We start from the raw sequence: 53,754 nt of genomic DNA, 5'->3' as shown, positions 1-53,754 counted from the left end.
TCCCGGCGCTGGCGGCGGCCGGTCTCGACCCCGGTGAGCCGGAGCACGTGCCGCAGCGCGTCGGCGAGGCTGGCCTTGGTGGCGATGTCACCGAACTCGATGCCCAGGGCCACGATGGTCTGCGCGATCTGCGGCCGGATGCCGGAGATGATGCAGTCGGCGCCCATCAGCCGGGCGGCCACCACGGTCTTGAGGATGTGCTGGGCGACCTGGGTGTCCACCGCAGGCACGCCGGTGATGTCGATGATCGCGTAGGGCGAGCCGGTGTCGACCAGGGTCTGGAGCAGCCGCTCCATCACCACCTGGGCCCGGGCCGAGTCGAGGGTGCCGACCAGCGGCACGGCGACCACGCCCTCCCAGAGCTTCACCACCGGGGTGGACAGCTCCAACAGCTGCTCCGCCTGGTCGGCGATGAGGCTCTCGCGGGTGCGCACGAAGCTCTCGAAGGTGAACAGGCCCATCTGGTCGATCAGGCCGGAGAAGGCGACGTAGTCGCGGAGCGTGTCGGCGCCGCCCTCGGCCTCCATCAGCTCCAGCAGCACCTCCTTGAGCGAGAACACGCTGACCGCGGTCTCGGAGGCGGAGAAGCCCTGCCGGGCGCGCCCCCGGGACAGCTCGGAGAGCACGGCGCGCAGCTCGGTGGCCTGCTCGGAGTCGAGGTCGACAGCCCCCTGCTCACTGGCAGTGATCATGCTAGAGTGCAGCTCCTGCATCTGCCGGCGCAGTTCGCCCTGACTGAGTCGCCCGCGCAGTGACCCCGCGGCGATCTCCGTCCAGCGCTGCATGATCCGCTCGGCGTGACCGGTCAGCAGACCGGCCAGCCGGCCGCTTTCCTCGGCGCTCAACGCCATGGTGAACCCCCTTCGACCTCGACGGCGGACTCTATCACCGGGGGTCGCAGCGCTACTTGTCGCAGGGCAAACGAATGAGGACGGCCACCGGATACCGCCTCCCGTTCTGCGTACCACCCCGATCGTGGGATACCGTTTCCCCGATAACAGGAGGTCTGGCGAATGTCCTTGACGGTGCACACGGAACAGCGCGGCGACGTGGTCGTCGTATCGGTCGCGGGCGAGCTGGACATGGCGACCGCACCGCAGCTTCAGGACCAGATCACCGACCTGCTCGACAAGGGCCGCAGCCGGCTCGTCTTCGACCTGGCGAACGTCTCGTTCTGCGACTCCACGGGGCTGTCGGTGTTCGTCCGGGCCAAGAACAGCTGCGACGAGGCCGGCGGCGTGGTGCGACTGGCCGCCCCGCAGCGCGGCGTGCTCCGCATCCTCGAGGTGAGCGGCCTCGTCGAGGTGCTGCACACCTACCCGACGGTCGACCAGGCCGTGGCCGGCGACCCCACGCCGGCCACCTCCTGACGGCCCCTCCTCACGCCTCGTCCTCGATGTGCCGGGGACGGGCGATCACCATGCCCGCGCCGGTCTGCACGGCGAGTGCCGCCAGCAGGAACCCGATCGGGACGGTCCACCCGCCGGTCGTCCCGTAGAGGATGCCCACCAGCAGTGGCCCCAGCGCGGCGATGAGGTAGCCGACGCTCTGGCTGAACGCGGAGAGCGCCACCGTCCCCTCGGTGGTCCGGGCCCGCAGCCCGATGGTGGCCAGGATCATCGGGAAGGCGCTCTGCCCGATCGCGAGCAGCACCACCCAGAGCAGCGCCCCGTCGTGCGGCGCGACGGCCATCCCGACGTAGGCGAGGGCCATCGCGGCGGAGAGCGTCAGCACCAGCGGGTGCAGGGTGCGCAGCCGCCCGGCCAGGGTCGGCATCAGCAGGGCGATCGGCACGCCCAGCGCCGTCACCCCGGCGAGCAGCAGGCCGGCGTCCTGCGGCCGGTAGCCGGCGTCGCGGAAGAGCTGGGCCAGCCAACCCATGATCGCGTAGGCGCCCAGCGACTGCGTCCCGAAGTAGACCGCCATCGCCCAGCCGAGCCGGGTCCGCCCCGGCCGGATCCGGCGGGGACGGGGCGCCACCGCCGCCGGGGTCGCCGCCCGTCGGGCCGCACGCGCCCGCAGCGCCAGCGGCACCCACGGGAGTACGGCCACCAGGGCCAGCCCGGCCCACACGGCGAGCCCGGCCCGCCAGGTGCCGAAGAGGTGCGCCACCGGCACCGCCGCCGCGGCGGCCACCGTCGCGCCCACCGTCAACGTCATCGAGTACGCCCCGGTGACCAGTCCGATGCGGTGCGGGAAGTACTGCTTGACCAGCAGCGGGAGCAGGACGTTCGCCACCGCGATCCCGGCCAGCGCGAGGGCGCTGCCGGCGATGAAGACCAGCGCGGAGTCCGTGCCGACCCGGACGAGCTGCCCGGCGGCGAGGATCAGCATCGCCACCACCAGCACCCGGGCCGGGGAGTTCCGGCGGACCAGCCGGGGGGTGAGTGACCCGAAGACGGCGAAGGCCACCGCGGGCAGGGTGGTCACGACCCCGGCCAGCGCCCCGGAGAGGGCCAGGCCGCCGCGTACCTCGTCGAGCAGGGCGCCGAGGCTGGTGATCGCGGCCCGCAGGTTGAGCGCCACGAGCAGCATGCCGACGAGCACGAGCAGCCCACCGGCGACCGGTCCGGCCGGCTTGGGGGTGGCGCCGACGGGACCGGCGGCAGGGGCCGTCGCATCCGTCGGTGCGGGCACGTCGTCCGGCCCGGCGATCGCCTCCCGCACGGAACGCGGTGAGGTTCCGGCGTCGACGGCTGCGGTGGTTGGCGGGGTCATGTGTCCGAACCTACAATCATGGGATGAATTTCAGGCAGGTGTTGTAACCAGTGCCACCGTCGGTTGATTCCGCCGCCGCGCCGCCCAGGGGCCACCGGGTGCGGCAGACCATCGCCCAGCTCAGGGAGCGGATCCTCGGCGGCGAGTGGCCGGTCGGCGGGCGGATCCCCACCGAGCCGCAGCTGGTCGCGGCGCTCGGCGTGGGCCGCAACACGGTCCGCGAGGCGGTGCGGGCGCTGGTGCACGCCGGGGTGCTGGAGTGCCGGCAGGGCTCCGGGACGTACGTGGTGTCGACCGACGAGCTGGCCCCGGTGGTGGCCCGCCGACTCACCGCCGACCGGATGGCCGAGGTGGTCGAGGTGCGCCGCGCCTTCGAGGTGGAGGCCGCCCGGCTCGCCGCGTTGAGGCGTACGGCCGAGGACCTGGCGGTCCTGGACGGCGCGCTCGCCGCCCGCGAGGCGGCCTGGCGCGACGGCCGGTTCGACGAGTTCGTGGCGGCCGACGCGGCGCTGCACACCGCCGTGGTCGCGGCGGCGCACAACGGCATGCTCGCCGAGCTGTACGCCTCGGTCGGGGCCGCGCTGCACAGCACGATCGCCCAGTCGATGGGCGGCGCGCTGGAGCCGGAACGCTACGTCGACCACTCCCGGCTGGTCGAGGCGATCCGGGCCGGCGACCCGGGCCGCGCGGCGATCGAGGCCGGCGCTTTTCTGGAGCCCTCGCCCGGGGCATAGGTTGTGCCGGACGGAAGACCGGACACCTCGGGAGTACGGATGCTCAAGGGCTTCAAAGACTTCATCATGCGCGGCAACGTCGTCGACCTGGCGGTCGGTGTCGTCATCGGCGCCGCGTTCACGGGCGTGGTCACCCAGCTCACCAAGTCGTTCCTGGAACCGCTGATCCGGGTCTTCGTGCTGCTCATCACGGGCAGCGACAAGGGCCTGGCCGGCACTGCCCCGATGTTCCGCGGCATCGCCTTCGACTGGATCGCGTTCGTGAACGCGCTGATCACGTTCCTGCTCACCGCGGGGGCGCTCTACTTCCTGGTCGTCTACCCGATGAACAAGCTGGCCGAGCGGCGCAAGCGGGGCGAGGAGCCGCCGCCGAAGGCGCCGAGCGAGGAGGTCCGGCTGCTCACCGAGATCCGTGACGCCCTGGTCGCCGCCGGCCACACCACCCCCGGGCAGCGGCGCGGCGCGCTCGACGAGGTACTCGGCCGCCGGGAGGAACCGCCCACCGGGCGCTGAACCCGACGCACGCACATCGGCCCCTGCGGGAATCCCGCAGGGGCCACACATTTTCGTACGCCTGTTCGATAGAGTCCCGCCATGGAGCAGCGGAAGCACTGGTGGAACGGGAAATGGGGCCGGCTGGCCCGGCGCGACGTCTTCCTCCGGGTGGACGCGGACCGGTGGCACGTCGAGCAGCGCGCCGGCGGCTCCGAGGGCGTCTCCCGGTTCTACGAGTACGGCACCGCCGAGGAGGCCGAGGAGACGGTCCGGGCGCTGCTCCAGGGCACCGACACGTGGCGCGAACTCTCCCCCCGCCCTCCAACGTCCTGGTGAGGGACCCCGCCCGAGATCTTGGACGGTTGGCGTTCGGCCCGAGCGACAACTGTCCAAGATCTCGACGATGGTTTAGCCGGAGCGGGGGCCGGGAACCGCCCCGGGATGGAGCAGCAGGGCACCGAGCGGCAGGCGACAGTTTCCCGGGTCACCACGGGCATGCGGGTGATCGACGTCGACGGCACCGAGTTCGGCACCGTCGACCTGGTCCAGCGGGGTGATCCCAACGCGGTGACAGTGCAGGCGCCGACCGCCGACCCGGGCAGCAGCCTGGACGAGCTGATCGAGTCGACGGCCGTCGAGGAGCCGGACGTGCCGGCCGACCTGGCGGCCCGGCTGCTGCACAGCGGCTACCTGAAGGTCTCCACCGACCTGGTCCGCACCGGCGCGGTCTACGTGCTCGCCGAGCAGATCGCCGCCGTCACCGACGACCAGGTACGCCTCGACGTCCCGGCCCGCGACCTGCCGCCCGAGGAGTGAGCGACGCACCGCCGCAGCGTGCCCGCCCGAACGCACTACCGGGGAGCGCCCGTCCAGCGCGGCACAGCGTCAGCACCGGACACATCCGCCGCACGCTGTCGAGCTGATGTCGTAGACGATTCAAACTCACGCGCTGCCGGCCCGAAGCGGGCTGCCGGACCTGCGGGTGCCGAACGACAGGTTCCGAAACGCCGGATTCCGGTCGCCGAGCCACGTGCCGATCGGCCAGCCAACAGTGGCGAGGCCGTGATGTCGTAAACGACTCAGTTCGACAGCGCGTGGAGGGTCAGGTGCCGCCGGCCCGGCCGCCACTCGGCGACGAGGCGACCGCGACGGAATCCGGTCCTGTCGAAGCCGGCCCAGCCGCACCCGGTTCGGCCGCAGCCAGCCCGCCGGAGCGGTGGCGGAAGAGCAGGAGCATCACCCCGCCCGCGACCAGGCCCCAGAACGCGCCGCCCACGCCGAGCAGGGTCACCCCGGAGGCGGTGACCACGAAGGTGACCACGGCGGCCTCCCGGTCCGCCGGTTCCGCCAGCGCCGAGGTGAGCGCGGTGGCCAGCGCGCCGAGCAGCGCCAGCCCGGCGACCGCCTCGATCAGCACCGGCGGGGCGAGCGCGACCAGCGCGGTGGCCGCACCGGCGCCCAGCCCCAGCAGGGCCAGCCCGGTCCCGGCGGTGACCGAGGCGATCCAGCGGCGCTCCGGGTCGGGGTGGGCGTCCGGGCCGGCGGCCAGGGCGGCGGTGATCGCGGCGAGGTTGACCGCGTGCCCGCCGGCGGGCGCGGCGAGCACGGTGGTCAGTCCCGTGGCGCGCAGCGCGGCGCCGAAGGGCGGCCGGTAGCCGTAGCCGACCAGCACCGCCATCCCCGGTACGTTCTGCGCGGCCATGGTGACCAGGAAGAGCGGCAACGCCAGGCCCACCATCGCGGAGAGGTTCCAGGCCGGGGCGGTCAGCTCGACCGCGGGCAGCAGCCGCGCGCCACCGAGCCCGGAGACCGGGGTGGTCAGCGCGATCGCCGCCACCGCGACGACCAGCGCGCCCGGCACCGCCCACCGGCGGGCGAACCGGTGCAGCAGCAGCCAGGCCAGCACCACGGGGACGGCCAGCCGGGGCACCTCGACCAGCGCGCGGACGGGGGCGGTGCAGAGCGGCAGCAGGACCCCGGCGAGCATCGCGCCCGCGATCGGCCGGGGGATCGCCGCGACGGCCCGCCCGAGGGCGGGGAACAGCCCGGCGGCCACGATCAGCGCGCCCGAGACGAGGAACGCCCCGACGGCGACGGGCCAACCGCCGGGCACCGTGCCGGTGGCGACCAGCAGCGCCGCGCCGGGGGTGGACCACGCGACACTCATCGGGATCCGGTGCCGCAGGCCCAGCCAGACAGCGGAGATCCCGGCGGCCACGCACACCGCCAGCAGCCCGGAGGCGGCCTGTGCGTCCGAGGCGCCGACGGCCCGCAGGCCGGCCAGCACCACCGTGAACGAGCTGGCGAACCCGACCAGCGCGGTCACCACACCTGCCAGTACCGGTTGCGACCGTACCGCCATCCCGCCTCCCCCGACCGTTCCGTTTATGGAACAGGAACCTGTAGCACCATAGCGGGGTGCCGCAGACGTCACCAGTCCACCGATCGGCCCCCGATCCGGGCGCCGAGGCCGTCGGTCGCCGGGTACGCGCCCTGCGCGAGGAGCGCGGGATGTCGCTGTCCGCCCTCGCCCGGCTCGCCGGGGTGGGCAAGGCGACCCTCTCCGGCCTGGAGAACGGCACCCGCAACCCGACCCTGGAGACGCTCTACGCGATCACCGCGCAGCTCGGCGTACCGCTGACGGCCGTGCTCTCCGGCCCGGCGGCCGGGCCGGTCGTCCGCGGCGCCGCGGTCAGCGCCATCCTGCTGGAGGTCTTCGAGGACAGCGACGCCACCTACGAGCTGTACCGGATGCTGGTCGCGCCCGGTCCGGAGCAGCTCTCCCCCGCGCACCAGAGGGGGGTCACCGAGCACGTCACCGTCTTCTCGGGCGTGCTGCGCGCCGGCCCGGTCGACGCGCCGCTGACCGCCGCCGCCGGCGGGCACCTGCGCTGGACGTCCGACGTGCCGCACGTGTACGCCGCCGTCGGCGACGAGGAGGTCGCCGCCAGCCTCCTGCTGCGCTACCCCCGCCCCTGAGCACCCGCCGGCCGGACCGCGCGCGTGGCCCGCACCGGCCCCGTCGGGCGTCGGCTCAGCCGTCGACGGGGGTCGGCACCGGCAGCCGCCGCTGCACCGCCCAGATCGCCGCCTCCGTACGCGACGCCGACCCGGTCTTGCGCAGCAGGTTGGACACGTGCACGGTGACCGTCCGCACCGAGATGCCGAGGGCCCGGGCCGCCTGCTTGTTGGACATCCCGGCGACCAGGCAGCCCAGCACCTCGATCTCCCGCCCGGTCAGCTCGGCGTCCACCGGATCCACCGGCCGCTGCGACGCCATCCTCGGCGGGCGCGGGGCGGGTGGCGGGCGGAGCAGCGCCTCGGGCCCCCGGCCGGCGTGGGCGGCGAGCAGCTCGGTCAGCGCGTACGGGTTGCCGCCGGTGCGCTGCCAGACGGCGCGCACCAGCCGGCCGGACGGGCGCGGGTCCGCGTACACCTGGGTCAGCACCTCGGCGACCTCGGCCGGGAGCAGCGGTCCGAGGTGTTGGCGGACGGCGCCCCGGACGCCGCAGAGCCGGGCCAGGGCGCGGACCGCGAGGTCCGGCGCGACGGCGTCCTCGGCGGGCCGGCTCGCCACCACCAGCAGCGCCGGCAGGTCGGCGGCGGTCGCCAGCTCGCCGACCAGGTTCAGGCTGGCCGGGTCGAGGGCGTGCAGGTCCTCCACCACCAGTACGGCCGGGCCGGCGCCGACGAGCAGCCGGACGACCCGCACCGCGAGGCGGAGCAGGGTGCCCGGCGCGTAGCGCTCGCGCGGCGCGGTCGGCTGCTGGGCGAGCCAGGCCAGCGCGTCCGCCGGCAGGTCGAGCCGGCTCGTGTCCCGGCCCGTGAGAACGGCGGCCAGCCAGTCGTACGGGGCGGGGCTGTGCACGCGGGCGGCGCCGGAGAGCACCACCGCCGGTCGGGGGGCGAACGCGTCGAGGGCGGCCGCGACCAGCAGGGACTTGCCCACCCCGGCGGCTCCGGTGATCACCGCGACGGTCGGCGCGGACCGTCGGCCGGCGACCACGGTGGACCACGCCCGGTCGAGCTCGACCAGCTCGCCGGTGCGTCCGACCATCGACACCGGCATCATTCCCCAACCCTACGCAGTAGTGCGTAGAGACGACGGGAGGGTGTTCTTGGCAAGCTTGACCCCATGACGCTGATCCTCCGCTCGGCCATCCTCAACGACATCGGCCTGGTTCGCACCAACAACGAGGACTCCGCCCTCGCCGGTGACCGCCTCGTCGCGGTCGCGGACGGCATGGGCGGCCTGCCCGCGGGCGAGGTGGCGAGCGAGATCGTCATCCGCATCCTGGACGAGCTGAGCCCGCCGACCGCCCCCGACGAGGCGGCCGCGGCGCTGCGCGCCGTGGTGAGCACCGCCAACCGGCGCATCCACGCCGCCATCACCGTCGACCCGGCGCGCGACGGCATGGGTACGACGCTGACCGCCGCCCTGCTCGCAGGGGACGCGCTGGTGCTGGCCCAGGTGGGTGACTCCCGCTGCTACCTGCTGCGCAACGGGGAGCTGACCCAGCTCACCCGCGACGACACCTTCGTCCAGGCGCTGGTGGACCAGGGGGCGCTCTCGCCGGAGCAGGCACGGCACCACCCGCAGCGGTCCCTGGTGACCCGGGCGGTGCAGGGCTCGGACACTCCCCCGGCGGTCGGGGTGCTCACGGTGGTCGCCGGCGACCGGCTGCTGCTGTGCAGCGACGGGCTCTCCGACTACGTCGAGGACGGGACGATCGCCGCGACGCTGATCACGTACGGCGACCGTCACCACTGCGGCGAGCAGCTCGTCAAGCTCGCCCACCAGGCCGGCGCGCCGGACAACGTGACAGTCGTGGTCTCGGACGTCGTCGCCGGCTGAGCGCGTCCCGGCTCCTGTCGCGGGCAGCCGCCGCCAGCTAGGTAGTTGTGCCATCTAGGTAGTGCGGCTATGTTCCTCGGGTGGATTCCGACCGGCGCGGGCAGTGGCTGCGCGGGGTGCTCGACCTCTGCGTCCTGGCCCTGCTGCGCGAGGGCGAGTCCTACGGCTACCAGCTCGCCCAGGCGCTGGAGGCCGCCGGCATCGGGCCGATCCAGGGCGGCACGCTCTATCCGGTGCTGCTGCGCCTGCAACGCACCGGCCTGGTCACCGCCGAGTGGCGGGAGGGCGCGTCCGGTCCGGCCCGCAAGTACTACCGGATCACCGACAGCGGGCGGGCGACCCTGCGCCAGGGCGGCAGTGCCTGGCTCGCGTTCGTCGCCCCGGTGACCGGCCTCGTCACGAAGGGGGTCGACGGATGAACGCCGACGAGTGGCTGCGGGTGTTCGCGGCCGAGTTGGACCGGCGCCGGGTCCGGGCGGACGCCGCCCGGCACGTGGTCGCCGAGGCGGCCACGCACCTGCGCGACAGCGGGGGCGACCCGTGGGCCGTCTTCGGCCGGCCGCAGGACTACGCCGCCGCGATCGTCGAGACCATCGGCACCTCGCCCGCCGCGCGTCCCGGACCGGTCCGGCTGCACGCCCGGGGCATCACCAAGCGGTACGGGCGACGCACCGTCCTGCGCGACGCGTCCCTGACCGTCCGGGCCGGACAGATCGCCGCCGTGATCGGGGCGAACGGCTGCGGCAAGAGCACCTTCCTGCGCGTCTGCGCCGGGCTGGTCTCCCCCGACGCCGGGGACGTGACCGTCTCCGGCCGGGTCGGCTACTGCCCCCAGCAGGGCGGCACCGCCGACTTCCTGCTGCCCGACGAGCACTTCGTGCTGGTCGGCGCCGGCCGGGGCGTGGCCCGGGGGCCGGCCCGCCGCGCCGGTCGGGCGGCGGCCCGCCACCTCGGCTGGGAGGCCGACGGCGACGTCCTCGCCCGCAACCTCTCCGGCGGCACCCGGCAGAAGCTGAACCTGACCATGTCCACCCTCAGCGAGCCGGACGTGCTGCTGCTCGACGAGCCCTACCAGGGCTTCGACCAGGGCACGTACGTCAACTTCTGGGACCAGCTCGCCCGGCTGCGCGACGAGGGCCGGGCGATCGTCGTGGTGACCCACCTGCTCAACCAGCTCGACCGGGTCGACCTGGTGCTCGACCTGACCCCGGCCACCCAGGGAGGGCGTGCGTGAACCGCCTCGTCACCGTCGCCGAGATGACCCTGCGGGAGCTGCTGCGCCGTCGGGGCGTGCTCCTGCTGCTGCTGTTGATGCCGCTGGCGTTCTGGCTGATCCGGCGGGACTCGCACGTCGGGCAGTCCGTACGCTCGCTGCTGCTCGGCATCAGCTGGGCCGTCAGCACCGCCGCCCTCTTCGCCACCGGCGCGGCCCGCGAGCTGGAGCCCCGGCTGCGGCTGGCCGGCTACCGCCCGCACGACCTCTACCTCGGCCGGCTGCTCGGCCTGTGGGCGGCCGGGCTCATCCTGTCCGTGCCGTTCTTCGTGCTCACCGTCGTGGACGCGCCCGAGCTGCGGCACGGCGGGGTGGCGGTGGCGATGCTCTGCTGCGTGGGGGTGGCCGCGCCGTTCGGGATGCTGATCGGCGCGCTGCTCCCCCGCGAGTTGGAGGGGACGCTGCTGCTGCTCACCGTGGTGGCGGTGCAGATGCTGATCAACCCGGCCGGCACCGGCGCGAAGCTGACCCCGTTCTGGTCCAGCCGGGAGATCGCCACGTGGGCGGTGGACCACACCGACTCCGGCTACCTGGCGCGGGGTTCGCTGCACGGGCTGGCCGTCACCGCGCTGCTGATCGGCGCCGTGGCAGCCGTGTTCAGCGTCCGGCTGCGCCGACGCCGGCACCTTCGACACCTGCCGATCGGCTGACCGGGCGTCGCCGTCACACCTGCCGATCGGCTGACCGGGCGCCGCTGGGTCACCGGCGATTGCGGTTGCGGCGACCGCCGGGCCGGGATGGGATGGGCGGATGACCGTCCGCCGGGTGAACGCCGAAGAAAGACTGTCCACCAGCTTCGCGCTCGGCGCGTACGCCTTCGAGGCGTCGCCGCGCAGCGCGGCCCGGGCGGAGGAGTTCCGCGGCTACCTGCCCTACAACAAGGGCAACCGGACGCTGGTCGTCGAGGAGGGCGGCACCACGCTGGCCGCCGCCTCGGCCATCCCGATGCGGCAGAACCTGCGCGGCGAGGTGCTGCCGATGGCCGGCGTCGCCGGGGTGGCGAGCCATCCGCTGGCCCGCCGGCAGGGGCACGTACGCACGCTGATGCACCAACTCCTCGACGAGATGCGCGACGAGGGGCACCAGTTGAGCGCGCTCTACCCGTTCCGGCCGTCGTTCTACGCCCGGTTCGGCTACGTGGGGCTGCCGAAGCCGCGTACGGTCACGTTCTCGCCGGCCGACCTGGGCGAGCTGCTCGGCGCCGACCTGCCCGGCGAGGTGGGCTGGGAGCGGATCGGCGAGGGCTACCGGGACTGGCGCGCGTTCACCGAGCGGTGCCTGAACGAGCGGCACGGCTTCGCGATCTTCCCCGGCTACCGGGACGTGGGGTTGCGCGACCGCGACGAGCACTGGCTGCTCACGGCCCGCACGGGCGGTACGGTCACCGGCGCGGTGCTCTACCGCATCGACGACCACGGCGGCACGCTCGCCGCCGGCGACCTGCTCGCCGCCGATCCGCTCGCCCGGGCGCTCATGTTGCAGTTCTTCGGGCGGCACGTCGACCAGGTGGAGCGGGTGACCGTGCAGGTGCCCGTCGACGAGGTGCCGGAGCTGTGGCTGACCGATCTGGCCGTGCACGTCGAGGCGCGGGTGGCCCGACCGAGTTACGCCGCGCCCATGGCCCGGCTGCTGTCGATCGACGCGCTGGCCGGGCTGCCCGTCGGGCCGGGCCGGGTGCGGGTGGAGCTGACCGGCGACCGGTGGCTGGCCGGGTCGTACCTGCTGGACGGCACGACCGGCGCGCTGGAGCTGGTCACCGGGGCCGCCGCCACCGCCGGCTCGCCGCCGACCGCCACGCTGACAGCCGCCGGCCTCTCCGCCCTGGCGTACGGGGTCCTGGATCCGGTCGAGGTGGGCCTGCGGGGGCTGGGCGACGTGTCGACGGACGCGGCGGCGGAACTGCGCCGCCTCTTCCCCCGCCAGAACCCGTACGTCTTCGCCGACTTCTGACCCCCGCCTCCCGCGGGCGTGGGTCAGTAGGGGTTGCCGTGGCCGGCGGCGCGACCGCGGAGCAGGGCGGTGGGGCGGCCCGGGAGGTGGCGCGCCGCCGACATCGGCGGGCTGGCGGTGTGCGCCCGGTCGGCCATGCCGGCGAAGAGTTCCTTCAGCGCGCTGAGCGCGTCGTGGCGCGGATGCCAGCCCAGCTCCGTCTCGGCGCGCTCGCTCGACATCAGCGGCGCGTGCAGCGCCAGCTCCACCCAGCCGGCGTCGATCGGTTGCAGCCGCGCCCGCCAGGTCAGGGCGGCGGCGACGCGCAGCACCGGGGCGGCGACGGGCACCGTCCAGCCGTGGAAGTGCCGGGCCACCAGCTCCGGGGTCAGCACCGGGTCCGCGGCGACGTTGAACGCGCCGCGCGCGTCACCCAGGACCGCCCGGGCGTACGCGTCGGCGACGTCGTCGGTGTGCACCGCCTGCATCCGCAGCCGAGGGTGCGTCGGCACCAGCGGGATCCGGCCGAAGCGCAGCAGCCGGACGGGCGCGAACGGGCCGAGGAAGTAGCGGGTGATCTCGGTGGCCGCCGCCCGCTGGAAGTTCAGGCCGGGCCGCAGCCGCACCACCCGCAGCCCCGGGTGCTCGCGCTCGGCCCGGTCGAGCAGCGCCTCCACCTCGGCCTTGTCCCGGCTGTACGACGAGCCGGGCACCCCGGTCGCCGGCCAGCGCTCGGAGACCGGGTGGTCCTTCGGGCCGGGCGCGTAGACGCCTACCGACGACGCGTACACCAGGGCCGGCACGCCGGCGCGGACCACGGCGTCGATCACGGCCGCGCTGCCGCCCACGTTGGTCCGGTGCAGCACCCGCTGGTCGTGGCTGGGCTGGATCTGCCAGGCCAGGTGCACCACCGCGTCGGCGCCGGCGAAGACCTCGGCGAGCTGGTCGGCCGCGCCGGGCAGGCCGACGTCGCAGGAGTGCCACTCCACCTGGTCGTACGGCTCGCCGCAGTCCGGCCCGGGCAGCCGGCGGGCCACCCCGGCGAGTTCCACTCCGCGTTCCCGCCGCAGCCGGCGCAACAGGGCGGTGCCCGCGTTGCCGGTCGCCCCCACCACCACGATCCGCATGCCCGTCCCGTACCCGGTCAGCCCCGGCTCAATCGCCGATCACGCCCACCGTCGGGAGTAGGGCGAGCGGCACACCCGTCAGGGGCCGTCAGGGGCGGGGCGAGTGGCGGACCCAGTTCTTCTGCCCGCCCCGGCGGCGGCCCTGCGAGGCGGCGAGGCAGCGCGGGCAGATCCGGCCGACGGGGTCCGCCTCGGTGAGCACGTCCGTCGACGTGTACTCGAACCGCACGTGCGGGAAGCGGCGCAACCGGGTCCGGCTGAGCGGGAGCCCGCAGACGGTCTGGTTCTGCCCCGGCAACCAGGCGTGCACCTCGCCGGCCGGCCCCCGTACGCCCTCCGGGTCCGTCTCCTCGCTGGAGGCCGCCACGGCCGGGGTGCTGCTCATCCTCATACGGGCACGGTTCCCCCACGCCGACCCGCCCATGCCTGCCGCGTCGGTGCGGGCGGCGACACGGCCGGCCCGGCCCGGCCGGCGGTCAGCCGCGCCGGGCCGGCGGCCTCCAGCCGGTCGTTCAGCGGCACGTTGAGGCGCGCGGTCACCCCGACGGTGACCAGGTAGCAGGCCAGCGCGGCGACGGTCCAGACGAGGACGGGGTCGCCCGTGTCGTCCCACCAGTCAACCGGGCGCCGCCCCTCCGGCCCATGGCCGAGCCGCTCGCCCCCATGAGCACCCGTCCACCGGGCTGTCACCCGAGACGGGGAGTTCGACCGCTGCCGGTGCCCGGCTGAACGGGCGCGGATTCGTCGACGTGACCTTGTGAACATCTGCGCGATGCCACACCATGCCGATGTTGATCGATATCGGCGAGAGGGCGGAGACGTGACCAGAGTGAGCGCGTGGGGTCGACTGCGGGCGATCGGAGTAGCGGCAGGAGTCCTGCTCGGGATCGCGGTCGTTCCGGCGCAGCCGGCGTCCGCGCAGACCGGGGCGATGATCCAGCCGGTGGGTGGGCGGGTCACGGGGGTGCTCGCGAACAGGTGTGGTGCCACCGACAGCGATCACTACGGGGTGGACATCGCGGGCAACAGCGGGATGGCGATCGGTGCGGCGTATCCGGGCACGGTGGCCTTCGCGGGTTGGACCTCTGGTGGGGGCAACATGGTGACGCTGTCGCACGCCGGTGGTTACCAGACCCGGTACCTGCACATGGTGGGGGCGGCGTCGGTCGCCGTGGGGCAGCAGGTCGGGCAGGGGCAGGTGCTCGGGCACGTCGGCAGCACGGGCAACTCCACGGGCCCGCACCTGCACTTCGAGATCCGCCGCCACGGCGCGGTCTACGACATCCGCCCGGCGTACGTCTGCGGCGGCACGGTCACCAAGGGCGCCCCGATCAACCTCCCGTTCGCCGACCTGACGCCGGTCAACGCCGTTCCCGACCGGGTCCTGGTGGTGCGCACCGACGGGACGCTCGCGGCCAAGGAGTCGCTGAACGGGACCGTGCACGAACTCAAGACCAACGTCACCAGGGTCTCCGCCGACCGCGACCGCGTCGCCGTGATCAGCACGAACGGGGCCGCCGAGGTGAAGGCCGGCGGCCTCACCGCCGGCTGGGTGACGCTGTTCCACAACGCCAGAGACGTCGTCGTCGACGGTGACCGCTACGTCGTGCTCGGCACCGACGGCAGGGCCTGGGCCAAGGACGGCCTCTACAGCGCCAACTGGGCCCACATCTCGAGCAACACGACCGTGATCGACGCGGCCGACGGTCGGATCGGGGTCATCGAGAACGGCGTCGCGAAGGTCAAGGAGGGGCCGATCAACGCGTCCTGGCACACCGTCGCGGCCAGCGCGACCGACCTCTCCCTCGACGGGGCCCGGATCGGCGTCGTCGAGGGCGGCACGGCCAAGGTCAAGGAAGGGCCGCTCAACGCGGCCTGGGTGAACCAGGCCGCGGGCCGGCAGGTCGTCGTCGAGGGCTACCGGATCGCGGTACGGGACGACAGCGGCAACGCCTACGTGTAGGCCGGCCCGCTCAACGGGAGCTGGGAGCACGTTGCCACCGGCGCCACGGATCTCGACGTCGCCGGCAACCGGATCGCCGTGGTGTCCGGCGGCTGGGCCCGGGTGAAGGAACCGAACCTGAACTCGTACTGGGTGGATGTCGTCGTCAACGCCCGGCAGGTGGCCCTCGCCAACCAGTGACGCCTTACCTGAGGGAGAGAGCGCAGGTGGTCAGGAGGCGGGACGGGGGCGGGCCCAAGCGGTGAAGCGGTCGGCCAGGTCGACGCGGGAACCGCCGCCGTCCAGCTCGGCGAGCTGGGCGGTGGCCTCGACCTGGAGGGTGGCGCCGCGGGTAGTCGATCTTCAAACTGGGAGGCCCTGAATGGCCGACGTGCCGAGCCCGCTCGCCGCCTTCATCGTGGGCGAGATCCGCCGCGCCCGGGGCGGCGCCGGCATGACGCAGGAGACCTTCGGCCGGGGCGCGGGCTTCAGCGCGTCGCACGTCAGCGCCGTCGAGGGCGGCACCCGGGCGCTGACGATGGACTTCATCAAGGGAGCCGACCGGGCCCTCAGGACCGGCGGGCTCTTCGAACGGCTCGTCGCCAGCGTCGGCGCCCCGTCCTGGTTCCTCCCCTGGCTCGACGCCGAACGCGCCGCACGACAACTACGGCTGTTCGAGCCGCTGTTGGTTCCCGGGCTGCTGCAAACCGAGAACTACGCCCGCGTGGTCATGCGCCTCAACGACCTCATGTCAGCGACGGAGGTCGACCAGCAGGTCAGCGCCCGGATGGACCGGCAGAGAATCTTGACCGGCGAGAACCCGCCGCAACTGGTCGCGGTCTTGGACGAGTCGGCACTGAGCCGGACCGGCGACGGATTCAGCGGCATCATGGCCGAGCAGGTGTCGCACCTCGTCGCGATGGCGGAACTACCGCACGTTCACGTGCACGTGATTCCAGCGACGACCGGCCTGCACATCGGGCTGTCCGGCCCCTTCGCGCTGGCTCGGTCCGCCGACGGCGGCTGGGTCGGGCATCTGGAAAACCAACTGGGCGGAGTTGTTGCGGACAGTAAGGATGATGTGGCTAGTCTTCTGGCGAAGTGGGAAGGCGTGCGGAACGAAGCGCTCCCGCGTCGGCAGTCCATTGACCTCATGAAGGAAGTGTGGAGCCATCATGGACCTCAGTAGCGCTCAGTGGCGCAAGTCCAGCCGCAGCGGTTCGAGCGGCGGGAACTGTGTCGAGGTGGCCGACAACCTGCCCGGCGTGGTCGCCGTCCGCGACTCGAAGGACCCGACCGGCCCCGCCCTGACCTTCGCCCCCACGGCGTGGCGCGCGTTCGTCGCCCGCACCGCCGGTCGGGCCTGACCTCCTCCCGTACGCCCGGAGGTGCCCGCACCGGGCCTGCCTCATCCCGTACGCCCGGAGACGCCCGCCCACGACGGGCCGGCGTCTCCGGCGGCGGTTGCCTGCGCTCGGCCGGCCCTCACCCGACGACACCCGTGTCACGTCGACCGGGGGTCTCCAGCCTCGAACTGATCGTCGTGAAGCCTCCGCCGGAGCGGGCGGCGTCGGCGATGGCCGTGAGCACCTCGAGGACGTGGAGCCCCCGTGTCGCCGCGGCCAGCGCGGGCCGCCCCGCCAGGATGGCCCTGGCCATCTCGACCAGACCCATCCCCATGAACCCGTCGGAGTCGCGTGGGCCGGGGAGCACCTCGACGAAGTCGGTGCTGCCCGCCGCCCTGAGCAGCACGGGGCCGCCCCACGAGTTGGCCTGCGCCGCGACGATCGTGCCCTCGGTGCCGTGGATCTCGAGGTGCGGCGTACGCGTCGCCACGACGTCGAAGCTGGTCACCAGCATGCCCATGGCCCCGCTGGCGAACTCCAGGACGCTGTTGATGTGGGTGGGTGTCTGCACGCTGAAGGTCGCCCCCGCGCGGGGCCCGGCCAACACGACGCGTTCGGTACGCGCGGTCGCGCCCAGCGCCCCCACCCGGACGATGGAACCCATGAGTTCGGTCAGCACCGTGAGGTAGTACGGACCGATGTCGAACAGGGGTCCGGCGCCCTCCTGGTACAGGAACTCCGGCTCGGGGTGGAACCGTTCCGGCCCGGCGTTCATCATGGCGGCGTTCACCGAGGTCGGGGTGCCGATCGCGCCTTCGGCGAGCAGCGCCGCGCAGGTCTGCGCCCCGACGCCCAGGAAGGTGTCCGGCGCGGTGCCGACCTGCAACGACCGCGCCCGGGCGGCCTCGACGATGCGGTGACCGTCGGCCATGGTGGTCGCCAGGGGCTTCTCCGTGTAGACGTGCTTGCCGTGCTCCAGGGCGCGCAGGGTCACCTCGGCGTGCGCCCTGGGTGGGGTCAGGTTGAGAACCAGGTCGATGTCCGGATGGGTCAACAGGGCGTCGACCGGGTGCACCTCCGGCACCGCGTGGGCAGCGCCGAGCGCCCGCGCGCGCGCCGGGTCGGCGTCGGCGCAGGCGACGACGGTGACCGCCGGGTCCCCGGCGAGGTTGGCCAGATAGCGGGAACTGACGTTTCCGCACCCCACGACCCCCACCCGCACGGACCCTCCGTCGTGGACCATGTCAGGAGAGCCTGATCTCGTGGCCGGCACGCGCCGACTCGTAGATCCCGTCGAGCATGCGCATGACCTCCGTGCCGTGGGAGACGGGGGCCACCTGCTCGGCCTCTCCCAGGCACAGCGAGACGAAGTGCGCGATCTCGTTGGCGAACCCCTCGGCGAAGTCGAAGCTGAGGTGGTCGATCTGGGGTCCCACGTTGAGGATGGTGTCGTGCATCTCGGTGGCGATCCGAAGCTTCGGTTCGAGTTCCGCGCCACCGCGCTCGCCGAAGACCGCCACTTCGAGGCGGTCCTCGAGGGCGTGCAGGGAGTAGCTGGTCTCCAGCGTCAGGGACGCCCCGTTGTCGAACCGGATGAGGGCCGTGGCGAAGTCCTCGACGTCGCTCTGGGTCGGGTCGTAGTCCGCGACCTTGTACCGCGACAACGACGTGACGTTGGCCCGGTTGCCCAGCCGGGTGTGGGTGACCGCGCTGACCGTGACGGCCTTCGGGGTGCCCATGAAGTACCAGCAGAGGTCCAGCACGTGCACGCCGATGTCGATGAGCGGTCCCCCGCCGGACCGCTTGTGGTCCGCGAACCAGCCACCGGGGTTGCCGAGCCGTCGGATGTTCGTCGCGCGCGCGTGGTAGACGTCGCCCAGCAGCCCGGCGTCGACGAACGACTTGAGGACCTTGGCGTTCGCGCCGAAGCGCCGGACGAAGCCGACCTCCAGGTGCCTGCCGCTGCGCTCGACGGCCTCGACGAGCGCCTCGGCCTCGCCGGCCGTACGGCTCAAGGGCTTCTCCACCAGGACGTGCTTGCCGGCGTCGAGCGCCGCTGTGGCGATCTCCGCGTGGCTGTCGTTCCAGGTGCAGATGCTCACCGCGTCGATCTCGGGGTCGGCGAGCAGGCTGTCGAGCGTCGGGTGCACGCGGGTCACGCCGAAGGTCTCGGCCTTCTGCGCGCTCCGTTCCTGGTTGACGTCGAACACCCCGACGAGGTGGACGTCCGGGTTGGCGGCGTACGCGCCCAGGTGCATCTCCGCGATGCTCCCGACGCCGATCACGCCCACACCGAGCCGGCTCACTTCGCCGCCTCCGCCTCGGCGAAGAGCCGCTTCGCGTTGGCCAGACCGATCGGGTTGGCCATCAGGCACTCCTCGATGCCCTCGAACTCGATGGACACGAAGCCGTCGTAGCCGGCGTCGACGATGCCCCGCACGATCCTGCGCATGTCGAGGTCGCCGTAGCCGACGATGGAGCCGAGCAGGTAGTTGCCGCCGGGGGTGTGGTGCCAGCCGTCGCCGGGGTACTGCGAGCGGACGTAGAAGTCCTTCAGGTGCACGATGCTGGCGTACGGGGCGTTCTCGGCGACCGACACCACCGGGTTGTCGTCCACCGACATGAAGTTGCCGACGTCGAGGGTCGTCTTGAAGTTCGGCTCGTCGACGAGGTGGATGAGCCGGCGTACGCGCTCACCGCCGTTCATGAGCAGCCCGTGGTTCTCCACGCTGGTGGTGATGCCGTACGGGGCGGCGTACTGAGCGATCTCCTTGCACGCCTCCACCATGCGGGGCAGCAGCGCCTCGAACTCGGCGATGTCCTTCGCCCGGTGGGCCCACTTGGCGACGTCGTGGCGGAAGAGCTTGATGTCCAGGGCGGCAGCCACCTCGATGTGCCGCTTGACCCGCTGCATGCTCTTCTCCGCGCCCTCGCCGAGGAGGTCGGCCGGGACGACGAGGTTGGACAGGGTGACGCCCTGGTCGGCCGCGCGGGTCTTGATCTCCTGGACGAACCCGGGGTCCTGGTCGAGGGTGGAGGTGTCGTTGGAGATCTCCGGGGAGAGCGACACCGTCGCGATCTCCATGTGGGTGGCGTCGCTGGCGCCGATCCAGTCGATGACCTCGAAGAGGCTCATCCGGTTGGTGCGCAGGTGCTGGTAGAAGGAGTAGGAGCTGAAGCCGAACTGCACGGGTACTTCCTTCGGTCGGGGTTGGCGGGGTCAGGAGGAGAGCGCGGCGTACTGGCGGCGGCGTTCCGCCTGCCGCGCCGGGTCAGGGATGGGCGACGCCATGAGCAGCCGATTCGTGTACGCATGGCTCGGTCGTGACGTGACGGTGTCACCGTCACCGGTCTCCACGATGCGGCCCTTGAGCATGACCGCGACCCGGTGGCAGATGTAGCGGACCACCGACAGGTCGTGGGAGATGAAGAGGTACGCGACGCCGGTCTGCTCCTGGATGTCGATGAGCAGGTCGAGGATGCGTGCCTGGGTGGAGAGGTCGAGAGCGCTGACCGGTTCGTCGCAGACGATGAGTCGGGGCTTCAGCGCGAGGGCGCGGGCGATGGCGATCCGCTGCCGTTGCCCGCCGGAGAACTCGCGCGGGTACCGCAACCCGGCGTCGGCTTCCAGGCCGATCTGGCCCAGCAGCTGACCGATCCGCGCGGAGGCTTCGGCCCCGGGCACCCCCTGCGCCCTGAGCGGCTCGGCGAGGATGCTCTCCACGGACATCGCCGGGTTGAGCGACGAGTACGGATCCTGGAAGACGACCTGGATGTCCCGGCTCAGGGCCCGGCGGGCGCGCCGGTTCGCGTGGGTGATGTCGGCGCCGTCGAACGTGACCGTGCCGGCGCTGATCGGGGCGAGCCCCAGGAGCGCGCGGCCCAGGGTCGTCTTTCCCGAGCCGGACTCGCCGACCAGGCCGACCGTCTCTCCCGCCCGGATCTGCATCGAGACGTCGTGCAGCGCGTGGAAGGACGGACTGCGCCACCGGGACCCGCGATAGACGACGTTGACGTCGCGGACGTCGAGCAGCGGAGCGTCGGAATCGTTGCGGGTGCTCATGACTGCACCTCCTGAAGGTCGTCGCGCGACCGCCGGGGAGGGGCGTCCTCCAGGGTCGCGTCCAAGAGCATGCGGGTGTACTCGTGCTGCGGGTTGGCGAAGAGTTCGGCGACGGGTTGCTGCTCGACGACGAGGCCGTCCCGCATCACCGCGACCCGGTCGCAGAGGTCGGCGACCACACCCAGGTTGTGGGTGACCAGGATGAGGCCCATGTTGCGTTCCCGTTGCAGGTCGCGGAGGAGTTCGAGGACCTCCACCTGGACCGTGACGTCGAGGGCGGTGGTCGGCTCGTCCGCGATGAGCAGCTCGGGATCGCAGGAGACGGCGCCCGCGATGAGCACCCGCTGTGCCATTCCTCCGCTGAGCTGATGGGGGTAGGCGGCGAGCGTGCGGGCGGGGTCGGGAATGCCGACGCGTTCGAGCAGGTGCAGGGCCCGCTCGTGCGCGGCCTTCCTGGACAGGTTGAGCTTGCGCCGCATCGGCTTCGTCAGCTGGGCGCCGACGGTGAAGGACGGGTCCAGGTTGGACATCGGCTCCTGCGGCACGTAGGCCATCTGCGGCCCGCGCAGCTTCTGCAACTCGCCCTCGCGCAGCCCGATCAGGGACCGCCCGTCGAGGGAGAGGTGCCGGGCGGACACGGAGGCGTCGGGTGGCAGGAGTCCGAGGATCGCGAAGGACGTCTGGGACTTCCCGGAGCCGGACTCCCCGACCAGGCCGAGCACCTCTCCCCGCGCGACGTGCAGCGACACGCCCCGCACCACGTCCTTGGTGGCTCCGTCCTCGGCCACGTACCGCACCGACAGGTCCTCGACGCGGAGCAGGGTGTCCGCGGGGAGGGCGGTCGCGGGCGTACGGTCGGCTTCGCCCTGGACGACCGTCAGGTCGTCCCGGCCGGCGGACCGCGCGGCCCGCTTGGCCTTGGGTTTGCGGCTGACCCCCAGCGAATCCGCCAGGGCCGTGCCGAAGAGCACGAGTGCCATGACCGTGAGGCCGATGGCGACGCCGGGCGCGATGACCAGCTCGGGCGCGCGGTGGAAGTTCTGGAAGGCGTTGCTGAGCTCGCCACCCCAGCTGGGGCGCTGCGGGTCGCCGAAGCCGAGGAACTCCAGGCCGGACTGGACGATGATCGCCATGCCGAAGATGAACGAGGACCGCACGAGGACCGGCCCCAGCACCACGGAGAGCACGTGGCGGAAGATGATGCGCAGGTCGGAGAGCCCCGCGACGCGGGCGGCGTCGAGGTAGAGCTCCTCGCGCACCGCGATCACGGCGCTCCGGGTCAGCCGGAAGATGTCCGGCGACGCCAGCACGCCAAGGGTGATCATCGTCGGGGCGAGGCCGCTGCCGAGGGAGGCGATCACCACGATGATGATGAGGATCTCCGGCAGGGACATCAGCATGTTGAAGATCCAGCTCGACACCCCGTCGAACCGCTTCGCGCGGTAGCCGGCGAGCAGACCTGCGGGAATCCCGCACAGGAGGGCGACGGCGACCATGATCGCGCCCGCCTGGAGGCTCACCCGGCCGCCCCACAGGAGGCGGCTGAGGATGTCCCGCCCGTTGCCGTCCGTGCCGAGCGGGTGGTCGCCGCTCGGCGGGCGGAGCGCCTCCGAGAGCACCACCAGGTTCGGGTCCTGCGGGGCGAGCAGCGGCGCGAGGATGCTCGCCGCGACGATGGCCAGCAGGACGCCGCCCGCCACCACGCCCATGGGGTTACGCAGGAACGAGCGGAATCTCCTGGCTGTCAGGCCCGCGCGGGGCGTCACGTCGGCGCTCATGCGTTCCGTACCTTCGGGTTCAGTGCGGCGTAGAGAATGTCGACCGCGAGATTGACGAGTACGACGACGAGCACGGTGAAGAGCAGGACGCCCATGATGACGGGGATGTCGCTGTTGCCCGAGGCGTTGATGGCGACGGCGCCGATGCCCTGGAGGCCGAACACACGCTCGATGATGGCGGCGCCGCTCATCGCCGCGATGAACTGGAGGGAGAGCATCGTCAGCGCCGGCGGAGCCGCGTTGCGCAGGACGTGGGTGAGCAGGATCTCGCGCTGCGAGAGGCCCCGGCTGCGCAGCGTACGGACGTAGTCCTGGCTGTTGACGGTGATCACGGAGTTCCGCAACTGCTGGGCGATGGCGGCGATCGAACCGATCGACAGCGCGACGATCGGCAGGGTGATGGACCAGAGCCAACCGCCGGGTGAGTCGTTCAGGTGCACGTAGCCCGTGGCGGGGAACCAGCCCAGCTGCACGGCGAAGACCAGGGCCAGGATGATCGCGACCCAGAAGTTCGGCAGGCTGAAGCCGAACACCATGAACACCTGGAGCACGCGGTCGAACGTCCCGGGTCGGGTCGCCGCGAGCAGTCCGAGCACGACGCCGAGGACGGCGGCCACCAGGACGGCGCCCAACGCCAGGGAGACGGTGACCGGCAGCCTCGTCACGATGAGGTCGCTCACGTCGGTGTTCTGCGCGGACGAGACCCCCAGGTCACCGCGTACGACCCCGCCCAGCCAGCTCAGGTACTGCTCGACGAGCGGCCGGTCGAGGCCGAGCTGCTCCCGCTTGACCGCGACCTGTTCCTCCGTGGCGTAGAGGCCGAGCGCGCCCCGGGCCGGATCGGAGCCGGTGAGCATGAGGAAGAAGAACATCCCCGTCACGACGGAGAACGCCAGCAGCAGGCCCGTGGCCAACCGCCGACCGATGAAGCCCAGCATGCCTGCTACCTCCTAGATGAGCTGTAGTGATCCACCGGATGGGCCGGACCGTTGCCCGACCCATCCGGGGTCGATCGGCGGTTACTTCGCCGGGGCGAAGAAGCGGAGGCTCGGCATGAGCTGCGCCTGCTGCATGGTCACGTCGATGTCGGACTTGAACAGGTAGACGTTCTCCTGCGTGACGATCGGCGCGAACCAGGCCTGCTCGACGAGGTGGGTGTTCAGCTCCTTGTAGAGGGCGGCCTGCTTGTCACCCTGCGCGGCCGGGATCTCCTTGAGCAGCCGGGTGACGGTCTCGTCGGTGTACTTGAAGTTGTTCCACAGCGACGTCGGGGTGAGCTTGTTCAGCACGTCCGTCCACGCCGGGATGTTCGTGGAGAACGAGAGCATGAAGGCCGGCTGGCCCTTCAGGGTCTCCAGCCCGCCGTTGGCGAAGCCGTTGACCGGCACCTGCTCGACCGTGATGCCCACGTCGCCCAGGTACTGGGTGACGATCGGCACCAGCGGAGACATGAAGCCCTCGCTGTACGAGACCTTGATCTTGAAGCCGCTGCCGTAGCCCGCCGAGGCCAGCAGCTCGCGCGCCTTCGCCGGGTCGTACGGGTAACGCGCGTTCAGCTCCGGCACCCACGCCTCGCTGGACGGGTTGAAGGTCTGCGTGGAGACCTGGCCGAAGCCGCCGTAGTGGGTCTCGAGGATGGCCTTGCGGTCGAGCGCGTGGTTGATCGCCTGCCGCACCCGCACGTCGCCGAGTGCCGCCGACGCCTTGCCGGCGCGGTCCTGGAGGATGATGCCCTGCCACTCGCCGGGCACCGTCTTGACGGTGAGCCCGTCGGTCTTGGCCTTCGGCACCATGTCGGGGGTGCCGTACATGAACTGGATCTGGCCGGTGGCGAGCGCGTTGTACCGGGCGGTGAACTCCTCGTACGGGCGGATCACGACGTTCTCGAAGGGGAACGCCTCGCGGTTCCAGTAGCCGTCGCGCGCCTTGAACGTGTACTTGACGCCCTTCTCGGAAGCGCCCGCGTCGTACGTGTAGGGCCCGGAGCCCACCGGGTTCGAGGCGATGGTGCCCGCGCTGAGCGCCTTGGGGCTCGCCATGTACCCCGTGTACGTCGCCAGGGCGGCCAGGAGACCGGGGCTGGGCTCGCTGAGGTGCAGGCGCACCGTGGCCTTGTCCACGGCCTCGACGCGCTCGATCGCCCGGGCCCCCTCGGAGGCGCTGCCCGCCCCCTTCTTGCGCGCCTCGAGGTTGACCTTCACCACGTCGGCGTCGAAGGCGGCGCCGTCACTGAAGGTGACACCGTCGCGCAGCTTCAGGGTGAGCTCGGTGAGGTCGGCGTTGTACTCGTACGAGGTGGCCAGGTTGCCCTCGATCTTCGACTCGGACGTCTTGCGGAGCAGCGGGTCGTAGACGGCCTCCGCGTAGTGGATGACCGCGCCTTCCTTCATCTCGGCGGGGTCCCAGGTCAGCAGGTCACCGTTGTTGCCCAGGACGAGCTGGGACGAGCCTGCTTCATTCGCCTGCCCGCCACCGCTACAACCGGCGAGGGCGAGAGCGACAACGGCAAACGCTGCCGTCAGCGTGCGTGTCAGTTGCACCGTGTTCCCTTCTATTGCTGCAAAGCCAGCGCCGGTCGGCGTCGCTGTAAGTGACGGGGATCGGATCAGCGGATCAGGCGATCCCGAGTTGTTGGCTCATGACCATGGCGGTCGCGCCGCGCAGGACGATGTCGTCGCCGAGCTCCGAGAGCCGCAGCACGATGTCGCCGTGGACCTCGGTCAGGGCGCGCTGTCGGATGGTTTCCATCGCCGCGGCGGCCAGCGGTCCTTCCAGCACCCGGTGCGGCCCGCTGAGGACGATTTCCGAGACGTTGATGGCGGCCACGATCGGGGCCAGCACCGAACCGAGTGCCTCGCCCGCGGCGGCGAGGACCCGGGTGTGCACCGCGTCGGTACGCGCTTCCGAGAGGTCTTCCTGGATGCGCCGGGTCGACAGCCAGGTCTCGAGGCAGCCGAACTTTCCACAGACACAGGCCCGCTCGCTGCCGGTGTCCACGACCACGTGGCCGATCTCGCCGGCCGCGAACCTGCTGCCCAGGACGGGCGTGCCGCCGAGCAGCAGACCCGCCCCCACACCGACACCGACCCGGACGAGGAGGGTGTCCGCCGCGCTCTCGCCGTAACTACGCTCGGCGAGCGCGGTCGCGTTGGCGTCGTTCGACACGACCACGGGGCAGCCGAACTGCTCGGCCAGCACCGACCGGAGGTTGAGGTCCTTCCAGCCCAGGTTGGGTGCGCTGAGGACGACGCCACCGAGGTCCACGATCCCCGGGATGCCGATGCCGATGCCGAGCAGCGGCGCCGTCACCTGTTCGCGCAACGCCCCGACGAGACCGACGACCTTCGCCAACGCGTCGGCTCCGGTGCTGCCCTCGATCTCGACCTGATGGCGAGCCACCACCGAGCCGCCGAGGTCGAGCACGGCCCCCCGGTAGAGCGTCGAGTGGCTCAGGTCCACGGCGACCGACTGGCAGGCGTGCTCGTTGAACTCGAGCATCATGGCCGGCTTCCCGGGCCGCGTCCCCGCCCGCGTACCGACCTCGACCACGAGGTCGTCCGCGAGGAGGTCGCTCACGACGTCCGAGACCGAGACCCTCGTCAGCCCCGTGCGTCGCGCCAGATCCGCCCGGCTGTGCGGCCCTTCCCGGTACAGCGTGCGCAGCAGCAACTCGCGGTTGTGCACGCGGGCCTGCTCCGGGAGCACCTTCTCGCCGGAGCGGACCCGGGCCGGAACCCGGTCTCGCCGCAGGGTCCCCACCGGGCGGTCCTGGGGCTCCGGCGGTGTGGTTCCCGTCTCATCAATGCAGGTCACCCGGTTAGTACAGGCGGCTAACAAACTGCGGACAAGAACGCGGCTCGCGTTGTTCCCAAGTTGTTACATTCCCATGGCCCGCTTTTCGCGGCGGCTTCGGCCAGTTAACACCCCTGGTAGAGCCGCCGACCACGGCGCTGGACGGGCCTGACAGCACGCCGGCGAGCCGACACGGCGACGAGGAGGGACACCATGGGCGCCGGCTCTCCGATAAGGTCCGACCGGAGGCTCGCCAGCCTTCTTCAGGATCGATCGTCGGACCACGACCGGCCCCCGCCTGCCTAGATCAAATCCCCCCCCGAGGGCCGGGCAGTTGACCTTCCGGCGGCCTCCGCGCCGCCCGGCCTGATTCCTCCTGTACGCCCGGAAGCGCCGTCGCGGACGGGCGCTCCTCGCCTGAGCTGCCGGTTCCGCCTACGGCACGAAAGCCGAGAGTCGCAACCGGCCGCCTTCCGGTAACCTGAGCGCGCGGGCCGCTAGCTCAATGGCAGAGCTGTGGACTTTTAATCCATAGGTTCAGGGTTCGAGTCCCTGGCGGCCCACTCCTCCGCAGGTCAGCGGCCCCGACTGGGGCCGCTTTCGCCGTGATCGGGACCGATACAGCAGCACCCGTGGATCCCCCGCCAGGTCGACCAGGGACGAAACGCAGGCCCACCCGAGGTACAGTTTTCTGTACCTACCACCGGAGGTGGTCATGCGGACCGTGAACTTCACCCAACTACGGCAGAACCTGGCCGCCGAACTCGACAGCGTCATCAACGACGCGGAGGAAGTGGTGGTGACCCGGTCGGGCCACGAACCGGTGGTCATCGTGCCGCTTGCGGAGTACGAGGCGATGAAGGAGACCGAGTACCTCCTTCGCAACCCGGCCAACGCCGCAGCCCTGCGCCGCTCGATCGCGGAGCTTGAGGAGGGTGACGCGGTCGAGCGGGACCTGGTCGACCCGGCCACCGTGCGGGACGTCGCGTGAGGCTGGTCTTCACCGCGACGGCCTGGAACCAGTACCTCAGCCACACCGACCGCAAGTTGGTCAAGCGCATCAACGACCTCATCGTGGACGTGATGCGCAACGGATATGAGGGCATCGGCAAGCCGGAGCCCCTGCGGGGAGAGCTGTCCGGCTTCTGGTCCCGCCGGATCGATCGCGAACACCGGCTGGTCTATCGGATCACCAAGGACGCCGTCGAGATCATCGCCTGCCGCTACCACTACGGCGACAGGTAGCGGACCGGACTGGAAGCGCGTGCATCTGACCACGAAGACGAGCGTCTGCGCAGTGAGCGGACGCTTTGTCAGTAGGGGAACACCGAGATCGGCGATGTTGCCGGTGTCAGGGAGTCACCACACCCCGGCTGGACATGCCGGACCGAGCTTCGCACCACACGCCCACCGGGCGGCATGTTCAGCCCGCCGCCCCGACGGCCCGTCGCAGACAATCCGCAGCGGCTGATATTTGTCCTGGATCAGCAGTGGATGTGCACGTGCAGTAGCATCGCGTCGGGTGGTAGCTCCATCAGATAGAGGTCCGTGAAGTGCAGGTATTCACGGCGAAGTCGTAGGTTGTCAAGCTGGCCAGCAAGGCCCGGTGCGCTGCTGCCCATTAGATCGGGGGCGAGCCACTCACCCGAGAGCGTCAGCAGGCCGTCGGTCGCCAGCGCTTCGCGAGCACGCAAAGCCATAAAATCGACCCGAGCCAGGCCGAACGAGACGACGGGATCGTCACCCCAGTTACCGATCCGCTGAAACGGCGCGGTGGTAAAGCCGTATCTGTTCGCCACGGCCGCGAGGAGCGGCTGCGAGTGATAGGCCTGCCATGCCTCGCGCCCGAAGTAGTCGTGGGGTTCCGCCGAACTCTCAACGAAGTGGATGAGAGGGCGCGCCGGTGGAAAGGCGGCCGCCATCTGCTGCCACTCGTCCCACTCCCGACCGGCCGCCTCGGCGGCCGCAGTGCGGACAGCCCTGAGATCGAGCAGCGCTCGCGGCCCACCGTCGCAAAAACCCGGGCCCGTGTCCTTGGACGAGTCGCCGCGCACCAGCCGCGGATCGTTCTCATACCCTCGAACGACGGGGATCCCCGCGGGCGAACAGATCCGGTAGCGGTCCCACCGCCCACCCCACTCATCGTCCGGGTACTGCGGGGCATCCCGGTCGTACGGCCGCATCGCCGCGGCCAGAGCGACGTCGATCTCGCGGCGGTCCACGGGATCGAGACACACCGTAATGATCTCCCAAGCCATGCTGCTTCCCCTACGCCTGAGAACCCGCCGCCGGGCAGGTGGCGTCATCGTTCGACGTCCTGGGTGGGTCTGTCAAACGAACGGTGTAACTCGGGTTGTTGAGGGTTACTTGCGGCCTGCGGTCAGGCGGCCTTCGAAGACCATATCGAAGGCGTTCAGGGCGGGTTTCCAGCGCATGGTCCACCGCCGGCGGCCCTGCCCGGTCGGGTCGAGGCTCATCACGGCGAGATAGACGCACTTGAGGGCGGCGCCCTCGTTGGGGAAGTGGCCGCGGGCCCGGACGGCTCGGCGGATCCGGGCGTTGACGGACTCGATGGCGTTGGTGGAGCAGATGACGGTGCGGATCTCGGCGTCAAAGGCCAGGAACGGCACGAACTCCGCCCACGCCTGCTCCCACAACCGGATGATGGCCGGATACTTTGTGCCCCACGCCTGCGTGAACTCGGCGAAGCGTTCGCGGGCGGAGGCTTCGGTCGCCGCCGTGTAGACCGGCTTGAGGGCCTTGGCGATGGCGTCCCAGTGCTGCCGTCCGGCGTAGCGGAACGACGCCCGCAGCAAGGGGATGATGCAGGTCTGCACGACTGCTTCGGGCCAGGTCTGCCCGATCGCGTCCGGTAGACCCTTGAGTCCGTCGCAGACCACCATGCACGCGTCCGCGACGCCACGGTTCTTCAGCTCGGTGAGGACGCTGAGCCAGAACTTCGCGCCCTCACCGCCGTCACCGGCCCAGAGCCCGAGGATGTCCCGGTTGCCGTCGACCGTGACGGCCAGGGCCACGTAGATCGGCCTGTTCGCGACCTTCCCATCGCGGATCTTCACGTGCACCGCGTCGAGGAAGATCACCGGGTAGACCGGGTCGAGGGGCCGGTTCTGCCACTCGGTCATCCCGTCAACGACCTTGTCGGTGATCGTGGAGATCGTCTGCCGGGACACGTCCGCGCCATACACCTCGGCCAGGTGGGCCTGGATCTCCCCGGTCGTCAATCCCTTGGCCGACAGCGAGATCACCATGTCCTCGACCCCAGACAACCGGCGCTGACGCTTACGCACGATCTGCGGCTCGAACGTGCCGTCGCGGTCGCGGGGCACCTCGATCTGCACCGGACCGACCTCGGTCAGCACCGTCTTGCCCCGCACCCCGTTGCGGGAGTTCCCACCGTTGTTCCCGGCTGGGTCGCCCTTGTCATAGCCCAGGTGGTCGGTGATCTCACCGTCGAGAGCGGCTTCCAGGACCCGCTTGGTCAGCTGCTGCAGCAGCCCGCCCTCGCCGGTGAGCTGCAGACCCGCCGCACGGGCCTGTTCCACCACCTGGGCGACGAGCTGATCGTCGACACCGTCTCCTGCCGGCCGCGCCGGTCCACGCTTCGCCACCTGGCCAGTATCGACCTCGGTGACCACGACATCCGTCATCAGGTGCTGCTCCTTGATCAGGAGTTACACCGTTCGTTTTACAGTCCCTCCTGGGTTGATCATTGAACACGCCGCCGACCCTACTGGTCGTGACAGCGGCGGCAGCCGCCAGCTATGCCGTTACGCAACGGGTACGAGCCTCCGGCGCACTCAATGTCGGGCTCCACTTGATGCGTTACGGATCGCTGTCACTTGATCCGTGACACGTCCGGCTAGACGATCTTGGTTGTTCGCTGTCTCAGGCTACTGCTGTTCAGTCCCAGAAGTTAAACAGCAGCTCGCCGACTGTGGTCGGTTTCCAGTAGTTGATCTGGTCGTGTTCATGCCGGCTGAGGGCGTTCAGGTCGACCTGTGACAGTGCGGTCTGCAACTGCTCGGCGGTGAGGGCCTGGGCGTCGGTCAGGGTGGTGAGGGCGGCGGCGAGGTCGGGGTGGTCGACGAACGTCACCATGACGTCGCCGTTGACGTGGGGGCGGGCGAAGGCGATGAACGGCAGGGTGGTGTGCCGCAGCACCGCGATGTGGTCATGGGCGTCAGCGATGTCGACCGTGTGGAAGTTCGGTGTGACGCCGGCGGGGGTGACGTCGGTGACGGTGGCGTCGATGGCTCGGGCGGCGTGGTGGCAGACGGCGGTGAAGGCCCTGAGGTCCGCTTGGGCGCCGGGTGGCGGGTTGAAGCCGGTGGCTCCGGGCGGCAGCTTCATGGTTGGGCTCCGTGGTCGTCGCGGTCGGTGCAGGCTATCCGACGTTGTCGTGGAGGCTCGGGCTTGCGGACCTCGCAACGGGCGATGGGCTTGGTGGTCTTCGACGGTGAGGGTTCGACCGGCGTGGCCGATGCCGACGTGGATTTTCTGGCCGGCGATGACGAGGATGCCGTGGCTGCTGACGCGTCGTTTCGACGCGTTGTGGTTCGGCCCAGCCGTGCGACCAGCTGACCGGCGGCGGTCGCAAGCGAGAGGTAGCGCTCAGCGGAAGGCTGGGCAGCGAGGAGGCAGCGGATCTATCGGCAACATTCGGCGAAGCACCACGGCAGGCGGTGCGGCAACCGTGCTCGACGGTACGAGACGCCAGCGGATGACACACCCCGGTGGGCCCATACCCGCGTTCACACCGAAGAGGTCATTGGTTCGATCCTGAGGAGGTGCGGGCAACCGTACGCCCGCTGAAGACCAGTGCGGCTGCCGCGATAAAGGCAGGCATAAAGGACACTACTAGCCCAGTCTTACCCAGTTCGACCCATGCTGGATACATTTGACCGAATGCGGCCGGAAGTGCTTCATCAATCTCTGTTGGTTCGTCAGATAGCCATAGCCTCCCCCCGGAACCGCAACAGCAAAGCACGCTAAGCAGGCTCGTCGCGAGGGCGACTACTCTCGCACTCTGTTGACCCGTCCTAACCCACAACGCGACGCCAACCAATGCAGGCGCGAAGAAGAGTGAATACCACAGGGTGAGCCGAGCTTCGAAATGGAAGTAGGACGCCTTGAGTGCGACCGAACTGCTGTCTACTGGGACGCCGGAACGACCCGCTGCGTCGTTTACGGCATCTTTGATGCCCCTTGGGCATATATGGCGGAAATCGCCGCGAGTATTAGCAACGATGCCTGAAGAACCAACAATGCGCTTGCGATGTTGACTCCCAGCGGGAGACGCCGAGGCGGCAGCCCGCCAGCTGAGTTCGTGCTAGTTGGAACCACGAGGTGATGCTAGATGGCAATCGATGCCGAACACTTGCCAGGGTGATGTGCAGTGATCGACCGAAACCGTGACGGCGGCCTGCCACGGCGTACCACTAACCCATCAGGTCGGCCGTCCCTGCCATGGGGCACTGTGTGCAGTTCAAGGCACCTTCCAAACTGACGGTGCTCGCCCAGTCGGCTAGCGCTCCTCTAGGTAGCGGCGAGCAAGCCGTCTGATGATGGCCTCGCCGTCGGCGGCGGGCAAGTAGCTGGCTTCTTGATGTGACTCGCTGTTCTCCCACTCGGAGATGTCTGCTGGGTCGTCACCTCGGGGTCAAGGAGTCGACGACGGGGGTGGCCGTCGGTGGCCAGCGCCGACCCCCGGAGCCGGGTCCGTGCGGGGCGAGGTTGGGTCAACTGCGCCACTGTGGCGGTGTCCGCCGGGGGCGCGGTCCGTGATACGAGAGCCGACTCAGTCGGCTTCGGCAGCGTCCGTACGTGCGTCAAGGTCCGCTTGATGTGGCGGGCCGGGCGGCGGCCTACTCCCGAGGCGGCGGGTCGACGGCAGACAGTGCTGTGGTTCTACGGAGATAGGATCGGCGGGCATGCGACAACGTTCGAAGGTTCGGCTGTCGGTGGGTGCCGGTGCAGCTAGGAAGGCCAGGGCGTTCGGGTTCAGTTTGCCGTTTATCGTCGTGGGAGGGTTCCTGCTCTGGGTGCCCTTTGACCTGATCTTTGAGTCGCTTACGGAGAGCCCGATCGACGTGTGGGGCTCGCTTCTACCTCACCTGTTCGTCTCTGCATGGTTCTTCTTGGGGGCCTACATCGTAGGAGCGGTCAGCTTGGCAATGGTCGCTGTGATTTCGTATGGAGCGTGGCTGGACGGGACGTTGCTCGGTGAGCGCCTGTGGCTCCGGACGCGGTGGGTGGACCTGTCTACGGCGAATATCGACACGGAGGATGACCCAAGGCGAGGCGTCATGTCGCTGCTGGTCGCTACTCCGAACCCGGAATTCCAGGTGAAACTGCCCGTACGAGGAGTGAACAGCCTGCCACCGGAGGAGTTGGTCGCGTTGGCCGACGCTATAACCGGCACAAGGGTGCGTCAGGGCTCGGACGACGCAGCCTTCGTAATCGCAGACCGTCTACGAAGTCTAGCGTCCTGATTGAGCCTTTTCCAAGCTCATCTTGCAGCTCAGGATGGGTGTGGCAGGCCCGGTGATCGATGGGTGCGAGGCTCCAGGTAGGACAGCTGTCGACCAAGACTCGAAGCCCCGACCGGGAGCCTCGCCATGCTGTCCTACCCCGCCACGATTCCGTTGTCCAGCCGCACCCTGAACCACCTCGCCGAACGCATCCGCGGCCACCGCAAGCAGCGCCGATCCCGGTGGCGACGCCTCGACCCCGGCCGGCAGGCGCTGCTGGCTCTCGCTCACCTGCGCAACGGCGACACCTACACCCGACTCGCGGCCGGCTTCCGGATCGGCGTCGCCACCGCTTGGCGCTACGTGCAGGAAGCAATAGCCCTGCTCAGGTCGGCAGCCGACGGCCTGGCCACCGCCATCCAACGGATCCGCCGACTGGCGTACGCAATCCTGGACGGCACCCTGATTACGATCGACCGGGTCGCCGACCAGCGGCCGTACTACTCCGGGAAACACAAGCGCCACGGCGTGAACGTGCAGGTGATCGCGGATGCCGCTGGCCGACTTGTCTGGGCTTCGCCAGCGCTGCCCGGTGCGGTCCACGACCTGACCGCAGCCCGAACCAACGGCATCATCGACGCGTTGACCAGGGCAGACGTGATGACCTTCGCCGATAAGGGCTACCAAGGAGCCCGCGGCAGCCTCCGCACCCCGTTCAAGCGGCGCCGCTTCCGACCGAAGCTGTCACGCCGGCAGAGGGCCGTCAACCGCGCCCACGCAAAGATCCGCGCCCGCGGCGAACGCGCGATCGCCACCCTCAAGACGTGGAAGATCCTGAACAAGCTGCGCTGCTGCCCCCGGCGAGCCACCCCGATCGTGCAGGCCATCCTCGTCCTGCACCACGTCGAGGCGAACCGTTGGCCGTAACAGAGCCGAGCAAACGGGAGCCAGAACGTTCAGCGAAATCGGTCGACGGTAACGGGGATCAGTCCCTGCTGCCGCATCTGCGTCGTCAGACCGCGCAGCAGCACGCCGACCGCCTCGTCACGTTCCCCCACCAGATCGCACGTCACGTCCAGCCCCCACGCGGCACCTGCGGCCACCCGCCGCAGATCCCAGCGGAAGGCGTCGCCGGCAACCTGGCGACGCACCGCACCCAAAACGCGCACCTCGGGATCCGCGAGGTCGCCGGTGACCGGCATCTGCCACGCCTCGCTCAGTGCCGCAAGGGCGTCCTGGGTCAACTCATCGGCGAAGAGAATCCTATAGACGCGCGTCTCGCGAAATCCCGACCTGGCCTCGGGACCGCTCAGCCGCAAGGCACACGGTGCCTGCGCGGGGAGGCCACCGAAGCACGCCCGGAGCTCAGGCTCGTCCGGCAGATCGGCACCGCAGAGATCCCAGTAGAACGCCGCCGCCGCTGCCCGGCCCACGGGCGTCACTCGGGCCCGCAGCGCGGCGTCAACGCGTAAGCGCCGACTGATGGACGAAGCGTCGCGCCACTGGCCCTCCTCTCGACTCCAGCCGCCGCTCACCAGCCCCGCCGAGGAGTAGTCCGCCGCGAGCAGGAACTCCTCAACCAGCAGGCCCTCCGGCCCGCCGGCGCCGTCGTGAACTACGTAGTAGTGCAGTGCAGGTGAGCTGTCTGCCGCTTGCCGCGCAACAAAGGTCTTCGTCACCCGTCTATTTTCTGCCACGACGTCACACGCGGCCATGCACGGCTCGCCGGAGGCCCAAGGCTGGAGCCAGTGAACTCGCCCCTGCACGTTGTGCTCCCCAATTCCGCCGCAAGGCGACAGTGATCGCCAGCCACCTGCGCCGCCAGGATGGAAAAGGCTCATTCTTTGATGATGGTGCCGGCTGGGTGACTAGCCGAGTGGCGATCGGGGCGGACGCCATTGGACACGCACGGACGATGGCGGACCGCGCCCCCAGGTCAAGGACTAGGGAACAGCAGCTCACGTGGCGGTGCTGGTTGCCTGGGGGCATGGAGTCAGCCACACGCCCTGAGGGTTGCCCGCCCATGCTCTACTGGCCCGATGCGTAGGCGACGCCGTTTGTACCTGCTCTTGGCGGCAGTCGGTGCACTGATGGCCGTCACTGCACTCGCCATGACCTTGGCGTATGTGCCCGAACGAAGCTGGCCCTTGTCTGCTCCAACCTTGTGCGCGGTCGGTGGTGCGTTGACGGGAGCCGGCATCCGGGGTGCCAGGAGGCGCCGGCGCCCCGAGCATCAACTGCCAGCTTCCGGGGCACACACAGGGCACAAGACAGCGTGGAACGTCGGCAAGTAGCGACCAATGCCGTGGGCGCGAGATGGGGCGTGGCCAGTGTGCCGGTCAGGCTAGCGCAGGTCACGGAAGGCTTCATCTGAATTCCGCTTCAACGTCTGCCGGTGGGTCCGGGTCAAACCGACCTCGTCCGACTCATCACGGCATGCCCGCGTATCGGAGTGGAAGCGGAGGTCGGGGCCGGCGCCACACGACATAGGTCAGAATGGCGAAGGTGATCAGAAGCACCACCGCGATGAGGACCATGACCCACTCGGATTGATCGCCAACCTCGCGCACTCTCAGGCAAGGGTCGCTCTTGGTGTAGTGGACACGGATGCGCTGACCGGCACTCACAGCCCGGTTGGCATCGACCGTAACGCGAAGGCTTGATTCACACATCTCGCCACGGTTTGTGGTGAACTGGACTGTCAGGAATGTTCTCGTCCCGTGATGTTCGACGTCCAGCACGTCGGCCTCTGCCTCTGATCCCCGGCGTTCGTCTGCGGCTGACCATGTGCCGAGCACTGTAAGCGCAATCGCAAAGACGAGACCGAACATGGAGAACACCCGCAGAAAGGTTCGGCTTGGCCGTCGACGGTCCATGGCCGGACTCTAGAACCGGTCAGCAACGAGGCTGGTGCAGTCAATGGAGTCATAACCGCCTACCGGCTGCCCAGGCTTGGCTGTGGGCCGTCACCGGGCCGTCGGTGCCGTCACCAGGTCGTCAAACGTCGAACAGGAATGACCAACGACGACCGGGATCGCCCGAAGAAACGGCAGATCAGCCGCGATGTGCTTGCGGCTGACCTGGTGGGCGGCGAACGAGTCGACCTGTACGCCGGACTCTGCTAGACCGACGGTTCATGGAAGTAGACCGTGGCCGACCACCAGTCACCGTCGGCGTTGACCTCGTTGTGCAATACGACGTCCTGGACCTCGGTGCCGGGCCGTTGTTCGATGCTGTCTGCGATTCGGCGTAGCAGCGCCGGGACGCTGTCCTGGCCGGGGCCGGCTGGGTTGCCCTGCGAGAAGTGCTTGATGGTCCACGATTCCGGTTCAGACGACATGACGGCAGTCTGCCAGCGGTTCGAACGCGGCCGTCTGCACCGTGGGGCGCCCCAGGGCACGAGTCAGTGCCCTGCATCCGCATTACACCGGAGCAGTCAGCCTTGTTGCTGTCGACAGCAACGGTGACAGCAACAGGGCTAAACGGTGAGAGCCGAAGCGAGCCGGCGACGGATCAACGCCCGACGTCAGAGACGTGCGCGGACGGGCCGGACTGAGTGCGCAGAGCAGCCAAGGACATGCCTTACCCGCCCCAGACACCACCGACCCCACCGGCGCCGCTGCCGGGGCTACCGTCACTCGGGTTGCGGTGTTCGTCAAGGCGCCTGCGGGCTTCAGTCGACGCCTGCCGGTTACGAACCTGGCCGTCGATGTCGAGTGAGGCCTTCTGGGAACGGCGCCACAGCCAGACCGCTGCAACGACCACCAACGCGATGATGAGAATCATGAGCCAACGCATGTCGGCCTCCGTCTATTGATCGACCATAAGCCCGATTGACAGTCCGTGAGCCTGCCGCTGCTCTCAGTATGCGCAGGTCCGGTCAAGCGAACGGCTTGTGACCGCTCTCCGCGACGAGGCTCGCACTGGGTTGGACGTACGGCTGCCGACAGCAACGACCCTGAACGGCGACGGGCAAACGAGCCCATGCAGAGACGCCACCTTATGGGTGGACGGGTGCGAATGAGCATGGAGCCCGAGCAACGCCCCAGCCTCACGCGCAGCCCGTGGTCACCCGCGGCCTATGCCCGGCTGTCCGCCACTACGGCCTGACGATTCCAGGTGTGCCCGCTCGCTGAGGGAACGGCGTTGCGCAACCCCCGGACCGGCCGGTTAGGCTGCTGCCATGACCAGCTCGCCCGCGTACCCGATGACGTCCACCGACGTCCAGATCGGCGCGCGGCGACGCCGGCGGTTCCGCGACCGCCTGCGCTGAGTCTTCTTCTCCTGCGACCGGCGGATCGAGCCGCCGGTCATCGTCGATCGTCCTCGGTCCGCCCGCATCCCATCCGGTGATCCGCGCGGCGGATCCGAGCGAGATCGGCGTACCCATGGACCTTGAAAAACTGCTGGCCGACCGGCTGGCGCCGGCGTTCGCGACGGTGGCCGGCGGGCCGGTGGATCCGGTCGTGCGGCGCTCCCAGCGCGCGGACTTCCAGTCCGACGCGGCGCTGGCGCTGGCCCGGCGGCTCGGGCGGCCGCCGCGCGCGATCGCCGCCGAGGTGCTGGACCTCGCGGAGCTGGCCGATCTGTGCAGCGCGGCGGAGGTCTCCGGGCCGGGCTTTCTCAACCTGACCATCGCCGACGAAGCCCTGGGCGGGCTGGTCTCCGCGCTGGCCACCGACCCGCGGCTCGGGGTGCCGGTGGCCGTCGAACCGGAGACGGTGGTGGTCGACTACTCGGCGCCGAACGTGGCGAAGGAGATGCACGTCGGGCACCTGCGGTCGACGGTGATCGGCGACGCGGCGGCCCGGCTGCTGGAGTGGCTGGGGCACCGGGTGCTGCGGGCCAACCACCTGGGTGACTGGGGTACGCCGTTCGGCATGCTGATCGAGCACCTGGTCGACCTGGGCGGGGCCGAGGCGGCGCGCGAGCTGTCCATGGGTGACCTGGACTCGTTCTACAAGACGGCCCGGGTCACGTTCGACGCGGATGAGGCGTTCCGGGAGCGGTCCCGGCGGCGGGTGGTGGCTCTGCAGAGCGGCGATCCGGCGACGCTGCGGCTGTGGCGGTTGCTGGTGGAGCAGTCCGAGCGGTACTTCATGACCGTCTACGACCTGCTCGACGTGACCCTCACCGAGCGGGACTTCCACGGTGAGAGCAGCTACAACGACCTACTCGAACTGGTGACCGAGGAGCTGGACCGCCTGGGGCTGCTGCGGGAGAGCGAGGGGGCAGCCTGCGTGTTTCCGCCCGGCTCAGTGGGCCGGGACGGCGAGCCGCTGCCGCTGATCGTCCGCAAGTCCGACGGCGGGTACGGCTATCCGGCAACCGACCTGGCGGCGATCCGGCACCGCACCGGCACGCTGGCCGCGACCCGGTTGCTCTACGTGGTCGGCCTGCCGCAGCGGCGGCACTTCGAGATGGTGTACGCCGCAGCCACGCAGGCCGGCTGGCTGGCCCCGCCGGCCCGGGCCGAGCACGTCGGGTTCGGCTCGATCCTCGGGCCGGACGGGCGGATGCTGCGCAGCCGGGCCGGCGGCTCGGTGAAGCTGGTCGGGCTGCTGGAGGAGGCGATCGTCCGGGCTACGGCGCTGGCCCGGGAGCGGAACCCGGACCTGGGCGAGGTGGAGGCGGCCGAGGTGGGCCGGGCGGTCGGCATCGGCGCGATCAAGTACGCCGACCTGTCCAGCGACCGGCACAAGGACTACGTGCTCGACTGGGAGCGGATGCTGTCGCTGGACGGCAACACCGCGCCCTACCTCCAGTACGCGTACTCGCGGATCCGGTCGATCTTCCGGCGGGCCGGGGTGGCGGCCCGGCCGGAGGCGCCGATCTCGCTGGCCGATCCGGTCGAACGGGCGCTCGCCTTCGAGCTGGTCGGCTTCGGGACGGTGGTCGGTCAGGTGGCGGACAGCCTGGAGTTCCACCACCTGTCCGGATACCTGTACCGGCTGGCTGTCGCGTTCAGCGCGTTCTACGAGCGCTGCCCGGTGCTGCGCGCCGACGAGCCGGTCCGGGAGAGCCGGCTGGCGCTCTGCGACCTCACCGCCCGGGTGCTCCGGCAGGGGTTGTACCTGCTCGGCATCAGGACTCCCGAACGCATGTGATCGGAACTGGGTGGCCGCATCTTTCGGGCGAACCCACTCGACCTCGAAGCCGCCGTGTTCGCGAGGCAGAGCCAGCGATTCGCGTCCCGGTCCGGCAACCGTCATGCGTCGGCCCGTAGCGTGATCACCTCGCGGTCGTGCTGGTCGGGTTGGCCGCAGGAGCAGGTGCCGCCTACGCAGCCGGTGGCGTGGCGGCGTTTGGTGGCCCACCACCAGGACAGGCCGGCGAGCACGGCCAGGGCGACGGCGGCGCCGGGAAGGAAGCGGTTGACCGCGGCCCAGCCGGCACCACCGAGGATCCCGGCGGCGAGCAGGAGCGGCAGCACGCAGCAGGCAGCGCAGGCGGCTCCCGCGAGTCCCGTCATTCCGGAGGGGAGTAGGCGGCGGAGCCGGTCAGCAGGTGTCGGCACGATCGGTCCTCTCGACCAGTCCAGCGAAGGGCAGGGGGCAGCAGGAGCTTCCGGCGCAGGCGACCAGGTCGTCGCAGCCGGCTGAGATGGCGGCCCGCAGGGTGTCACGGATGATGGTGAGGTCAGCGAGCTTCTGCTCCACCTCGATGAGCTTCTCCCTGGCCCGTGCCTGGAGGCCGCTGTCGGGTCGACGGTCGTGCTGGTGCCGGCCGGCGTCGAGCAGGTCGGCAACCTCGTTGAGGGTGAAGCCGAGGCGTTGCGCGGTCTTGATGACCCGCAGCAGGGTGACTGACTCGGCCGGGTAGAGCCGGTGCCCGCCTGGCGACCGCCGTGGTGAGGCGAGCAGGCCCCGGCGCTCGTAGTAGCGCAGCGTCTGCTGGTTGACCCCGGCCGCGTCGGCCAGTTGGCCGCTGCGCAGTCCCGACCCGGTCATCCCTGATCCCGAACGGATACCGCCCGGTCGGCGAGGGCATCGAGCACGTCGACGTGTGCGGCCGGTACCCGGACGTCCAACGCCAGCGCATCCGGGCCGGAGCGGGAGAGGTCGAAGGCGAAGAACGAGCAGCAGGACGACTCACGGGCCGTCAGGTCCCGGGCCGTCTCCTCGACCTGCGCAGAGCCGTCGAGCTGCAACCGCAGATGCTGTGCCGACGGCCGGTCGACGCCCCGTACGGCGGCGGCGAAGAACTGGTCGAACTCAGCGACTCGCAGTGGCCGTTCGGCCGTCGGCAGGGTGCAGGAATCCGGCGCCCAGGCGCCGTCCGTCGTGCTCTGGTGGTCACTCATACCCCGACGGTAAGCCTGTACCCAGGTACCGGATGCAAGCCTGACGGTTGTCCCGGGCGATCTGCAAGCCCGGAAGAACGCAGCAGTTCAGAGGGTGATGACCACCTTCGCCCGCGCGTGTTCACCTTCGAGGTACCGGACGGCCTGGGGCACCTCGCGCAGCGGATAGGTCCGGTCGATGACCGGGGTGAGGCGGCCGGCCTCGGCGTGGGCGCGGAGCGTGTCGAGGTGTTGGCGGCTGGGCGTCGCGGTGAGGGTGACGATGCGCTGGCGGACGAGGGGCGCCAGCAGCCGTCCGCGCGCGAGGAGCCAGACCGGCCCGACGAGGCTGCCGCCGCCGTACACGCCGCCGCCGGAGAGCACCAGCGTCCCGGTGGGGGTCAGCGCCCGCCGGAGCGCGGTGAGTGAGCGGTTGCCGACCAGGTCGAACACGACGTCGTGACGGCGGTCGCCGCGGGTGAAGTCGTCGCGGGTGTAGTCGACGACGTGGTCGGCGCCGAGAGAGCGGACCAGGTCGACGTTGCGGGTGCTGCACACTGCGGTCACGGTCGCGCCGAGCGCCTTGGCCAGTTGGACGGCCAGGGTGCCGACGCCGCCGGAGGCGCCGTTGACGAGGACGCGGTGGCCGGGCTCGACCCGCCCGACGTCGCGCAGCCCCATGAGCGCGGTGACCCCGGCCAGCGGCAGCGCGGCGGCCTGCTGCGGGGTCAGGTTCGCCGGCTTCGGCGCGACCAGGGTCGCGGGCACGCACACGTACTCGGCGAACGCGCCGTTGGCGTCGCCGAGGTCGCCGAAGACGGCGTCGCCCGGGCGCACCTGTCGGACGTGGCTGCCGACGGCCTCGACCCGGCCGGCGAAGTCGCGGCCCCGGATGCGCGCGCGGGGCCGCGTCCGGCCCATCGCCAACCGCGCCATCCGCGGATCGCCACGCATGGCATGCCAGTCGTACGCGTTGAGCGCGGCGGCCTCGACCCGCACGAGCACCTCGTCGGGGGCGGGCACCGGCACGTCGACGTCCGCGAGCGTGAGCGTCTCCGGCGGGCCGTACCGGTCCTGAACTATCGCCTTCATCTTTCACCCTCCCTAGGTGTACGCCGTACACCCAAATGTAGGTGTACGGCGTACACCGGTCAAGGCGGTTATGGTTTCAACCGCCGCCAGAAGACGAGGACCGAGATGGCTGAGCAGGCTGAGACGCTGCGCCGGACGCCGCTGAGCAGGGACCGGATCCTGCACGCCGCCGTCGCGCTCGCCGACGGGGCCGGGATCGAGTCCCTCAGCATGCGCAACCTCGCCCAGGATCTGGGCGTCGTGCCGATGGCCCTCTACAAGCACGTGGCCAACAAGGACGAACTGCTCGACGGCATGATCGACGTCGTCGTCGGCGAGATCGACCCGCCGGTGCCCGACGCAGACTGGAAGCACGCCGTCCGCAGCCGCATCCTCTCGGCGCGGCAGGTGCTGCGGCGCCACCCCTGGGCGCCGCTCGCGATCGAGTCGCGGAACATGGCGACGCCGGCCGTCCTCGCATACCTCGACTCGATGGTCGGGACCCTCCGGGCCGGCGGGTTCTCCGCCGACCTCGCCCACCACGTGATGCACGCGATGGGCAGCCGGATCCTGGGCTTCAGTCAGGAGCTGTTCGACGCCTCCCGGCGCGCCGGCCGCTCCGGCACGGCCAGCTCAGACCCACCGCAGGCCTTCCCGCCGGAGGTCGCGGCCCGGTTCCCGCACCTCGCGGAGATCTCCACGGCCGCCTCCCACGACGACGCGTCGGTCGTGGGACAGGGCTGCGACGACCAGTTCGAGTTCGAGTTCGCGCTGGACCTGCTGCTGGACGGCATCGAACGGCTCCGACAGCAGAACTGGACGTCGTCGCGCCGGGCCCGGTAGTTCCCGCCTCACGCCGGCAAGCCCACGCCCGGACTGGGTAAGCCGGGAGGTGAGCCGTCTCGTCGCAGCTGGACCGGACCGAAGGGAAGAGCCTGATGCGTGGTGTCGTCCTGCACGCCCCCCGCGACGTACGGGTGGAGGAGCGCGAGGATCCGCGGATCCTCCTCCCGACCGACGCGATCATCCGCCTGTCCGCCACCTGCGTCTGCGGTTCGGACCTGTGGCCGTATCGCGGCATCGAGACGGTCCACGGGCCGTCCCCCATGGGCCACGAGTACGTCGGCGTCGTCCAGGAGGTCGGCAGCGAGGTCAGGGAGATCAAGCCCGGCCAGTTCGTCGTCGGCTCCTTCTTCGCCTCCGACAACACCTGCCCCATCTGCCGCGCGGGCTACCAGTCCTCGTGCGTCCATCGGGAGCCGGTGGGCGGGCTGGGTTCCCAGGCGGAGTACCTGCGCGTACCGCTGGCCGACGGCACCCTGGTCGCCACGCCCGACCCCCCTCCCGACGACCTGGTCCCGGCCCTGCTCGCGGCCTCCGACGTGCTCGGCACCGGCTGGTTCGGCGCGGTGGCCGCCGAGGTGGGCCCGGGCAAGACCGTCGCGGTCGTCGGCGACGGTGCGGTGGGTCTGCTCGCCGTGCTGGCGGCCCGGCAGCTCGGCGCGGAACGCGTCATCGCGGTCAGCCGGCACGAGCCCCGCCAGAAGCTGGCGACCCACTACGGCGCCACCGACATCGTCACCGAGCGCGGCGACGACGGCGTGGCCCGGATCAAGGACCTGACCGACGGCCTCGGCGCGCACTCGGTCATCGAGGCGGTCGGCACCCAGGAGTCGATGTTGCAGGCCATCCGCTCCACCCGGGCGGGAGGGCACGTCGGCTACGTCGGCGTGGCCCACGGCGTCGAACTGCCCGGCGAGGAGCTGTTCTTCTCCCACGTGCACCTGCACGGCGGCCCCGCCCCGGTGCGTCGCTTCCTGCCCGAGCTGATCGACCTGATCTACAAGCGTGAGATCGACCCCGGCCGGGTCTTCGACCTCACCCTCCCCCTCGACCAGGCCGCCGAGGGGTACCGGGCCATGGACGAGCGCCGGGCCATCAAGGTCCTGCTCAATCCCTGAGCAACTGGACCGGTGGGCCGTTCCGCGCCGGAACGGCCCACCGCGTGGGGCCGACCGCTCAGGGGGTGTACGGCGCGTCCGTGTGGCTGATCTCGACGAGCCGGCTGCCGCTGAGTTCGTAGACGGCCGTACGCCGCACGGCGACCTCCGCCGAGGACGCGTCCTCGGGGCGGGTCAGGTAGACCACCGTCGCCCGGCGCGACGTGATCGAGACCGACTCGACAGGCGTACGGTCGCCGATGTCGACCATGGTGACGTAGACGGGCTTACCGTCGATGTTGCCGTACATCACGATCTGCCAGAACTTGCCGGTCCCGCCGCCGTCCATCAGCACCGGGACCACCGCGTCGGCCGCGTCGTCGCCGGTCAGGTCGCCGACGGCGCACGGCTGTTGCATGTGGACGACCGTGCCGTCCTCCCCGGACCACATGCCGTCGACCAGCGGGATCGGATCCGGGTAGCCGTTGTACCGCTCGGATCCGTTACCGAGCACGGCGGTCTTGAGCTGCGCGCAGGTGAGCGCCTTGAGCGTGGCGGGCGCTCCGGACGTGTCGGGTACGGCCGAGGGCGCCGGCTTGTCCGGGTCCGCTGTCTCGTCGTTCACGCTGACGGTGCTGCCTGTCGGCTGCGCCGAGGCGGCCGGGTCCAGGTCGTCCGCCGGCGTGTTGATCGTGACGCATCCGCTCAGCGCCGCCACCAGGGCGAGTGCCGCGACGGGCAGCAGGGTCCTACGCATTGATCTTCCCTCTCCTTGTGTGGCCCGGAGCGTAGTGCGCCTCCGCCACGGCCGGCAGCCGGCGGATGGCAGACCGTCCTCAGTGGAGCGACGAGGGCCAGCCGGATCGGGCAGCAAGGGAAGCTGCCCGCGTCGCCACTCCCGCCCCCGGGGCCGGCAACCGGCTCAGGTGGACGGACCGCCGTGCTGGTCGAGCCTGTCGCGGAGCGTGCCGGCGAAGCCCTCGGCCGTGGCGAGCTGGTCACGCAGCGCGCTGACGCGTGCGGTGGCGGCGGTGTGGAACATGCCGAGCCGGTCGAGCAGGGCGACCCGGTCGGCGCCCTCGGCCGTGTCGAGGGCGTCGAGGATGCCGAGCAGGTCGCGCATCTCGTCGAGGGTGAAGCCGAGCGGCTTCATTCGCTTGACCACGGCGAGCCGGTCGAGGTCGGGTGCGGTGTAGAGGCGGAAGCCCCCGTCGCTGCGGGCCGACGGGACGATCAGGCCGACGTCCTCGTAGTGCCGGATGGTGCGGATGCTCAACCCGACCCGCTCGGCAACCTCGCCGATCTGCATCAGCCGCCCTCCGACCGGGCTGGTGGCGGGCGCCGAAGCCGGGCCGGGGGCGGACTCGGCAGCCGGGCCGGGGGCGGGTGCCGGCCCGGCCGTACGGCGGTCGGGGGCCATCAGTGGCCGACGCCGAGCCGGCCGGCGAGGGTGCCGTGGATCTCCGCGCTGGGGCGGTTCAGCTCGACTATCTCCACGGTCTTGCCGCGGGCGGCGTACCTGGTGGTGACGGCGTCGAGGGCGGCCACGGAGGAGGCGTCCCAGACGTGGGCGTGCGTCATGTCGATGACCACGCTGTCGGGATCGTTGGCGTAGTCGAACTGCCCGACCAGGTCGTTGCTGGAGGCGAAGAACAGCTCGCCGTGCACCGAGTAGATCCGGGTCGTCCCGTCGGGGTCGAGGACGCTTGTCACCTCCACCAGGTGGGCGACCCGCCGGGCGAAGACGACCATCGCGGTGAGCACGCCGGCGACGACGCCGACGGCGAGGTTGTGGGTGGCCAGCGTGGTGACGACGGTGGTCACCATGACGATCGTCTCGCCGTACGGCATCCGCCTGAGCGTGGCCGGGGCGACCGAGTGCCAGTCGAACGTCGACACCGCGACAATGACCATCACGGCGACCAGGGCGGCCATCGGGATCACCGCGACCACGTCGCCGAGCGCGACCACCAGGATCAGCAGGAAGACGCCGGCCAGGAAGGTCGACAGCCGCGTACGGGCGCCGGACGCCTTCACGTTGATCATCGTCTGACCGATCATCGCGCAGCCGCCCATGCCGCCGAAGAACCCGGTGACGATGTTCGCCACCCCCTGCCCCCACGACTCCCGGGTCTTGCTGGAGGGGGTGTCGGTGATGTCGTCGACCAGCTTCGCGGTCATCAACGACTCCATCAGCCCGACCAGCGCGATGCCCAGGGCGTACGGGGCGATCAGGGTCAGGGTGTCCATGGTCCAGGGGACCTGCGGCAGGCCGAGCGTGGGCAGGCTGTCCGGCAGGGCCCCCTCGTCGCCGACGGTCGGCACCGTCGCGTGGGTGGTCACCGTGACCACGGTCAGCACCACGATGGCGACCAGCGGCGCCGGGACGGCCCGGGTGAGGCGGGGCAGCCCCACCATGATCGCCAGCGCGACCGCCGCGAGCGGGTACACCAGCCACGGCACCCCGATCAGGTGCGGCACCTGGGCGACGAAGATCAGGATGGCCAGGGCGTTGACGAAGCCGACCATCACGCTGCGCGGGATGAACCGCATCAGCTTCGCCACCCCGAGCACCGCCAGCAGGATCTGGATCGCGCCGCCGAGGATCACCGCTGCCACGAGGTGGTCGAGGCCGTGCTCCTTGGCGAGGGGCGCCACGACCAGGGCGACCGCGCCGGTGGCGGCGGAGATCATCGCCGGCCGCCCGCCGCAGATCGCGATGGTCACCGCCATCGTGAACGAGGCGAAGAGGCCCACCCGGGGATCGACCCCGGCCAGGATCGAGAAGGAGATCGCCTCCGGGATCAGCGCCAGGGCGACGACCAGGCCGGCGAGGACCTCGGTGCGGAACACCCTCGGCGACAGCCAGGACGGGCGGGGCAGGCGCGGGCGGCCGACCAGGGACGACACAGAGGACATACAGCCATTTCCACTCGGGGGCGCGCACCACGCCCACCCGGCGGAGACGGGTCGGTCGGGGTCGCATCGCGTACGGATGCAGGAGCGCCGTCGTCGCCCGGTCACCGGGGTCGCACGGCGCGGCGAACCCTACTCTTCCGCCACGGAAGAGTTCCCACGCGCGTGGTGAGCGTCACGACCGTGGGCGACCGTGCGCCCCGCCCTCCCGCGCCCGGCGGCGGTCAGGCCGGCCCGGCGCCCGGGGCGGGGACCGCCTGCTCGGCGGCGCGGCTCACCTCTTCCCAGCCGGCCCAGACGTCCATGCGTCGCTTGGAGATGTCGAAGGCGAGGTCGTAGACCATGCTGCCCAGCAGCAGCCGCAGCGGCGGGTCGTCGCTGGCGACGAGCTTCATCAGCGCCTCGGCGGCCAGCCGGGGTTCGCTGTCGATCGACCCTTCCGCCCACTGCCGTGCCAACTCCTCCCGCAGCGGGTCGTAGGCGGGGTTCGGCGCGGCCGCCGTGCTGCTGGTGTAGAGGTCAGTCCAGTAGCCGCCCGGCTGGACGATGGTGACCTTGACGCCGAACCCGGCGGCCTCGGCGGCCAGCGCCTCACTCATGCCCTCCAGCGCGAACTTGCTCGCGCTGTAGAGCCCCGTACTGGAGAAGCCGCCGAGCGCACCGATGCTGGAGACCTGCACGACGTGCCCGCCGCCCTGGGCGCGCAGGTGCGGCAGGACGGCCTGGCTGACCCAGAGCGCGCCGAAGAAGTTGAGGTCCAGCTGGGCGCGCGCCTCGGCCTCGGTGAACTCCTCGATCATGCCCATGTAGAGCGCCCCGGCGTTGTTCACGACGACGTCGAGCCGGCCGAAGTGCCGTACCGCCTCGTCGACGACGTCGAGGACCGCCGCGCGGTCCGTGACGTCGAGGCGCAGCGCCAGCAGGCGGTCGGGGTGCCGGGCGGCGAGGTCGTCGAGCGGCGAGACGTCCCGGGCCGCGCCGACGACCCGGTCGCCGGCAGCGAGCGCGGCCTCGGTGAAGGCGCGGCCGAGGCCACGGCTGGCCCCGGTGACGAACCAGACCCGCGGCGCGGCGGTGGCTGAGGCTTCCATGGGGACTCCCTCCCTAGCGAGACGGACCGTCTCGTCTTGTTGACGGGAGTGACCCTACCCGACCGGGCCCCACTGTCAAGACGGACCGTCTCGTCTCATCCTCTTGCTAGATTGGGCCCGTGCCCACGCAGAAGGTCGCCCCCGACTCCAGCCGTCGCAGCGAGACGGCACGCCGCGCCATCCTCGCCGCCGCCTTCGACCTCGTCGGCGACGTGGGCTACGCGAAGCTCAGCATCGAGGGCATCGCCGCCGCCGCCGGCGTCGGCAAGCAGACGATCTACCGCTGGTGGCCCTCGAAGGGCGCCCTGTTGTTCGACGCCTTCCTCGCGCTCACGACCGACGGCGGGCAGGACGGCCAGGGCGGCGCCCTACCGGACACCGGCGACCTGGCCGCCGACCTGAAGCTGGTCCTGCGGGCCGTCGTCGACGAGCTGAACGACCCGCGCTACGACCTGCCCATGCGCGCCCTGCACACCGAGATCGTCCACGACCCCGCCCTCGCCGCCGACTACGCGAAGCGGCTGGACGGGCCCATGCGGGAACTGAAGAAGGAACGCCTGCGCGCAGCCCGGCGTGCCGGCCAGTTCGCCGAGGACGTCGACCTCGACGTGGCCGTCGACCTGATCTTCGGGCCGGTCCTCAACCGGTGGCTCCAGCGCACCGGCCCGCTGACGCACGGGTACGCCGACCAGGTGGTGGACACGGCGCTGCGCGGCCTGCGGCCCCACCAGCCGTAGGCCCCTGCGGCGGATCCCGCGGCACCGGGCGGACAACACCCGACCCCCGGTCGTCGTTGATCCGGTCGTACCCGCCCCACCGGGCGCGGGCACCGACCGTGGAGGAGGCACGCCGATGACCAGTCAGCGCGAGACCGTGGAGGTCGACCCGGTCCTGTTCCGTGCCGTCTACGACTCGCCCGCCTCGCTGCCCGGCAGGCACCGGTGGACGACCCCGGAGTCGGACGTACGCCGGATCGAGAAGCTGCTCGGCATGCCGCTGCGCAGCATCGGCGCCCCGCTCTGGGTCAGCGGCGACGAGCCGGACTGCCCGAAGTGCGGCCGCCGGGTGAACTGGTACGACATCGTCTCCTCCGCCCTCTCCGGCGTACACGACCGGATGATGATCGCGACGGTCATCCTCGGCGACCGCAGGTACGTCAACACCGAGGTCCCGGACGCGATCGCCGGGGTGCGCTGCACCGACTGCCGCACCGCGATCGAGGGGCTGCGCAGCTTCAAGTGCCACAACTGGGCGTACGCCTTCGAGGCGCTGGAGACCGTCCGGCAGCGGATGTCGGGCGCGTCAGTCGTCGGCCGTCAGCCCGCGGGCGAACCGCAGCCCGGGGCGCCCGTCGAGTGACACCTCGCCCACCGGCGTGAACCGGGTACGCCGGAGCACCGCGAGCGAGCCCGCGTTGTCCAGCGTGGTTCCGGCGGTCAGCCGGCGCAGCCCGTACGCCCGGCGGGCCAGTGCCACGACGCGGCGGACGCCGTCGGTCGCCACCCCGCGCCCGGCGGCCCGCTCGGCCACCCGGTAGCCCAGCTCGGCCTCGCCGTCGGCGACGTCGACCAGGTTGAACCGGCCCAGCACTTCCCCGTCGGCGTCGACCAGGACGTGGAAGTGGCAGGTGCCGCTCTCCTGCTCGGCGAGCAGCCCCGCGTGCCGCGCGGCGAAGTCGGCGAAGTATGCGTCGCCCCGGTCCGGCACCGACCGCGCGAACCACTCCCGGTTCTCCCGCTCGAAGCGCAGCAGCGCGTCGGCGTGGTGGGCGGCGAGCCGCTGAAGATCGGACACCGCGCCACCCTACCGAGCTGCGCCCGTACGCCTCAGTGGTCGCCGGCGGAGCGGCGGGTGGGGCGGCGGCCGGGCGGGGAGGGCGGCTCGGGCCCCGGGTCGGGCACCTCGGGCATCGGCCGGGTGACCGGCCCGGCTCCGGTGACCCGGAGCGGCTCGCCGTGGTGCCACACCTCGATGCCGGTCTCCGGGTCGGCGTCCGGCAGCTCGTAGCGGGCCTCGTCGGCGGTGAGGGTGACCCGCAGCCGGTGGCCGTGCCAGCGCAGGTGGAACGCGAGCCGGTCGATCGCCGCCGGCAGCCGGGGGTCGAAGGAGAGCACCCCGCGGTCGTCGCGCAGCCCGCCGAAGCCCTGCACCAGGGCCAGCCACGCCCCGCCCAGCGACGCCAGGTGCAGCCCGTCGCCGGTCTTGTCGCCGAGGTCCGCCAGGTCCTGGAGCACCGACTCGGCGAACAGGTCGTACGCCAGGTCGAGGTGCCCGACCTCGGCGGCGAGCACGGCCTGCGGGGAGGCCGACAGCGACGAGTCCCGGACGGTCCGCGCCTCGTAGTAGGCGAAGTTGCGGGCCTTCTCGTCGGCCGTGAACTCCCCCGGGCAGCGCTGCATGGCGAGCACCAGGTCGGCCTGTTTGACCACCTGCCTGCGGTACAGCTCCAGGTAGGGGAAGTGCAGCAGCAGCGGGTAGTCGTCGTCCGAGGTGTCCGCGAAGTCCCACTCCGGCTGCTCGGTGAAGCCGGCCGACTGCTGGTGCACCCCCCGCTTGCGGTCGTACGGAACGAAGACCGCGTCGGCTGCGGCGCGCCAGGCCGACACCTCGGCCGCCTCGACCCCGAGCCGGGCCGCCGCCCCGGGGTGCCGCTCGGCGGCGTCGGCGGCCCCGCGCAGGTTGCGCCGGGCCATCAGGTTGGTGAAGACGTTGTCATTGACCAGGGCGCTGTACTCGTCGGGGCCGGTCACGCCGTGCAGGTGGAAGGTGCCGGTGTCGGACCAGTGGCCGAAGCCGTGCCAGAGCCGGGCCGTCTCGACCAGCAGTTCCAGCCCGGGCCCGGCGAGGAACTCCTCGTCGCCCGTGGCGGCGGCGTAGCGCAGCACCGCGTCGGCGATGTCGGCGTTGAGGTGCAGCCCGGCCGTGCCGGCCGGCCAGTAGCCGGAGCACTCCCGCCCGCCGAGGGTCCGCCACGGGAAGGTCGCGCCGGTCAGCCGCAGCTCCGCCGCGCGCTCGCGGGCCTCCGGCAGGTGGGCGTGCCGCCAGCGCAGCGCCGAGCGGGCCAGCGGCGGGTCGAGGTAGGTCAGCACGGGCAGGACGTAGCCCTCCGTGTCCCAGAGCACGTGCCCGTCGTAGCCGTTGCCGGTCAGGCCCTTGGCGGGAATGGTCCGGTCGCCGTCCGCCCGGCCCGCCTGGAGCAGGTGGAACACCGAGAACCGGATGGCCTGCTGGAGCTCGTCGTCGCCGTCGAGCTGGACGTCGGCGGTCTGCCAGGCGGCGTCCAGCGCCGCGCGCTGGCCGGTCAGCAGGGTCTCGAAGCCCTCCGCGCGGGCCGCGTCGGCCTCCGCGACGACCAGTCGGGCCAGTTCCTCCGGGGGCAGGCCGTCCACCGGGGTGCACTCGTACGCGGCGAACTTGGTCAGTCGCAGCCGCTCGCCGGCGCGCAGCGTCCCGGTCAGCGTGAGGCGCAGCCGGTCGGGGGTGCAGTCGACGCCCGGTGCGAAGCCGTCCGGGGCGTGCACGTCGTGCGCGACGGCGACGGCGACCCGCTGGCCGCTGTGCCCGGTGCGGTGGACGAGGACGCCGTCGTGCCCGTCGGAGTGCCGGTACTCGGCGGCCAGCGGGTCGGTGATCACGGAGGCGGCGCGGGGGTCGTCGGCGCGCTCCGGCACCCGCTCGTTGGCGAGCAGGTCGGCGCAGACCCGCACCTCGACCGTGCCGTCCAACGGCTCGACGGACCACCGGACGGCGGCCACCGGACGGCGGGGCAGGGAGACCAGTCGGACGCTGCGAACGCGTACGCCGTGCCCGGCCGGCGAGATCCACTCGGTGTGCCGCTCGACCACCCCGGCACGCAGGTCGAGCACCCGCTCGTGGGTGCGCAGGGTGCCGGTGCGCACGTCCAGCGGCTCGCCGTCGACCCAGAGGCGGATCAGGGCCGCGTTCGGCGCGCTGATCACCGTGTCGCTGAACTGCGGGAAGGCGTACCCGTCCTCGGGATAGTCGAGCTCGCGCCGCTCGTGGAAGCCGTTGAGGTAGGTGCCGGGCATGCCGTAGGGAGTGCCCTCGTCCAGGGTGCCGCGCCAGCCGACCCAGCCGTTGCCCAACGCGAAGATCGACTCGGTCTCGGCGAGGCGGTCCATGTCCGCCTCCGTACGCCGGATCCGCCAGGCCTCGTCGCCCCCCGTGACCTGCCCGGTCGGCGGCCGATCGGTGATGGGGGTTTCGTGCACAGCGCCTCCAGGGAAGTCCGACGTACCGGGTCAATCGAAGCAGATGGGGCTGAGAGGTCGCTGAGACGAAAGTCGGGGCCACCACCCGACCAATGCACACTGCGCCCGACTTCCAGGTATTCCAGGGTTGTCTGGGAGCTAAACGAGGTATGAACGATCCGTGAGGTGAATCATGATTGATGCGGACACGTCGGACGTTCCGAAGATCAGTGTCGAGTGGTACCAGGACATCGTCGACTTCGCCGCCGACACCCCGCAACCGGTGCAGTGGTTCGCCGAGCACTTCACCGAGGGCGCAATCCTGCTGCTCGGCGCGCTGTGGCTGATCGCGGCCGTGTCCCGGCTCGGGGGCGGGCCGCGCGACCGCGCGTACGCCCTGGTGTCGCCGGCGCCGGTGGTGCTCGCGTACGGGTGCAGCGAGCTGCTGAAGACCGTGGTGGACCAGGAACGCCCCTGCCGGGCGATCGCCACCGAACTCGCCATCATCGCCGGCGAGTGCCCGCCGACGGGCGACTGGTCGTTCCCCAGCAACCACTCCACGATCGCGGGCGGCCTGGCGGTGGCGACGCTGCTGCTGTCCCGCCGGGTCGGCCTGGTGGCGCTGCCGCTGGCGGCGCTGGCCGCGTTCTCCCGCACCTTCGTCGGCGTGCACTACCCGCACGACGTGGTCGCCGGTGTCCTGCTCGGCGCCCTGTTCGCCGCGCTGCTCACCCCGCTGTTCGCCCGCCCCGCCGCCGGGCTGCTGCACCGCCGCGCCCGCCAGGCCGAGCGCCCCGTCCGCGATCCGGCCACCCCGACGTCCCGCCGCTGACCGCTCCTGGCCGGGCGGCCACCCGCCCGCACGGAGGGCCTGCGTGGACGGGAGGCCGCCCGGCCAGGCGGAGGAGCGCGGGCGGCCTGCGCCCGCAGGCATCAGAGCAGGACGAGGGCGGCGAGGGCGCCGAGGACGAGGAACGGGCCGAAGGGGAGGTGGCTGCGCCAGCCGACGCGGCGGGCGGCCAGCAGCGCGACACCGACCGCCCCGGAGAGCAGCAGGGCGAGCACCAGCCCGGCCACCGGGACCGCCCAGCCGTACCAGCCCAGCAGCGCGCCGACGCCGAGCGCCAGCTTGGCGTCGCCGAGGCCAAAGCCGCGCCGGCCGAGCAGCAGCGTGGTGGTGGCGAAGAAGAGCGCCAGCGCGACGCCGGCCACGGTGGCGCGCAGCCACGGCGCCGGGCCGGCCCCGGCGAGGGCGGCCAGCCCCAGCAGCAGCCAGGTCCCGGCCGCGGCGGGCCAGGTGAGCCGGTCCGGCAGCCGGCACACGGCCGCGTCGACGAGGACCAGCGGGATCGCCCAGCCCAGCCACCAGGCCGTGGCGACCAGCACGGCGGGGGGCGGCCCGAGCAGCACCAACGCCCCGACGGCCGCCGCGAGGGCGAGTTCCACCGTGCCGGACGGCGGGCCGACGCGCGCCCCGCACCGCCCGCACCGCGCCGTCGGGCCCAGCGCCGGCCAGGGCCGGGCCAGCCCGACCGGGGCGCCGCACGCGTCGCACCCGGTCCGGGTCGCCACCCCCGGTGGTACGGCGTGCCGGATCACGGCGAGCCGGAGCACTGGGGCGAGCGCGAGTACGGCCAGCAGCCGCGCCCCGCGCGCGGCGACCTTCGGTGCGGCCGGCTCCGCCACCGCTGGCGGCCCGGTCAGCGCCACGACCGCCCCCGGAGACCCGCACCGACGACAACCACGCAGGGTAGCGCCATGGACGACTTCCGGTAACGGGCGAAACGGCCCGCACTCCTCCCCCGCAATGCGCGGCGTTGGGCGCGGAAATGGCGCATCCGAATAGGCGGGAATCCCACCATGGCGAAATAGCGACACGTCGGCGCGGGGGACGGATCGGACCAGACACCACGTCCGGGACACGCACCGGCCGCCTCGACGACGCCTCGCCCACCGCGCGCGCTTCCCACGCCTGCGCCCCACCGATCCCCGCCGCCCGCCCCGCCCGCACCGGCCCCGACCACCCGCCGCCACCACCTGTCATCACTCAGAGTGTTTGAACGAATTGCCTCTGTTGCATCGGCGAGCGTCAGCCTATGCTCGCCCCTTGGGTGTGGTGCAACCCACAGCGAAAAGACAGGGACGACGCGGGACAACGCTTTTGTAGAGATCCGTAACGGCAAATGCGTCGGCGCTTTCCGACAGGTCCGGACGACCCCATCCGGTCACGCCGCCGCATGCCCGGAGGCCGCCGAGACCGGCCCCGGGTCGCCACCGAGGAGGCACGACGTGCGCGGACGGCGGTTCAGCCGGTGGGCAACCTGCCTGCTCGCCATCGCGACGCTCGGCGCGGCGCCGGCCTGCGGCGCCGCGCCCGGACCGACCCCCCGGGCGGCGACCGCCGGGGACGCCCCCGCCCCCACCCACCGGGCCGCCGACGAGCAGGCGGCGAGGAAGGCGGCGCTGGCCGCGTACGCCGGATATCTCGCCGCCTCCCGCAAGGCGAGCGGGCGCGGCGACCCCCACCATCCGGAGCTGTCCCGGTTCCTCGCCGACCCACTGCTGACCCGGGTCCGGCTGACCATCCGCAAGGCGAAGGAGCACGGCGCGATGCGTACCGGCACGTTGGTCTCCGACCCGACCGTGACCTCGGTGAGCCTGGATTCGAGCCCACCCACCGTGGAGATCCAGGACTGCCTG

At 71.3% G+C, this 53,754-nt stretch carries 58 protein-coding genes and 1 tRNA gene (2 of these 59 running past the window's edge); 27 read left to right on the top strand and 32 right to left on the bottom strand.

The window, feature by feature from the left end; translation table 11 throughout:
• Window positions 1-851, bottom strand: partial view of an STAS domain-containing protein gene (locus tag ABZ573_RS00855; RefSeq protein WP_151452595.1) — the 5' portion only. 7 nt of this gene lie to the left of the window's left edge; 851 of the gene's 858 nt are visible here — the first part of the coding sequence; its start codon is at window positions 849-851; the stop codon falls past the left edge of the window.
• Window positions 852-1,013: 162 nt separating this feature from the next.
• Between ABZ573_RS00855 and ABZ573_RS00850 the strand changes: the two genes are divergently transcribed.
• Window positions 1,014-1,370, top strand: a complete 357-nt coding sequence (locus ABZ573_RS00850; RefSeq protein ID WP_091624489.1) for an STAS domain-containing protein — start codon at window positions 1,014-1,016, stop codon at window positions 1,368-1,370.
• Between the two features lie 10 nt (window positions 1,371-1,380).
• Here the strand turns inward: ABZ573_RS00850 and ABZ573_RS00845 are convergent, their stop codons facing one another.
• The gene (locus ABZ573_RS00845; RefSeq protein WP_358114402.1) at window positions 1,381-2,718 is read right to left on the bottom strand and encodes an MFS transporter; all 1,338 of its coding nucleotides are present in this window, start codon (window positions 2,716-2,718) and stop codon (window positions 1,381-1,383) included.
• Between the two features lie 50 nt (window positions 2,719-2,768).
• Here ABZ573_RS00845 and ABZ573_RS00840 point away from each other — a divergent pair, with 50 nt between their 5' ends.
• The 4 genes from ABZ573_RS00840 to ABZ573_RS00825 all read left to right on the top strand — a co-directional run bounded on the left by ABZ573_RS00840 (window position 2,769) and on the right by ABZ573_RS00825 (window position 4,763).
• Complete coding sequence (locus tag ABZ573_RS00840) at window positions 2,769-3,452, top strand: FadR/GntR family transcriptional regulator (RefSeq protein ID WP_151452593.1); 684 nt, start codon at window positions 2,769-2,771, stop codon at window positions 3,450-3,452.
• Between the two features lie 39 nt (window positions 3,453-3,491).
• The gene (gene mscL / locus ABZ573_RS00835) at window positions 3,492-3,965 is read left to right on the top strand and encodes a large conductance mechanosensitive channel protein MscL (RefSeq protein WP_311412197.1); all 474 of its coding nucleotides are present in this window, start codon (window positions 3,492-3,494) and stop codon (window positions 3,963-3,965) included.
• An 81-nt stretch (window positions 3,966-4,046) separates the two neighbouring features.
• Entirely contained in the window at window positions 4,047-4,283 is a 237-nt protein-coding gene (locus ABZ573_RS00830; RefSeq protein WP_151452591.1) for a hypothetical protein, read from the top strand.
• Window positions 4,284-4,388: 105 nt separating this feature from the next.
• Entirely contained in the window at window positions 4,389-4,763 is a 375-nt protein-coding gene (locus ABZ573_RS00825) for a hypothetical protein (protein ID WP_132232266.1), read from the top strand.
• 286 nt (window positions 4,764-5,049) lie between these two features.
• Here ABZ573_RS00825 and ABZ573_RS00820 read toward each other — a convergent pair whose 3' ends face one another.
• A complete protein-coding gene (locus ABZ573_RS00820; protein WP_358114396.1) occupies window positions 5,050-6,309 on the bottom strand; it encodes a benzoate/H(+) symporter BenE family transporter in 1,260 nt (419 codons plus the stop codon).
• 149 nt (window positions 6,310-6,458) lie between these two features.
• On the opposite strand from ABZ573_RS00820, the gene ABZ573_RS00815 reads away from it, so the two are divergent.
• A complete protein-coding gene (locus tag ABZ573_RS00815; RefSeq protein ID WP_327030221.1) occupies window positions 6,459-6,926 on the top strand; it encodes a helix-turn-helix domain-containing protein in 468 nt (155 codons plus the stop codon).
• Between the two features lie 55 nt (window positions 6,927-6,981).
• Here ABZ573_RS00815 and ABZ573_RS00810 read toward each other — a convergent pair whose 3' ends face one another.
• On the bottom strand, window positions 6,982-8,019 hold the full coding sequence (locus tag ABZ573_RS00810) for an AAA family ATPase (protein ID WP_358114393.1): 1,038 nt from the start codon (window positions 8,017-8,019) through the stop codon (window positions 6,982-6,984).
• Window positions 8,020-8,082: 63 nt separating this feature from the next.
• On the opposite strand from ABZ573_RS00810, the gene ABZ573_RS00805 reads away from it, so the two are divergent.
• From ABZ573_RS00805 to ABZ573_RS00785, 5 genes are all read left to right on the top strand, one after another.
• Window positions 8,083-8,802 (top strand): protein phosphatase 2C domain-containing protein, encoded by a 720-nt coding sequence (locus ABZ573_RS00805; protein WP_151452588.1) that lies wholly within the window; start codon window positions 8,083-8,085, stop codon window positions 8,800-8,802.
• Window positions 8,803-8,882: 80 nt separating this feature from the next.
• On the top strand, window positions 8,883-9,221 hold the full coding sequence (locus tag ABZ573_RS00800) for a PadR family transcriptional regulator (protein ID WP_151452587.1): 339 nt from the start codon (window positions 8,883-8,885) through the stop codon (window positions 9,219-9,221).
• Window positions 9,218-10,036: an ATP-binding cassette domain-containing protein gene (locus tag ABZ573_RS00795; RefSeq protein ID WP_311412189.1), complete on the top strand. Its 819-nt coding sequence runs from the start codon at window positions 9,218-9,220 to the stop codon at window positions 10,034-10,036. Before ABZ573_RS00800 ends, ABZ573_RS00795 begins: the two co-directional genes overlap by 4 nt.
• Window positions 10,033-10,725 carry a hypothetical protein gene (locus tag ABZ573_RS00790; RefSeq protein WP_327030219.1) on the top strand — a complete coding sequence of 231 codons (693 nt, stop codon included), beginning with the start codon at window positions 10,033-10,035 and terminating at the stop codon, window positions 10,723-10,725. Before ABZ573_RS00795 ends, ABZ573_RS00790 begins: the two co-directional genes overlap by 4 nt.
• 100 nt (window positions 10,726-10,825) lie before the next feature.
• On the top strand, window positions 10,826-12,025 hold the full coding sequence (locus ABZ573_RS00785; protein ID WP_358114388.1) for a GNAT family N-acetyltransferase: 1,200 nt from the start codon (window positions 10,826-10,828) through the stop codon (window positions 12,023-12,025).
• Between the two features lie 23 nt (window positions 12,026-12,048).
• Here ABZ573_RS00785 and ABZ573_RS00780 read toward each other — a convergent pair whose 3' ends face one another.
• From ABZ573_RS00780 to ABZ573_RS00770, 3 genes are all read right to left on the bottom strand, one after another.
• Window positions 12,049-13,131, bottom strand: coding sequence for an NAD-dependent epimerase/dehydratase family protein (locus ABZ573_RS00780; protein WP_358114385.1), 1,083 nt, complete (start codon window positions 13,129-13,131; stop codon window positions 12,049-12,051).
• An 88-nt stretch (window positions 13,132-13,219) separates the two neighbouring features.
• On the bottom strand, window positions 13,220-13,522 hold the full coding sequence (locus ABZ573_RS00775) for a hypothetical protein (protein WP_358114382.1): 303 nt from the start codon (window positions 13,520-13,522) through the stop codon (window positions 13,220-13,222).
• Window positions 13,519-13,821 carry a DUF1772 domain-containing protein gene (locus tag ABZ573_RS00770; protein ID WP_358114379.1) on the bottom strand — a complete coding sequence of 101 codons (303 nt, stop codon included), beginning with the start codon at window positions 13,819-13,821 and terminating at the stop codon, window positions 13,519-13,521. Before ABZ573_RS00770 ends, ABZ573_RS00775 begins: the two co-directional genes overlap by 4 nt.
• 130 nt (window positions 13,822-13,951) lie before the next feature.
• Between ABZ573_RS00770 and ABZ573_RS00765 the strand changes: the two genes are divergently transcribed.
• From ABZ573_RS00765 to ABZ573_RS00755, 3 genes are all read left to right on the top strand, one after another.
• On the top strand, window positions 13,952-15,094 hold the full coding sequence (locus tag ABZ573_RS00765) for a M23 family metallopeptidase (protein ID WP_358114376.1): 1,143 nt from the start codon (window positions 13,952-13,954) through the stop codon (window positions 15,092-15,094).
• 361 nt (window positions 15,095-15,455) lie between these two features.
• Window positions 15,456-16,262 carry a helix-turn-helix transcriptional regulator gene (locus ABZ573_RS00760; RefSeq protein ID WP_327030211.1) on the top strand — a complete coding sequence of 269 codons (807 nt, stop codon included), beginning with the start codon at window positions 15,456-15,458 and terminating at the stop codon, window positions 16,260-16,262.
• Complete coding sequence (locus ABZ573_RS00755) at window positions 16,249-16,440, top strand: DUF397 domain-containing protein (protein ID WP_151452577.1); 192 nt, start codon at window positions 16,249-16,251, stop codon at window positions 16,438-16,440. Before ABZ573_RS00760 ends, ABZ573_RS00755 begins: the two co-directional genes overlap by 14 nt.
• 118 nt (window positions 16,441-16,558) lie before the next feature.
• On the opposite strand, the gene ABZ573_RS00750 is transcribed toward ABZ573_RS00755, so the two are convergent.
• The 8 genes from ABZ573_RS00750 to ABZ573_RS00715 form a co-directional block, all read right to left on the bottom strand.
• Window positions 16,559-17,662, bottom strand: a complete 1,104-nt coding sequence (locus tag ABZ573_RS00750) for a Gfo/Idh/MocA family oxidoreductase (protein WP_358114372.1) — start codon at window positions 17,660-17,662, stop codon at window positions 16,559-16,561.
• Window position 17,663: 1 nt separating this feature from the next.
• Window positions 17,664-18,725 (bottom strand): Gfo/Idh/MocA family oxidoreductase, encoded by a 1,062-nt coding sequence (locus ABZ573_RS00745; protein ID WP_151452575.1) that lies wholly within the window; start codon window positions 18,723-18,725, stop codon window positions 17,664-17,666.
• Entirely contained in the window at window positions 18,722-19,609 is an 888-nt protein-coding gene (locus tag ABZ573_RS00740; protein ID WP_151452574.1) for a sugar phosphate isomerase/epimerase family protein, read from the bottom strand. Before ABZ573_RS00740 ends, ABZ573_RS00745 begins: the two co-directional genes overlap by 4 nt.
• Window positions 19,610-19,639: 30 nt before the next feature.
• Window positions 19,640-20,482, bottom strand: coding sequence for an ATP-binding cassette domain-containing protein (locus tag ABZ573_RS00735; RefSeq protein WP_151452573.1), 843 nt, complete (start codon window positions 20,480-20,482; stop codon window positions 19,640-19,642).
• Entirely contained in the window at window positions 20,479-22,260 is a 1,782-nt protein-coding gene (locus ABZ573_RS00730) for a dipeptide/oligopeptide/nickel ABC transporter permease/ATP-binding protein (RefSeq protein WP_151452572.1), read from the bottom strand. Before ABZ573_RS00730 ends, ABZ573_RS00735 begins: the two co-directional genes overlap by 4 nt.
• Window positions 22,257-23,198, bottom strand: a complete 942-nt coding sequence (locus ABZ573_RS00725; RefSeq protein WP_151452571.1) for an ABC transporter permease — start codon at window positions 23,196-23,198, stop codon at window positions 22,257-22,259. Before ABZ573_RS00725 ends, ABZ573_RS00730 begins: the two co-directional genes overlap by 4 nt.
• Window positions 23,199-23,279: 81 nt before the next feature.
• A complete protein-coding gene (locus ABZ573_RS00720; protein WP_358114366.1) occupies window positions 23,280-24,800 on the bottom strand; it encodes an ABC transporter substrate-binding protein in 1,521 nt (506 codons plus the stop codon).
• Window positions 24,801-24,873: 73 nt separating this feature from the next.
• Complete coding sequence (locus tag ABZ573_RS00715; protein WP_358114363.1) at window positions 24,874-26,019, bottom strand: ROK family transcriptional regulator; 1,146 nt, start codon at window positions 26,017-26,019, stop codon at window positions 24,874-24,876.
• A gap of 524 nt (window positions 26,020-26,543) precedes the next feature.
• On the opposite strand from ABZ573_RS00715, the gene ABZ573_RS00710 reads away from it, so the two are divergent.
• The 3 genes from ABZ573_RS00710 (at window position 26,544) to ABZ573_RS00700 (ending at window position 27,297) form a co-directional block, all read left to right on the top strand.
• Window positions 26,544-26,615 (top strand) — tRNA-Lys (locus ABZ573_RS00710).
• Window positions 26,616-26,767: 152 nt separating this feature from the next.
• Entirely contained in the window at window positions 26,768-27,043 is a 276-nt protein-coding gene (locus ABZ573_RS00705; RefSeq protein ID WP_358114360.1) for a type II toxin-antitoxin system prevent-host-death family antitoxin, read from the top strand.
• Window positions 27,040-27,297, top strand: coding sequence for a Txe/YoeB family addiction module toxin (locus tag ABZ573_RS00700; RefSeq protein ID WP_358114357.1), 258 nt, complete (start codon window positions 27,040-27,042; stop codon window positions 27,295-27,297). The genes ABZ573_RS00705 and ABZ573_RS00700 overlap by 4 nt, the downstream gene beginning before the upstream one ends.
• 239 nt (window positions 27,298-27,536) lie before the next feature.
• On the opposite strand, the gene ABZ573_RS00695 is transcribed toward ABZ573_RS00700, so the two are convergent.
• The 3 genes from ABZ573_RS00695 to ABZ573_RS00685 form a co-directional block, all read right to left on the bottom strand.
• Entirely contained in the window at window positions 27,537-28,310 is a 774-nt protein-coding gene (locus tag ABZ573_RS00695; protein ID WP_358114354.1) for a hypothetical protein, read from the bottom strand.
• Window positions 28,311-28,415: 105 nt separating this feature from the next.
• Complete coding sequence (locus ABZ573_RS00690; RefSeq protein WP_358114351.1) at window positions 28,416-29,720, bottom strand: IS256 family transposase; 1,305 nt, start codon at window positions 29,718-29,720, stop codon at window positions 28,416-28,418.
• A gap of 253 nt (window positions 29,721-29,973) precedes the next feature.
• Entirely contained in the window at window positions 29,974-30,423 is a 450-nt protein-coding gene (locus ABZ573_RS00685) for a hypothetical protein (protein WP_358114348.1), read from the bottom strand.
• An 84-nt stretch (window positions 30,424-30,507) separates the two neighbouring features.
• Here ABZ573_RS00685 and ABZ573_RS00680 point away from each other — a divergent pair, with 84 nt between their 5' ends.
• From ABZ573_RS00680 to ABZ573_RS00670, 3 genes are all read left to right on the top strand, one after another.
• Complete coding sequence (locus tag ABZ573_RS00680; RefSeq protein WP_358114345.1) at window positions 30,508-30,654, top strand: hypothetical protein; 147 nt, start codon at window positions 30,508-30,510, stop codon at window positions 30,652-30,654.
• Between the two features lie 1,349 nt (window positions 30,655-32,003).
• A complete protein-coding gene (locus ABZ573_RS00675; RefSeq protein WP_358114342.1) occupies window positions 32,004-32,564 on the top strand; it encodes a hypothetical protein in 561 nt (186 codons plus the stop codon).
• Between the two features lie 126 nt (window positions 32,565-32,690).
• Window positions 32,691-33,470, top strand: coding sequence for a transposase family protein (locus ABZ573_RS00670; RefSeq protein ID WP_311412567.1), 780 nt, complete (start codon window positions 32,691-32,693; stop codon window positions 33,468-33,470).
• 29 nt (window positions 33,471-33,499) lie between these two features.
• On the opposite strand, the gene ABZ573_RS00665 is transcribed toward ABZ573_RS00670, so the two are convergent.
• The 3 genes from ABZ573_RS00665 to ABZ573_RS00655 form a co-directional block, all read right to left on the bottom strand.
• On the bottom strand, window positions 33,500-34,222 hold the full coding sequence (locus ABZ573_RS00665) for a hypothetical protein (protein WP_358114339.1): 723 nt from the start codon (window positions 34,220-34,222) through the stop codon (window positions 33,500-33,502).
• A 750-nt stretch (window positions 34,223-34,972) separates the two neighbouring features.
• Complete coding sequence (locus ABZ573_RS00660) at window positions 34,973-35,383, bottom strand: DUF3592 domain-containing protein (RefSeq protein WP_358114336.1); 411 nt, start codon at window positions 35,381-35,383, stop codon at window positions 34,973-34,975.
• Between the two features lie 281 nt (window positions 35,384-35,664).
• A complete protein-coding gene (locus tag ABZ573_RS00655) occupies window positions 35,665-35,883 on the bottom strand; it encodes a hypothetical protein (RefSeq protein ID WP_358114333.1) in 219 nt (72 codons plus the stop codon).
• Between the two features lie 1,048 nt (window positions 35,884-36,931).
• Between ABZ573_RS00655 and argS the strand changes: the two genes are divergently transcribed.
• Complete coding sequence (gene argS, locus ABZ573_RS00650; protein ID WP_358116057.1) at window positions 36,932-38,650, top strand: arginine--tRNA ligase; 1,719 nt, start codon at window positions 36,932-36,934, stop codon at window positions 38,648-38,650.
• A 101-nt stretch (window positions 38,651-38,751) separates the two neighbouring features.
• Here the strand turns inward: argS and ABZ573_RS00645 are convergent, their stop codons facing one another.
• From ABZ573_RS00645 to ABZ573_RS00630, 4 genes are all read right to left on the bottom strand, one after another.
• Window positions 38,752-39,015 (bottom strand): hypothetical protein, encoded by a 264-nt coding sequence (locus ABZ573_RS00645; protein WP_358114330.1) that lies wholly within the window; start codon window positions 39,013-39,015, stop codon window positions 38,752-38,754.
• 28 nt (window positions 39,016-39,043) lie between these two features.
• The gene (locus tag ABZ573_RS00640; RefSeq protein WP_151452560.1) at window positions 39,044-39,493 is read right to left on the bottom strand and encodes a MerR family transcriptional regulator; all 450 of its coding nucleotides are present in this window, start codon (window positions 39,491-39,493) and stop codon (window positions 39,044-39,046) included.
• On the bottom strand, window positions 39,490-39,846 hold the full coding sequence (locus ABZ573_RS00635; RefSeq protein ID WP_151452559.1) for a hypothetical protein: 357 nt from the start codon (window positions 39,844-39,846) through the stop codon (window positions 39,490-39,492). Before ABZ573_RS00635 ends, ABZ573_RS00640 begins: the two co-directional genes overlap by 4 nt.
• 87 nt (window positions 39,847-39,933) lie before the next feature.
• Entirely contained in the window at window positions 39,934-40,917 is a 984-nt protein-coding gene (locus ABZ573_RS00630; protein ID WP_358114326.1) for an NAD(P)-dependent alcohol dehydrogenase, read from the bottom strand.
• 105 nt (window positions 40,918-41,022) lie between these two features.
• Between ABZ573_RS00630 and ABZ573_RS00625 the strand changes: the two genes are divergently transcribed.
• Both ABZ573_RS00625 and ABZ573_RS00620 read left to right on the top strand, forming a co-directional pair.
• On the top strand, window positions 41,023-41,739 hold the full coding sequence (locus tag ABZ573_RS00625) for a TetR/AcrR family transcriptional regulator C-terminal domain-containing protein (protein ID WP_358114323.1): 717 nt from the start codon (window positions 41,023-41,025) through the stop codon (window positions 41,737-41,739).
• 95 nt (window positions 41,740-41,834) lie between these two features.
• Complete coding sequence (locus ABZ573_RS00620) at window positions 41,835-42,857, top strand: zinc-dependent alcohol dehydrogenase family protein (RefSeq protein WP_358114320.1); 1,023 nt, start codon at window positions 41,835-41,837, stop codon at window positions 42,855-42,857.
• Between the two features lie 58 nt (window positions 42,858-42,915).
• On the opposite strand, the gene ABZ573_RS00615 is transcribed toward ABZ573_RS00620, so the two are convergent.
• The 4 genes from ABZ573_RS00615 to ABZ573_RS00600 form a co-directional block, all read right to left on the bottom strand.
• A complete protein-coding gene (locus tag ABZ573_RS00615; protein ID WP_327030188.1) occupies window positions 42,916-43,593 on the bottom strand; it encodes a hypothetical protein in 678 nt (225 codons plus the stop codon).
• A gap of 165 nt (window positions 43,594-43,758) precedes the next feature.
• Window positions 43,759-44,145 carry a MerR family transcriptional regulator gene (locus tag ABZ573_RS00610; RefSeq protein ID WP_358114316.1) on the bottom strand — a complete coding sequence of 129 codons (387 nt, stop codon included), beginning with the start codon at window positions 44,143-44,145 and terminating at the stop codon, window positions 43,759-43,761.
• Window positions 44,146-44,255: 110 nt separating this feature from the next.
• A complete protein-coding gene (locus ABZ573_RS00605) occupies window positions 44,256-45,755 on the bottom strand; it encodes a SulP family inorganic anion transporter (protein ID WP_358114313.1) in 1,500 nt (499 codons plus the stop codon).
• 221 nt (window positions 45,756-45,976) lie between these two features.
• Window positions 45,977-46,843, bottom strand: a complete 867-nt coding sequence (locus ABZ573_RS00600; protein WP_358114310.1) for an SDR family oxidoreductase — start codon at window positions 46,841-46,843, stop codon at window positions 45,977-45,979.
• 119 nt (window positions 46,844-46,962) lie between these two features.
• Here ABZ573_RS00600 and ABZ573_RS00595 point away from each other — a divergent pair, with 119 nt between their 5' ends.
• Complete coding sequence (locus tag ABZ573_RS00595; protein ID WP_358114307.1) at window positions 46,963-47,580, top strand: TetR/AcrR family transcriptional regulator; 618 nt, start codon at window positions 46,963-46,965, stop codon at window positions 47,578-47,580.
• Window positions 47,581-47,695: 115 nt separating this feature from the next.
• Window positions 47,696-48,202 carry a hypothetical protein gene (locus tag ABZ573_RS00590; RefSeq protein WP_132232336.1) on the top strand — a complete coding sequence of 169 codons (507 nt, stop codon included), beginning with the start codon at window positions 47,696-47,698 and terminating at the stop codon, window positions 48,200-48,202.
• On the opposite strand, the gene ABZ573_RS00585 is transcribed toward ABZ573_RS00590, so the two are convergent.
• Both ABZ573_RS00585 and ABZ573_RS00580 read right to left on the bottom strand, forming a co-directional pair.
• Window positions 48,146-48,637, bottom strand: a complete 492-nt coding sequence (locus tag ABZ573_RS00585; protein WP_358114304.1) for a GNAT family N-acetyltransferase — start codon at window positions 48,635-48,637, stop codon at window positions 48,146-48,148. The genes ABZ573_RS00590 and ABZ573_RS00585 overlap by 57 nt on opposite strands.
• Window positions 48,638-48,669: 32 nt before the next feature.
• Window positions 48,670-50,985, bottom strand: coding sequence for a glycosyl hydrolase family 65 protein (locus tag ABZ573_RS00580; RefSeq protein WP_358116054.1), 2,316 nt, complete (start codon window positions 50,983-50,985; stop codon window positions 48,670-48,672).
• 262 nt (window positions 50,986-51,247) lie between these two features.
• Here ABZ573_RS00580 and ABZ573_RS00575 point away from each other — a divergent pair, with 262 nt between their 5' ends.
• Complete coding sequence (locus ABZ573_RS00575) at window positions 51,248-51,886, top strand: phosphatase PAP2 family protein (RefSeq protein WP_151457589.1); 639 nt, start codon at window positions 51,248-51,250, stop codon at window positions 51,884-51,886.
• Between the two features lie 101 nt (window positions 51,887-51,987).
• Here ABZ573_RS00575 and ABZ573_RS00570 read toward each other — a convergent pair whose 3' ends face one another.
• The gene (locus ABZ573_RS00570) at window positions 51,988-52,740 is read right to left on the bottom strand and encodes an A24 family peptidase (RefSeq protein WP_358116051.1); all 753 of its coding nucleotides are present in this window, start codon (window positions 52,738-52,740) and stop codon (window positions 51,988-51,990) included.
• A gap of 603 nt (window positions 52,741-53,343) precedes the next feature.
• Between ABZ573_RS00570 and ABZ573_RS00565 the strand changes: the two genes are divergently transcribed.
• Window positions 53,344-53,754: the 5' portion of a hypothetical protein gene (locus tag ABZ573_RS00565; protein WP_358114301.1), read on the top strand. It continues 156 nt past the right edge of the window; the window shows 411 of its 567 coding nt (coding positions 1-411); the start codon lies at window positions 53,344-53,346; its stop codon lies beyond the right edge, outside the window.

The sequence above is a fragment of the Micromonospora sp. NPDC007220 genome, from assembly GCF_040634035.1.
Lineage (GTDB): Bacteria > Actinomycetota > Actinomycetes > Mycobacteriales > Micromonosporaceae > Micromonospora > Micromonospora reichwaldensis.
This window is presented reverse-complemented; position numbering and strand designations above follow the sequence as displayed.

What these genes read in the sequence shown, in the direction of transcription:
- ABZ573_RS00580 (WP_358116054.1), bottom strand. Translation starts at nt 50,985, where the DNA reads ATGGACCGCCTCGCCGAGACCGAGTCGATCTTCGCGTTGGGCAACGGC.
- ABZ573_RS00830 (WP_151452591.1), top strand. Translation starts at nt 4,047, where the DNA reads ATGGAGCAGCGGAAGCACTGGTGGAACGGGAAATGGGGCCGGCTGGCC.
- ABZ573_RS00575 (WP_151457589.1), top strand. Translation starts at nt 51,248, where the DNA reads ATGATTGATGCGGACACGTCGGACGTTCCGAAGATCAGTGTCGAGTGG.
- ABZ573_RS00725 (WP_151452571.1), bottom strand. Translation starts at nt 23,198, where the DNA reads ATGCTGGGCTTCATCGGTCGGCGGTTGGCCACGGGCCTGCTGCTGGCG.
- ABZ573_RS00850 (WP_091624489.1), top strand. Translation starts at nt 1,014, where the DNA reads ATGTCCTTGACGGTGCACACGGAACAGCGCGGCGACGTGGTCGTCGTA.
- ABZ573_RS00690 (WP_358114351.1), bottom strand. Translation starts at nt 29,720, where the DNA reads ATGACGGATGTCGTGGTCACCGAGGTCGATACTGGCCAGGTGGCGAAG.
- ABZ573_RS00655 (WP_358114333.1), bottom strand. Translation starts at nt 35,883, where the DNA reads ATGTCGTCTGAACCGGAATCGTGGACCATCAAGCACTTCTCGCAGGGC.
- ABZ573_RS00635 (WP_151452559.1), bottom strand. Translation starts at nt 39,846, where the DNA reads ATGAGTGACCACCAGAGCACGACGGACGGCGCCTGGGCGCCGGATTCC.
- ABZ573_RS00825 (WP_132232266.1), top strand. Translation starts at nt 4,389, where the DNA reads ATGGAGCAGCAGGGCACCGAGCGGCAGGCGACAGTTTCCCGGGTCACC.
- ABZ573_RS00845 (WP_358114402.1), bottom strand. Translation starts at nt 2,718, where the DNA reads ATGACCCCGCCAACCACCGCAGCCGTCGACGCCGGAACCTCACCGCGT.
- ABZ573_RS00795 (WP_311412189.1), top strand. Translation starts at nt 9,218, where the DNA reads ATGAACGCCGACGAGTGGCTGCGGGTGTTCGCGGCCGAGTTGGACCGG.
- ABZ573_RS00675 (WP_358114342.1), top strand. Translation starts at nt 32,004, where the DNA reads ATGCGACAACGTTCGAAGGTTCGGCTGTCGGTGGGTGCCGGTGCAGCT.
- ABZ573_RS00625 (WP_358114323.1), top strand. Translation starts at nt 41,023, where the DNA reads ATGGCTGAGCAGGCTGAGACGCTGCGCCGGACGCCGCTGAGCAGGGAC.
- ABZ573_RS00760 (WP_327030211.1), top strand. Translation starts at nt 15,456, where the DNA reads ATGGCCGACGTGCCGAGCCCGCTCGCCGCCTTCATCGTGGGCGAGATC.
- ABZ573_RS00620 (WP_358114320.1), top strand. Translation starts at nt 41,835, where the DNA reads ATGCGTGGTGTCGTCCTGCACGCCCCCCGCGACGTACGGGTGGAGGAG.
- mscL (WP_311412197.1), top strand. Translation starts at nt 3,492, where the DNA reads ATGCTCAAGGGCTTCAAAGACTTCATCATGCGCGGCAACGTCGTCGAC.
- argS (WP_358116057.1), top strand. Translation starts at nt 36,932, where the DNA reads ATGGACCTTGAAAAACTGCTGGCCGACCGGCTGGCGCCGGCGTTCGCG.
- ABZ573_RS00605 (WP_358114313.1), bottom strand. Translation starts at nt 45,755, where the DNA reads ATGTCCTCTGTGTCGTCCCTGGTCGGCCGCCCGCGCCTGCCCCGCCCG.
- ABZ573_RS00755 (WP_151452577.1), top strand. Translation starts at nt 16,249, where the DNA reads ATGGACCTCAGTAGCGCTCAGTGGCGCAAGTCCAGCCGCAGCGGTTCG.
- ABZ573_RS00805 (WP_151452588.1), top strand. Translation starts at nt 8,083, where the DNA reads ATGACGCTGATCCTCCGCTCGGCCATCCTCAACGACATCGGCCTGGTT.
- ABZ573_RS00695 (WP_358114354.1), bottom strand. Translation starts at nt 28,310, where the DNA reads ATGGCTTGGGAGATCATTACGGTGTGTCTCGATCCCGTGGACCGCCGC.
- ABZ573_RS00640 (WP_151452560.1), bottom strand. Translation starts at nt 39,493, where the DNA reads ATGACCGGGTCGGGACTGCGCAGCGGCCAACTGGCCGACGCGGCCGGG.
- ABZ573_RS00615 (WP_327030188.1), bottom strand. Translation starts at nt 43,593, where the DNA reads ATGCGTAGGACCCTGCTGCCCGTCGCGGCACTCGCCCTGGTGGCGGCG.
- ABZ573_RS00785 (WP_358114388.1), top strand. Translation starts at nt 10,826, where the DNA reads ATGACCGTCCGCCGGGTGAACGCCGAAGAAAGACTGTCCACCAGCTTC.
- ABZ573_RS00610 (WP_358114316.1), bottom strand. Translation starts at nt 44,145, where the DNA reads ATGCAGATCGGCGAGGTTGCCGAGCGGGTCGGGTTGAGCATCCGCACC.
- ABZ573_RS00680 (WP_358114345.1), top strand. Translation starts at nt 30,508, where the DNA reads ATGGGCTTGGTGGTCTTCGACGGTGAGGGTTCGACCGGCGTGGCCGAT.
- ABZ573_RS00645 (WP_358114330.1), bottom strand. Translation starts at nt 39,015, where the DNA reads ATGACGGGACTCGCGGGAGCCGCCTGCGCTGCCTGCTGCGTGCTGCCG.
- ABZ573_RS00735 (WP_151452573.1), bottom strand. Translation starts at nt 20,482, where the DNA reads ATGAGCACCCGCAACGATTCCGACGCTCCGCTGCTCGACGTCCGCGAC.
- ABZ573_RS00810 (WP_358114393.1), bottom strand. Translation starts at nt 8,019, where the DNA reads ATGATGCCGGTGTCGATGGTCGGACGCACCGGCGAGCTGGTCGAGCTC.
- ABZ573_RS00600 (WP_358114310.1), bottom strand. Translation starts at nt 46,843, where the DNA reads ATGGAAGCCTCAGCCACCGCCGCGCCGCGGGTCTGGTTCGTCACCGGG.
- ABZ573_RS00780 (WP_358114385.1), bottom strand. Translation starts at nt 13,131, where the DNA reads ATGCGGATCGTGGTGGTGGGGGCGACCGGCAACGCGGGCACCGCCCTG.
- ABZ573_RS00750 (WP_358114372.1), bottom strand. Translation starts at nt 17,662, where the DNA reads ATGGTCCACGACGGAGGGTCCGTGCGGGTGGGGGTCGTGGGGTGCGGA.
- ABZ573_RS00775 (WP_358114382.1), bottom strand. Translation starts at nt 13,522, where the DNA reads ATGAGGATGAGCAGCACCCCGGCCGTGGCGGCCTCCAGCGAGGAGACG.
- ABZ573_RS00815 (WP_327030221.1), top strand. Translation starts at nt 6,459, where the DNA reads ATGTCGCTGTCCGCCCTCGCCCGGCTCGCCGGGGTGGGCAAGGCGACC.
- ABZ573_RS00730 (WP_151452572.1), bottom strand. Translation starts at nt 22,260, where the DNA reads ATGAGCGCCGACGTGACGCCCCGCGCGGGCCTGACAGCCAGGAGATTC.
- ABZ573_RS00820 (WP_358114396.1), bottom strand. Translation starts at nt 6,309, where the DNA reads ATGGCGGTACGGTCGCAACCGGTACTGGCAGGTGTGGTGACCGCGCTG.
- ABZ573_RS00670 (WP_311412567.1), top strand. Translation starts at nt 32,691, where the DNA reads ATGCTGTCCTACCCCGCCACGATTCCGTTGTCCAGCCGCACCCTGAAC.
- ABZ573_RS00705 (WP_358114360.1), top strand. Translation starts at nt 26,768, where the DNA reads ATGCGGACCGTGAACTTCACCCAACTACGGCAGAACCTGGCCGCCGAA.
- ABZ573_RS00630 (WP_358114326.1), bottom strand. Translation starts at nt 40,917, where the DNA reads ATGAAGGCGATAGTTCAGGACCGGTACGGCCCGCCGGAGACGCTCACG.
- ABZ573_RS00590 (WP_132232336.1), top strand. Translation starts at nt 47,696, where the DNA reads ATGACCAGTCAGCGCGAGACCGTGGAGGTCGACCCGGTCCTGTTCCGT.
- ABZ573_RS00685 (WP_358114348.1), bottom strand. Translation starts at nt 30,423, where the DNA reads ATGAAGCTGCCGCCCGGAGCCACCGGCTTCAACCCGCCACCCGGCGCC.